The sequence below is a fragment of the Pseudomonas anuradhapurensis genome (assembly GCF_014269225.2).
GTDB classification, from domain to species: domain Bacteria; phylum Pseudomonadota; class Gammaproteobacteria; order Pseudomonadales; family Pseudomonadaceae; genus Aquipseudomonas; species Aquipseudomonas anuradhapurensis.
On the sequence record NZ_CP077097.1, the window covers coordinates 1 to 55,510 of the forward strand.

56 protein-coding genes (1 of these 56 cut by a window edge) are annotated in these 55,510 nt (G+C 62.0%); 25 read left to right on the forward strand and 31 right to left on the reverse strand.

Translation table 11 applies throughout. The features are described from left to right. The 4 genes from dnaA to gyrB are packed head-to-tail and all read left to right on the forward strand — an operon-like array spanning position 1 to position 6,227. Positions 1-1,539, forward strand: a complete 1,539-nt coding sequence (gene dnaA, locus HU763_RS00005) for a chromosomal replication initiator protein DnaA (RefSeq protein WP_186683927.1) — start codon at positions 1-3, stop codon at positions 1,537-1,539. 40 nt (positions 1,540-1,579) lie between these two features. Further along, positions 1,580-2,683 carry a DNA polymerase III subunit beta gene (gene dnaN, locus HU763_RS00010; protein WP_186683926.1) on the forward strand — a complete coding sequence of 368 codons (1,104 nt, stop codon included), beginning with the start codon at positions 1,580-1,582 and terminating at the stop codon, positions 2,681-2,683. Between the two features lie 15 nt (positions 2,684-2,698). Next, positions 2,699-3,802, forward strand: coding sequence for a DNA replication/repair protein RecF (recF, locus tag HU763_RS00015; protein ID WP_170027527.1), 1,104 nt, complete (start codon positions 2,699-2,701; stop codon positions 3,800-3,802). Positions 3,803-3,806: 4 nt separating this feature from the next. After that, positions 3,807-6,227 (forward strand): DNA topoisomerase (ATP-hydrolyzing) subunit B, encoded by a 2,421-nt coding sequence (gyrB, locus tag HU763_RS00020; RefSeq protein ID WP_170027529.1) that lies wholly within the window; start codon positions 3,807-3,809, stop codon positions 6,225-6,227. A 282-nt stretch (positions 6,228-6,509) separates the two neighbouring features. Here the strand turns inward: gyrB and HU763_RS00025 are convergent, their stop codons facing one another. The 8 genes from HU763_RS00025 to HU763_RS00060 all read right to left on the reverse strand — a co-directional run bounded on the left by HU763_RS00025 (position 6,510) and on the right by HU763_RS00060 (position 13,586). Beyond that, positions 6,510-7,664 carry a glutathionylspermidine synthase family protein gene (locus HU763_RS00025; RefSeq protein ID WP_186683924.1) on the reverse strand — a complete coding sequence of 385 codons (1,155 nt, stop codon included), beginning with the start codon at positions 7,662-7,664 and terminating at the stop codon, positions 6,510-6,512. A 9-nt stretch (positions 7,665-7,673) separates the two neighbouring features. Next, complete coding sequence (locus tag HU763_RS00030) at positions 7,674-8,387, reverse strand: DUF1190 domain-containing protein (RefSeq protein ID WP_170027533.1); 714 nt, start codon at positions 8,385-8,387, stop codon at positions 7,674-7,676. Between the two features lie 14 nt (positions 8,388-8,401). Further along, a complete protein-coding gene (locus HU763_RS00035) occupies positions 8,402-8,830 on the reverse strand; it encodes a DUF350 domain-containing protein (protein WP_186683922.1) in 429 nt (142 codons plus the stop codon). Positions 8,831-8,840: 10 nt separating this feature from the next. After that, the gene (locus tag HU763_RS00040) at positions 8,841-9,497 is read right to left on the reverse strand and encodes a DUF2491 family protein (RefSeq protein ID WP_186683920.1); all 657 of its coding nucleotides are present in this window, start codon (positions 9,495-9,497) and stop codon (positions 8,841-8,843) included. After that, a complete protein-coding gene (locus HU763_RS00045) occupies positions 9,497-10,522 on the reverse strand; it encodes an ion channel (protein WP_186683918.1) in 1,026 nt (341 codons plus the stop codon). The genes HU763_RS00040 and HU763_RS00045 overlap by 1 nt, the downstream gene beginning before the upstream one ends. A 440-nt stretch (positions 10,523-10,962) precedes the next feature. Then, entirely contained in the window at positions 10,963-11,667 is a 705-nt protein-coding gene (locus HU763_RS00050) for a PspA/IM30 family protein (RefSeq protein WP_170027541.1), read from the reverse strand. A gap of 15 nt (positions 11,668-11,682) precedes the next feature. Next, entirely contained in the window at positions 11,683-12,132 is a 450-nt protein-coding gene (locus HU763_RS00055) for a YjfI family protein (protein WP_225931910.1), read from the reverse strand. Between the two features lie 161 nt (positions 12,133-12,293). Beyond that, complete coding sequence (locus HU763_RS00060; RefSeq protein WP_186683916.1) at positions 12,294-13,586, reverse strand: sigma-54 interaction domain-containing protein; 1,293 nt, start codon at positions 13,584-13,586, stop codon at positions 12,294-12,296. A gap of 223 nt (positions 13,587-13,809) precedes the next feature. Between HU763_RS00060 and HU763_RS00065 the strand changes: the two genes are divergently transcribed. Genes HU763_RS00065 through HU763_RS00075 form a run of 3 tightly spaced genes read left to right on the forward strand, consistent with a single transcriptional unit; the run spans position 13,810 to position 16,820 of the window. Then, positions 13,810-14,694 carry an MBL fold metallo-hydrolase gene (locus HU763_RS00065; RefSeq protein ID WP_186683915.1) on the forward strand — a complete coding sequence of 295 codons (885 nt, stop codon included), beginning with the start codon at positions 13,810-13,812 and terminating at the stop codon, positions 14,692-14,694. 39 nt (positions 14,695-14,733) lie between these two features. Beyond that, positions 14,734-16,005: an NAD(P)/FAD-dependent oxidoreductase gene (locus HU763_RS00070; protein ID WP_186683914.1), complete on the forward strand. Its 1,272-nt coding sequence runs from the start codon at positions 14,734-14,736 to the stop codon at positions 16,003-16,005. After that, a complete protein-coding gene (locus HU763_RS00075) occupies positions 16,002-16,820 on the forward strand; it encodes a sulfite exporter TauE/SafE family protein (protein ID WP_186683913.1) in 819 nt (272 codons plus the stop codon). Before HU763_RS00070 ends, HU763_RS00075 begins: the two co-directional genes overlap by 4 nt. Here the strand turns inward: HU763_RS00075 and HU763_RS00080 are convergent. Then, on the reverse strand, positions 16,809-17,696 hold the full coding sequence (locus HU763_RS00080) for a LysR family transcriptional regulator (protein WP_170027552.1): 888 nt from the start codon (positions 17,694-17,696) through the stop codon (positions 16,809-16,811). The genes HU763_RS00075 and HU763_RS00080 overlap by 12 nt on opposite strands. Positions 17,697-17,988: 292 nt before the next feature. Between HU763_RS00080 and HU763_RS00085 the strand changes: the two genes are divergently transcribed. Then, positions 17,989-19,635: a GMC family oxidoreductase gene (locus tag HU763_RS00085; protein ID WP_186683912.1), complete on the forward strand. Its 1,647-nt coding sequence runs from the start codon at positions 17,989-17,991 to the stop codon at positions 19,633-19,635. Positions 19,636-19,734: 99 nt separating this feature from the next. Beyond that, positions 19,735-21,354 (forward strand): MFS transporter, encoded by a 1,620-nt coding sequence (locus tag HU763_RS00090; RefSeq protein WP_186683910.1) that lies wholly within the window; start codon positions 19,735-19,737, stop codon positions 21,352-21,354. 202 nt (positions 21,355-21,556) lie between these two features. Here HU763_RS00090 and HU763_RS00095 read toward each other — a convergent pair whose 3' ends face one another. The 4 genes from HU763_RS00095 to glyQ are packed head-to-tail and all read right to left on the reverse strand — an operon-like array spanning position 21,557 to position 25,918. Beyond that, entirely contained in the window at positions 21,557-22,342 is a 786-nt protein-coding gene (locus HU763_RS00095) for a lysophospholipid acyltransferase family protein (protein ID WP_170027558.1), read from the reverse strand. Positions 22,343-22,388: 46 nt separating this feature from the next. After that, positions 22,389-22,916 carry a D-glycero-beta-D-manno-heptose 1,7-bisphosphate 7-phosphatase gene (gene gmhB, locus HU763_RS00100; RefSeq protein WP_170027560.1) on the reverse strand — a complete coding sequence of 176 codons (528 nt, stop codon included), beginning with the start codon at positions 22,914-22,916 and terminating at the stop codon, positions 22,389-22,391. 3 nt (positions 22,917-22,919) lie between these two features. Then, positions 22,920-24,974, reverse strand: a complete 2,055-nt coding sequence (gene glyS / locus HU763_RS00105; protein WP_186683909.1) for a glycine--tRNA ligase subunit beta — start codon at positions 24,972-24,974, stop codon at positions 22,920-22,922. Beyond that, positions 24,971-25,918 (reverse strand): glycine--tRNA ligase subunit alpha, encoded by a 948-nt coding sequence (gene glyQ, locus HU763_RS00110; protein ID WP_023377955.1) that lies wholly within the window; start codon positions 25,916-25,918, stop codon positions 24,971-24,973. The genes glyS and glyQ overlap by 4 nt, the downstream gene beginning before the upstream one ends. Before the next feature lie 83 nt (positions 25,919-26,001). Between glyQ and HU763_RS00115 the strand changes: the two genes are divergently transcribed. Beyond that, positions 26,002-26,553, forward strand: a complete 552-nt coding sequence (locus HU763_RS00115; protein WP_170027563.1) for a DNA-3-methyladenine glycosylase I — start codon at positions 26,002-26,004, stop codon at positions 26,551-26,553. Positions 26,554-26,594: 41 nt separating this feature from the next. Next, positions 26,595-27,482: a lysophospholipid acyltransferase gene (locus HU763_RS00120; protein WP_186683908.1), complete on the forward strand. Its 888-nt coding sequence runs from the start codon at positions 26,595-26,597 to the stop codon at positions 27,480-27,482. Positions 27,483-27,621: 139 nt separating this feature from the next. Here HU763_RS00120 and HU763_RS00125 read toward each other — a convergent pair whose 3' ends face one another. Genes HU763_RS00125 through def form a run of 5 tightly spaced genes read right to left on the reverse strand, consistent with a single transcriptional unit; the run spans position 27,622 to position 32,150 of the window. Next, positions 27,622-27,936, reverse strand: coding sequence for a tetratricopeptide repeat protein (locus HU763_RS00125; protein WP_186671657.1), 315 nt, complete (start codon positions 27,934-27,936; stop codon positions 27,622-27,624). A 10-nt stretch (positions 27,937-27,946) separates the two neighbouring features. After that, positions 27,947-29,320 (reverse strand): Trk system potassium transporter TrkA, encoded by a 1,374-nt coding sequence (gene trkA / locus HU763_RS00130; protein ID WP_170027569.1) that lies wholly within the window; start codon positions 29,318-29,320, stop codon positions 27,947-27,949. A gap of 23 nt (positions 29,321-29,343) precedes the next feature. After that, on the reverse strand, positions 29,344-30,654 hold the full coding sequence (gene rsmB / locus HU763_RS00135) for a 16S rRNA (cytosine(967)-C(5))-methyltransferase RsmB (protein WP_186683907.1): 1,311 nt from the start codon (positions 30,652-30,654) through the stop codon (positions 29,344-29,346). Further along, positions 30,651-31,583, reverse strand: coding sequence for a methionyl-tRNA formyltransferase (fmt, locus tag HU763_RS00140; RefSeq protein WP_186683906.1), 933 nt, complete (start codon positions 31,581-31,583; stop codon positions 30,651-30,653). Before fmt ends, rsmB begins: the two co-directional genes overlap by 4 nt. Before the next feature lie 60 nt (positions 31,584-31,643). After that, positions 31,644-32,150, reverse strand: a complete 507-nt coding sequence (gene def / locus HU763_RS00145) for a peptide deformylase (protein ID WP_051097836.1) — start codon at positions 32,148-32,150, stop codon at positions 31,644-31,646. Between the two features lie 208 nt (positions 32,151-32,358). On the opposite strand from def, the gene dprA reads away from it, so the two are divergent. Next, positions 32,359-33,456, forward strand: a complete 1,098-nt coding sequence (gene dprA / locus HU763_RS00150; protein ID WP_186683905.1) for a DNA-processing protein DprA — start codon at positions 32,359-32,361, stop codon at positions 33,454-33,456. A 42-nt stretch (positions 33,457-33,498) separates the two neighbouring features. Then, entirely contained in the window at positions 33,499-34,056 is a 558-nt protein-coding gene (tsaC, locus tag HU763_RS00155) for an L-threonylcarbamoyladenylate synthase type 1 TsaC (protein ID WP_015268440.1), read from the forward strand. A 160-nt stretch (positions 34,057-34,216) separates the two neighbouring features. Here tsaC and HU763_RS00160 read toward each other — a convergent pair whose 3' ends face one another. Further along, the gene (locus HU763_RS00160; RefSeq protein ID WP_186683894.1) at positions 34,217-35,194 is read right to left on the reverse strand and encodes an NADPH:quinone reductase; all 978 of its coding nucleotides are present in this window, start codon (positions 35,192-35,194) and stop codon (positions 34,217-34,219) included. Between the two features lie 134 nt (positions 35,195-35,328). Here HU763_RS00160 and hemF point away from each other — a divergent pair, with 134 nt between their 5' ends. Both hemF and aroE read left to right on the forward strand, forming a co-directional pair. Continuing rightward, complete coding sequence (hemF, locus tag HU763_RS00165; protein WP_186683892.1) at positions 35,329-36,240, forward strand: oxygen-dependent coproporphyrinogen oxidase; 912 nt, start codon at positions 35,329-35,331, stop codon at positions 36,238-36,240. A gap of 25 nt (positions 36,241-36,265) precedes the next feature. After that, positions 36,266-37,090, forward strand: a complete 825-nt coding sequence (aroE, locus tag HU763_RS00170) for a shikimate dehydrogenase (protein ID WP_186683890.1) — start codon at positions 36,266-36,268, stop codon at positions 37,088-37,090. A gap of 126 nt (positions 37,091-37,216) precedes the next feature. Here the strand turns inward: aroE and HU763_RS00175 are convergent, their stop codons facing one another. From HU763_RS00175 to betC, 3 genes are all read right to left on the reverse strand, one after another. Then, positions 37,217-38,782, reverse strand: a complete 1,566-nt coding sequence (locus tag HU763_RS00175) for a SulP family inorganic anion transporter (RefSeq protein WP_186683888.1) — start codon at positions 38,780-38,782, stop codon at positions 37,217-37,219. A gap of 143 nt (positions 38,783-38,925) precedes the next feature. After that, positions 38,926-39,855: a choline ABC transporter substrate-binding protein gene (choX, locus tag HU763_RS00180; protein ID WP_186683886.1), complete on the reverse strand. Its 930-nt coding sequence runs from the start codon at positions 39,853-39,855 to the stop codon at positions 38,926-38,928. Between the two features lie 16 nt (positions 39,856-39,871). Then, a complete protein-coding gene (gene betC / locus HU763_RS00185) occupies positions 39,872-41,389 on the reverse strand; it encodes a choline-sulfatase (protein WP_186683884.1) in 1,518 nt (505 codons plus the stop codon). 108 nt (positions 41,390-41,497) lie between these two features. On the opposite strand from betC, the gene HU763_RS00190 reads away from it, so the two are divergent. Beyond that, on the forward strand, positions 41,498-42,397 hold the full coding sequence (locus HU763_RS00190) for a choline sulfate utilization transcriptional regulator (RefSeq protein WP_186683882.1): 900 nt from the start codon (positions 41,498-41,500) through the stop codon (positions 42,395-42,397). Between the two features lie 129 nt (positions 42,398-42,526). On the opposite strand, the gene HU763_RS00195 is transcribed toward HU763_RS00190, so the two are convergent. Then, a complete protein-coding gene (locus HU763_RS00195; RefSeq protein WP_186683880.1) occupies positions 42,527-43,144 on the reverse strand; it encodes an NAD(P)-dependent oxidoreductase in 618 nt (205 codons plus the stop codon). 51 nt (positions 43,145-43,195) lie between these two features. Between HU763_RS00195 and HU763_RS00200 the strand changes: the two genes are divergently transcribed. Continuing rightward, positions 43,196-43,528: a DOPA 4,5-dioxygenase family protein gene (locus HU763_RS00200; protein WP_170027595.1), complete on the forward strand. Its 333-nt coding sequence runs from the start codon at positions 43,196-43,198 to the stop codon at positions 43,526-43,528. A gap of 114 nt (positions 43,529-43,642) precedes the next feature. Here the strand turns inward: HU763_RS00200 and trpA are convergent, their stop codons facing one another. Then, positions 43,643-44,452 carry a tryptophan synthase subunit alpha gene (trpA, locus tag HU763_RS00205; RefSeq protein WP_186683878.1) on the reverse strand — a complete coding sequence of 270 codons (810 nt, stop codon included), beginning with the start codon at positions 44,450-44,452 and terminating at the stop codon, positions 43,643-43,645. Beyond that, positions 44,449-45,666 (reverse strand): tryptophan synthase subunit beta, encoded by a 1,218-nt coding sequence (gene trpB, locus HU763_RS00210; protein ID WP_012269890.1) that lies wholly within the window; start codon positions 45,664-45,666, stop codon positions 44,449-44,451. The genes trpA and trpB overlap by 4 nt, the downstream gene beginning before the upstream one ends. 110 nt (positions 45,667-45,776) lie before the next feature. On the opposite strand from trpB, the gene HU763_RS00215 reads away from it, so the two are divergent. After that, positions 45,777-46,673 (forward strand): LysR family transcriptional regulator, encoded by an 897-nt coding sequence (locus HU763_RS00215; protein WP_186683876.1) that lies wholly within the window; start codon positions 45,777-45,779, stop codon positions 46,671-46,673. Here the strand turns inward: HU763_RS00215 and HU763_RS00220 are convergent. Next, positions 46,670-46,993, reverse strand: a complete 324-nt coding sequence (locus HU763_RS00220; protein WP_170027601.1) for an ElaB/YgaM/YqjD family protein — start codon at positions 46,991-46,993, stop codon at positions 46,670-46,672. The genes HU763_RS00215 and HU763_RS00220 overlap by 4 nt on opposite strands. A 150-nt stretch (positions 46,994-47,143) precedes the next feature. Here HU763_RS00220 and HU763_RS00225 point away from each other — a divergent pair, with 150 nt between their 5' ends. Together HU763_RS00225 and HU763_RS00230 are read left to right on the forward strand one after the other, a co-directional pair. Beyond that, entirely contained in the window at positions 47,144-47,359 is a 216-nt protein-coding gene (locus HU763_RS00225) for a dodecin (protein WP_170027603.1), read from the forward strand. A 100-nt stretch (positions 47,360-47,459) separates the two neighbouring features. After that, complete coding sequence (locus HU763_RS00230; protein ID WP_186683874.1) at positions 47,460-47,681, forward strand: DUF1161 domain-containing protein; 222 nt, start codon at positions 47,460-47,462, stop codon at positions 47,679-47,681. Positions 47,682-47,876: 195 nt separating this feature from the next. Here the strand turns inward: HU763_RS00230 and HU763_RS00235 are convergent, their stop codons facing one another. Next, positions 47,877-48,881: an LLM class flavin-dependent oxidoreductase gene (locus tag HU763_RS00235; protein WP_186683872.1), complete on the reverse strand. Its 1,005-nt coding sequence runs from the start codon at positions 48,879-48,881 to the stop codon at positions 47,877-47,879. A gap of 151 nt (positions 48,882-49,032) precedes the next feature. Between HU763_RS00235 and HU763_RS00240 the strand changes: the two genes are divergently transcribed. After that, positions 49,033-49,458: an OsmC family protein gene (locus HU763_RS00240; RefSeq protein ID WP_170027610.1), complete on the forward strand. Its 426-nt coding sequence runs from the start codon at positions 49,033-49,035 to the stop codon at positions 49,456-49,458. A gap of 74 nt (positions 49,459-49,532) precedes the next feature. Next, positions 49,533-49,766 (forward strand): DUF1161 domain-containing protein, encoded by a 234-nt coding sequence (locus HU763_RS00245; protein WP_170027612.1) that lies wholly within the window; start codon positions 49,533-49,535, stop codon positions 49,764-49,766. Positions 49,767-49,800: 34 nt separating this feature from the next. Here HU763_RS00245 and HU763_RS00250 read toward each other — a convergent pair whose 3' ends face one another. Beyond that, positions 49,801-50,214, reverse strand: coding sequence for a PA0061/PA0062 family lipoprotein (locus HU763_RS00250; protein ID WP_186683870.1), 414 nt, complete (start codon positions 50,212-50,214; stop codon positions 49,801-49,803). Positions 50,215-50,269: 55 nt separating this feature from the next. Further along, a complete protein-coding gene (locus HU763_RS00255; RefSeq protein ID WP_186683868.1) occupies positions 50,270-50,683 on the reverse strand; it encodes a PA0061/PA0062 family lipoprotein in 414 nt (137 codons plus the stop codon). Between the two features lie 66 nt (positions 50,684-50,749). Here HU763_RS00255 and HU763_RS00260 point away from each other — a divergent pair, with 66 nt between their 5' ends. Next, the gene (locus HU763_RS00260) at positions 50,750-51,886 is read left to right on the forward strand and encodes an aminopeptidase (RefSeq protein WP_186683866.1); all 1,137 of its coding nucleotides are present in this window, start codon (positions 50,750-50,752) and stop codon (positions 51,884-51,886) included. A 45-nt stretch (positions 51,887-51,931) separates the two neighbouring features. Here HU763_RS00260 and HU763_RS00265 read toward each other — a convergent pair whose 3' ends face one another. Both HU763_RS00265 and HU763_RS00270 read right to left on the reverse strand, forming a co-directional pair. After that, positions 51,932-52,582 (reverse strand): HAD family hydrolase, encoded by a 651-nt coding sequence (locus tag HU763_RS00265; protein ID WP_186683864.1) that lies wholly within the window; start codon positions 52,580-52,582, stop codon positions 51,932-51,934. Positions 52,583-52,704: 122 nt separating this feature from the next. After that, positions 52,705-53,253 (reverse strand): gamma carbonic anhydrase family protein, encoded by a 549-nt coding sequence (locus HU763_RS00270; RefSeq protein ID WP_170027622.1) that lies wholly within the window; start codon positions 53,251-53,253, stop codon positions 52,705-52,707. Positions 53,254-53,319: 66 nt separating this feature from the next. Here HU763_RS00270 and prlC point away from each other — a divergent pair, with 66 nt between their 5' ends. Further along, a complete protein-coding gene (gene prlC / locus HU763_RS00275; RefSeq protein WP_186683862.1) occupies positions 53,320-55,407 on the forward strand; it encodes an oligopeptidase A in 2,088 nt (695 codons plus the stop codon). Continuing rightward, on the forward strand, positions 55,404-55,510 hold the start of the coding sequence (locus HU763_RS00280) for a YheV family putative zinc ribbon protein (protein ID WP_170027626.1). Its footprint extends 175 nt past the window's final position; only the first 107 of its 282 coding nucleotides appear in the window; the start codon lies at positions 55,404-55,406; the stop codon falls past the right edge of the window. Before prlC ends, HU763_RS00280 begins: the two co-directional genes overlap by 4 nt.

Sequence of the window (55,510 nt, forward strand, 5' to 3'; positions counted from 1 at the left end):
GTGTCAGTGGAACTTTGGCAGCAGTGCGTGGAGCTTCTGCGCGATGAACTGCCTGCCCAGCAATTCAACACCTGGATCCGTCCGCTACAGGTCGAAGCCGAAGGCGACGAGTTGCGCGTCTATGCGCCTAACCGTTTCGTTCTCGATTGGGTCAATGAAAAGTACCTGGGGCGCTTGCTCGAACTGTTGGGCGAAAACGGCAGCGGCATCGCGCCTGCCCTTTCCTTGTTGATCGGCAGCCGCCGCAGCTCGGCACCACGTGCTGCACCTAACGCGCCAGTGAGTGCTGCGGTTGCGGCATCGCTGGCCAATACCCAGGCACAGAGCCAGACCCAGAAGGCAGTGCCGGCAGCGGTCGAACCGGTTGCAGTGGCAGCGGCTGAGCCTGTGCTGGTCGATGAGTTGGCCGAACCGTCCTTGCGTGACAGCTTCGATTCCATGGCCGAACCGGCTTCGCAGTCAGCCGCCAGCACCCGGACCGAACAACGTACCGTGCAGGTCGAAGGCGCGCTCAAGCACACCAGCTACCTGAATCGCACCTTTACCTTCGACACGTTCGTCGAAGGTAAGTCGAACCAGCTGGCGCGAGCTGCTGCCTGGCAGGTGGCCGACAACCCCAAGCATGGCTACAACCCGCTCTTCCTTTATGGGGGCGTGGGCCTGGGTAAGACCCACCTCATGCATGCTGTGGGTAACCACCTGTTGAAAAAGAACCCGAACGCCAAGGTCGTGTACCTGCATTCGGAGCGTTTCGTCGCGGATATGGTCAAGGCACTGCAGCTCAACGCCATCAACGAATTCAAGCGCTTCTACCGCTCGGTGGACGCGTTACTGATCGACGATATCCAGTTCTTTGCCCGGAAAGAGCGCTCGCAGGAAGAGTTTTTCCACACCTTCAACGCCCTGCTCGAGGGTGGTCAGCAGGTCATTCTTACCTCTGACCGCTACCCCAAGGAGATCGAAGGCCTGGAAGAACGCCTGAAATCGCGCTTCGGTTGGGGCCTGACGGTGGCAGTCGAGCCACCCGAGCTGGAAACCCGCGTGGCGATCCTGATGAAGAAAGCCGACCAGGCCAAGGTCGAGCTGCCGCATGACGCCGCGTTCTTCATTGCCCAGCGTATTCGCTCCAACGTCCGTGAGCTGGAAGGCGCATTGAAACGGGTGATCGCTCACTCGCACTTCATGGGCCGCGACATCACCATCGAATTGATTCGTGAATCGCTCAAGGACTTGCTGGCGCTGCAGGACAAGCTGGTCAGTGTGGATAACATTCAGCGTACCGTCGCCGAGTACTACAAGATCAAGATCTCCGATCTGTTGTCCAAGCGGCGTTCGCGTTCTGTCGCGCGTCCGCGCCAGGTGGCCATGGCACTGTCCAAGGAGCTGACCAACCACAGTCTGCCCGAAATCGGCGACATGTTCGGTGGTCGCGACCATACGACCGTGCTGCACGCCTGCCGCAAGATCAATGAACTGAAGGAATCCGACGCGGACATCCGCGAGGACTACAAGAACCTGCTGCGGACGCTGACGACCTGATGGCCGTCTGCGCAGCTAATTGAAGGCAAGGGACTAGACCATGCATTTCACCATTCAACGCGAAGCCCTGTTGAAACCCCTGCAACTGGTCGCCGGTGTCGTCGAGCGCCGTCAGACCTTGCCGGTGCTGTCCAACGTATTGCTGGTCGTTCAAGGCCAGCAACTGTCGTTGACCGGTACCGACCTGGAAGTCGAACTGGTAGGCCGCGTGCAACTGGAAGAGCCAGCCGAGCCTGGCGAAATCACTGTTCCAGCTCGCAAGCTGATGGACATCTGCAAAAGCCTGCCGAACGACGCCCTGATCGATATCAAGGTTGACGAGCAGAAACTGTTGGTCAAGGCCGGCCGCAGCCGCTTTACCCTGTCGACTCTGCCAGCCAATGACTTCCCGACCGTCGAAGAAGGCCCGGGCTCGCTGACCTGCAACCTGGAACAAAGCAAACTGCGCCGCCTGATCGAACGCACCAGCTTCGCCATGGCCCAGCAGGATGTGCGCTACTACCTCAACGGCATGCTGCTGGAAGTGTCCCGCAATACTCTGCGTGCAGTGTCGACCGACGGCCACCGCCTGGCGCTGTGCTCCATGAGCGCGCCGATCAAGCAGGATGAGCGCCATCAGGTGATCGTGCCGCGTAAAGGTATCCTCGAGCTGGCACGCCTGCTCACCGATCCGGAAGGTATGGTCAGCATCGTCCTCGGCCAACACCACATTCGTGCCACCACCGGTGAATTCACCTTCACCTCCAAACTGGTGGACGGCAAGTTCCCGGACTACGAGCGGGTTCTGCCAAAAGGCGGTGACAAGCTTGTGGTCGGTGACCGCCAGGCGTTGCGCGAAGCGTTTAGCCGTACTGCGATTCTTTCCAACGAAAAGTACCGCGGTATTCGCCTGCAGCTGGCAGCTGGTCAGTTGAAAATCCAGGCCAACAACCCTGAGCAGGAAGAAGCTGAAGAAGAAATCAGCGTGGACTACGACGGTAGCTCGCTGGAAATCGGCTTTAACGTCAGCTACTTGCTGGATGTGCTGGGCGTAATGACTACCGAGCAAGTTCGTCTGATCCTGTCCGACTCCAACAGCAGTGCGCTGCTGCAGGAAGCGGGTAACGACGATTCTTCCTACGTTGTCATGCCGATGCGCCTGTAACCCGTAGCAGGCGAAATGTCCCTTCGACGTATCATGGTCACCGCGGTGCGCAACTTGCACCCGGTGACACTCTTACCCTCTCCCCGCATCAACATCCTTTACGGCGCCAACGGTAGCGGCAAGACCAGTGTGCTCGAAGCTGTGCACCTGCTCGGGCTGGCGCGCTCTTTCCGCAGTACCCGCTTGAACCCGGTCATTCAATACGAACAGCCTGCCTGTACCGTATTTGGTGAAGTGCAATTGGCCGAGGGCGGCAGCAGCAACCTGGGCGTATCTCGGGAGCGGCAAGGGGAGTTCACTATTCGTATCGATGGGCAGAATGCACGCAGCGCAGCACAGTTGGCTGAATTGCTGCCGCTTCAGCTCATTAATCCGGACAGCTTCCGCTTGCTGGAAGGTGCCCCGAAGATTCGGCGGCAGTTTCTGGATTGGGGAGTGTTCCACGTGGAACCTCGTTTCCTGCCAGCTTGGCAGCGGCTGCAGAAGGCGCTGCGGCAGCGGAACTCATGGTTGCGTCATGGTACACTTGACCCAGCTTCGCAAGCCGCCTGGGATCGGGAGTTGTGCCTGGCCAGCGCGGAAATAGATGAATACCGTCGCAACTACATCAAGGCCTTGAAGCCCGTCTTCGAGCGAACCCTGAGCGAACTGGTCGAGCTGGACGGGTTGACCCTGAGCTACTACCGAGGCTGGGATAAGGACCGGGAACTGCAAGAAGTACTCGCCTCCTCTCTCCTTCGCGATCAGCAGATGGGCCACACCCAGGCCGGTCCGCAGCGCGCTGATCTGCGTCTTCGTCTGGCTGCCAACAACGCAGCCGACATTCTGTCGCGTGGTCAGCAAAAGCTGGTGGTGTGTGCCTTGCGCATTGCCCAAGGCCACCTCGTTAGTCAGGCTCGCCGCGGTCACTGTATTTATCTCGTGGATGACTTGCCGTCCGAACTGGATGACCAGCATCGCCGCGCGCTGTGCCGCTTGCTTGAAGAATTACGCTGCCAGGTGTTCATCACCTGTGTAGATCACGAATTACTGAGGGAAGGCTGGCAGACGGAAACGCCAGTTGCTTTGTTCCACGTGGAACAAGGCCGTATCACCCAGACCCACGACCATCGGGAGTGAAGGCATGAGCGAAAATCAAACGTACGACTCCTCCAGCATCAAGGTGCTGAAAGGTTTGGATGCCGTACGCAAGCGTCCCGGCATGTACATTGGCGACACCGATGATGGTAGCGGCCTGCACCACATGGTCTTCGAGGTGGTCGACAACTCCATCGACGAAGCCCTCGCCGGTCACTGCGACGACATCACCGTCATTATCCACCCGGACGAATCCATCAGTGTGCGCGACAACGGTCGCGGCATTCCGGTCGACGTGCATAAGGAAGAAGGCGTTTCCGCAGCTGAAGTCATCATGACCGTACTGCACGCCGGCGGTAAGTTCGACGATAACTCCTACAAGGTATCCGGTGGCTTGCACGGCGTAGGTGTTTCCGTGGTGAACGCCCTGTCCGAGAAACTGGTACTGACTGTTCGCCGTAGCGGCAAGATCTGGGAGCAGACCTACGTCCATGGCGTTCCCCAGGCTCCTATGGCGGTGGTTGGCGACAGCGAAACCACGGGTACCCACATCCACTTCAAGCCGTCGGCCGAAACCTTCAAGAATATTCACTTCAGCTGGGACATCCTGGCCAAGCGTATCCGTGAGTTGTCGTTCCTCAACTCGGGCGTGGGCATCCTGCTGAAGGATGAGCGCAGCGGCAAGGAAGAGTTCTTCAAGTACGAAGGCGGCCTGCGTGCATTCGTCGAATACCTGAACACCAACAAGACCCCGGTGAACTCGCAGGTGTTCCACTTCAATGTCCAGCGCGATGATGGCGTAGGCGTGGAAGTTGCCCTGCAGTGGAATGACAGCTTCAACGAAAACCTGCTGTGCTTCACCAACAACATTCCTCAGCGTGACGGTGGTACGCACCTGGTGGGCTTCCGTTCCTCTCTGACTCGTAGCCTTAACAGCTACATCGAGCAGGAAGGCCTGGCCAAGAAGAACAAGGTGGCAACCACTGGCGATGACGCTCGTGAGGGCCTGACCGCGATCATCTCGGTGAAGGTACCGGACCCGAAGTTCAGCTCGCAGACCAAGGACAAGCTGGTCTCCTCGGAGGTTAAAACCGCCGTGGAACAGGAGATGAACAAGTACTTCGCCGACTTCCTCCTGGAAAACCCGAACGAGGCCAAGGCCGTCGTTGGCAAGATGATCGACGCGGCGCGAGCGCGCGAAGCTGCCCGTAAAGCCCGCGAAATGACTCGCCGCAAAGGGGCGCTGGATATCGCCGGCCTGCCGGGCAAACTGGCGGACTGCCAGGAGAAGGACCCTGCCCTTTCCGAACTGTACCTGGTGGAGGGTGACTCTGCGGGTGGTTCGGCCAAGCAGGGCCGCAACCGTCGTACCCAGGCGATCCTGCCTTTGAAGGGCAAGATCCTCAACGTCGAGAAAGCACGCTTCGACAAGATGATCTCGTCCCAGGAAGTTGGCACGCTGATCACTGCGCTGGGCTGTGGTATCGGCCGCGAAGAGTACAACATCGACAAGCTGCGCTATCACAACATCATCATCATGACCGATGCTGACGTTGACGGTTCGCACATCCGTACCCTGTTGCTGACCTTCTTCTTCCGTCAGTTGCCGGAGCTGGTCGAGCGTGGCTACATCTACATTGCCCAGCCGCCGCTGTACAAAGTGAAGAAGGGCAAGCAGGAGCAGTACATCAAGGACGACGAGGCCATGGAAGAGTACATGACCCAGTCGGCCCTGGAAGATGCCAGCCTGCACCTGGACGAGTCGGCGCCAGCGGTTTCCGGTGTGCAACTGGAAGCGCTGGTCAACGAATTCCGTAGCGTCATGAAGACCCTCAAGCGTCTGTCGCGCCTGTACCCGGAAGAGCTGACCGAGCACTTCATCTACTTGCCGGAGGTGACCCTTGAGCAGTTGGGTGACCACGCGGTGATGCAAGCCTGGCTGGCCAAGTTCCAGGAGCGTCTAAGCAACAGCCAGAAGTCTGGCCTGGTTTACAAAGCCAGCCTGCGTGAGGACAAGGAACGCAATGTTTGGCTGCCCGAGGTGGAAATCACCTCTCACGGCTTGGCCAGCTACGTCACCTTCAACCGCGACTTCTTCGGCAGCAATGACTACCGGACCGTGGTCAACATCGGTGCCAAGCTGTCCAGCCTGTTGGGTGAAGGCGCCTACGTGCAGCGTGGTGAGCGCCGCAAAGCGATCGTCGAATTCAAGGAAGGCCTGGACTGGCTGATGAACGAGACCACCAAGCGCCATACCATCCAGCGATATAAAGGGTTGGGTGAGATGAACCCGGACCAGCTTTGGGAAACCACCATGGATCCGGCTGTTCGTCGCATGCTCAAGGTGACCATCGAAGACGCCATCGCTGCCGACCAGATCTTCAACACCCTGATGGGCGATGCGGTCGAGCCGCGTCGTGACTTCATCGAAAGCAATGCACTGTCGGTATCGAACCTGGATTTCTGATAAGGATGCAGGTTCACAAAATAGTTGCACGTTTTCTCGAATAGTTGACCGGCCGGGCTCCAAGCCCGGTCCGCGTCGGCCCCACTCAAGCCCGCCTTTCGCGGGCTTTTTTTTTCTTGGAGTTCTTTCCGGAGTTGCCCGCCCTGCTCGATCGAGCAGGGATGGAACCGGAAATGGGTTGAGGCAGGTTGTGGGCGAGCCGGAAAGGAGCACCCGCGGATTACCCAGTACTCGCCTTTGCCAACCCTCGTTGGCAAATCGCAACTTTGGGTGAGTTGCGGATCAGTCGAGGATGAGGTGGGGAAGGAAACGGCTACTGTCTTTTGTCACGAGTGAGTCATCCTCGCGGATACCGATTCCTGCAGCGTTGTCGCCAATGACCCAGGATCCGATTAGGGTGTAGCTGTCGCCAAACTTCGGAAGCGGGGCACATTCCTGCAGGATGTATGGAGCATCTGTGTAAGGGCCATCCACTTTCACAAGCTGCTCGTCCGCAGTGTGAAGCTCGATGTTGGCTCCCTCCCTGGAGAAAAATGGTTTTCTGACCCACCCCTTGGGTACCTGTCTGCCAGGTTCACCATCAAAGAAGGTGGGGAGCAGGTTGGGATGTCCTTTGTTGAACTCCCAAAGCAGCGGCAGAGCCCCCTTGTTAGAGAGTACGGCCTTCCACATGGGCTCAAAGAATTGGGTATCCGAGCTGGCAACTAACGGCCCGAATTCCTCGTGCATGATGAACTCCCAGGCATGAAGCTTGAACAGGTGAGGAATCCAATTATCTTGCTGGTCCACGAACCTCTGACCGTTGTACCCGATGTCCTCGAGATAGATGTGGTGAGTCTGGATGCCTGCCTTCTCAGCGATCATGCGCAGGTAGTCGGTAGTTCCCTTGTCCTCTTCGGATCCTGTGATTGAGGCGAAGTAGAACGGGCGATCGATCTGAAGCTCACAGAACACTTGAGTGAGCTGATCCTCGATACTGTTGAACTGATCGGCATGACTCGGGAGCATGCCCATCTGAATGCACTGATCCAGCCAGTCCCATTGTTGGGCTGAGCCCTCATACAAGCTGGTCGGGGTGTCGTAGTTTAGTTCCAGCAACTTGGCCGGGCCCTTGCCGTTGTACGAGAAGTCCATGCGCCCATATAGGTGCGGATGACCTTCCTTCCAAGATTCGCGGATCGCATCAAAATACGCTGGAGGGATGCTCAGCCTAGACAGCAATTCTTCACTGTCCACGACACGAGATACCAAGTCCATACACATCTGGTGAAGCTCGGCAGTCGGGTCCTCAAGGTCGTTTTCGATCTGAGAGAGCGTGAACTGGTAGTAGGCGCTTTCGTCCCAATACCGCTCCCCATCAATCGTGTGGAACTTGAACCCGAACGATTCTGCCCGAGACTGCCAGTTGGGTCGTTCATTGATCGCGATCCGTTTCATCTTGCTTCCTTAGCCGCCGAAACTGCCGCCCCAACCACTACGGGCCGAAGCTGATTTGCCGAAACCACCGCGGGAGGTGGTACTACTTACCGCGATCGGCTTGGTGTTAATGGATGGTTTGAGTCCGGATTTGCTGCTGGATACGTAGCTGGCGCCACGCTTGACCTGGGTCGAATTACTGAAGTTGGTACCAGACTTGATCCGACTTGCAAGGGTCGAGGTCGAATAGCTGTCACGGTCAGAGCGGTACCGGTACACCGGCTCCGAGTAGTAGCGCCCGTTATTGCTCGACAGCATGTTGCCGATCAGCATACCCAAGACAACATCGTTCAGCCCGCTGGTACCAGCGCCACCTGAACCTGCACTTGCATGCGCTGCGTTCAGTTGCGCCTCGGACACAGTGCCATCGGCAGTCAGCGCAAAGCCGGAAAGCGGAGGAGTGAACTTGCCGTCTGAATTGGCCTTGCAGTAGTTCTCGATGAAATCGGCGTCGCATTCAGCCTGGCTGTTGTATGTCGGCGCAATGCGCCGGTGTTCGGCCATGGCCGCCATGTAGGCCTCAGAGCAGATATCCACCGGGACTTTCTGGTCGACGCACTGTTGGACCGTGTCAAATTTGAAGGTCTTGCTGACTTGATAGTTGGGTTCTTTTGGCTGGCACCCAGTGATGGCCACCGCCACAGCTGCAGAGAGCGACAGCTGTACGCACTTACTTCGCTTCATGGAGTCCCTCCAGCTCAGTTGGTAGAAGGAGTCATGCAGGCTGCGTTCAACAGACCCACACTGATCGCGATGGCTGCCACATAGATGCCTGCCGCAACTTCACCCTTGTGGATACGCTCCGACAGCCCTTTGAGAATCAAGTGCACACCGTAGAACGCCAATAGCTGAACGAAGCCAGCAATAACAGCCCAGACCAAAAAGTCCAGAATGCTGACCGAGAAGGAGATCACACTGCTTACCGGGAGGGCGAAGCCGATCACAGCGCCGGCCAGCGCAATCGCGGCGGCAGTGTTCCCCTCTCGGATGAGCTGGAATTCTTTGTGCGGGGTAAGGCGTATGTAGATGAACTGGAACAGCGCCAGCAGGACCAAGGCCCCGATGATGTAGAGGACGAAGCCGATCACGGCCGGTGCATTCAAAGACATTTTCAGTGCTTCAAGCATGGAGTGTTCCTTACGTGCTTTGTAGGTCAGACGAGAAAAGGTTTACGCCCAGCGAAGTTGTAACGCAGACAGCCCCCTGTTCGGACTCCTCAACCGAGAAGAGCAGCAGCTCCTTCCGATCAGTGAGGCCGATGTCACGCGAGTACAGCATCGAGCGATGCTGGACTTCGTAGGACTCATTTGGGTTGGCCACTCGCTCGACAAGGTCGACCAACTCGGTCTGACCTTCGGAGCTGCCCCACTCCCGGTAATACGCATGACCATCGTGCATGTAGACCGGCATGCCGATTTTGCTTGCGGGCCCTGCAATGGCGGCTAACTCACCTTGGCTATGGATGAACTTGCAATCGATGTAGTTGAACAGCACCAGCGCATCGACTTGTCCATCGCGTTTGCCGGATGTCAGTACCTGGATCCAGAAGTCCTCATCGTCGAGGTAGATGCGGGTCAGCCAGCTGGATTGACCAAGCTCTATAACACCCTCTGCGAAGGCGTTTTGCGCTGTCGGTAGCATCACCTTGGTGGCCCCCTCAAACAGCAAGCTCAGACCGGGATCAATTGAGACCATCGCGCCCTGCCCAAGGCCAAGTGGCCCCTTTGGCAAAGGCGCGGTGTTCGTACTAGGCGTTGGCGATTCGAGGCCGAGAAGCCGCTTGAAGAAGCTCATCAGATGTCACCAGCGATGCGTTTGTTGGCGATATAGAAGATCTCTCCTGCACACACCTGGGTATCGGAGGGAGGATTGATCAGGAGCCTGTCCTCGCCTTCAGCCTTGTAGGCAATGACGGTTGCGTTGTGACGATCTTTCATGGAAGCGAAAAGCTCGCCAAATGACCACTGGATGCCAGGGTTGAGCGTTGCACGGTATTGGGTGGCGCCGCTTCCCACAGTGAGCAGTTCGGTGATGAGCTCGGAGGAGCCAGGGTCTTGGGAGGAGCGCACCAGCATCTCGACAGACATACTGGACGTGCACTCCAGACCGGGCGCATAGCTTCGAGCCAAGTCAGCCTTTTGAGAATCACTGAAGTGGGCCACAACGTGGCCTCGAGGTTGAAGTTTATGCACGGCCAAGACTACGGCCAGCGTCTGGTCATCAGTTTCTGTTCGGATCAGAACGCGCTCCGCCGTCGACACTCCGGCACGGGCCAGCAAGCAGGGCGAACTCAGATTTTCACCACGAACAAAGGACGCCCTCCCTCCCATTGGATTCTCGTCCAGGCCGGTTGCGCAGATGACTATCAGGTGATCGTTGGATACATCGTCCTGATGCAGCAGGTTGATGATTTCTTCACTGCTCTGCCCAAGCCATCCGATCAGGACGGTGTGGCCGGACTGTTTTTCGAAACTGCCGTTTCCCTTCACTTGGCGCCTCCAGAGTTCGATTATGGAGTTGGTCGTTTTGCCAATGACGGCCGTCAGCAGTGCGATGCCGCCGACCATCATCCAGATGGCAACAAAGATCCTGCCAGCCGGACCTTGAGGGGAAAGATCCCCATAGCCCACCGTCATGGCAGTCGTGATGTAGAAGTAGAAGAAGGTCGTCGGATCTCCGACGAGGTGTTTCTCGCCTGCGTACCACAGGCCAATGTACGCAACGGCGAAGTGGACTAGAACTGCCAGCACGAGCGCCATCCACGTGAATCTGACGAGCACGGTAGCTGCAACCTGCCGAAGAAGCAGAAAGATCGACATAGGCCAATATCCGTAATTTGAAATTTGAGTTTCGAGACGCCAACCCGGAACCTTGCAGATGCAATGAGATTCAGCGAGCTCTATCAGCGCCTCTTTCGGTACGGGTTTTGAGGACCAATGCTTCTACAGTTGCATAGCGTCCGATGCCATACCCGAGTATCACCATCGAGAGAACTGCATAGGGGATGGCGTTAGAAAGCACATGACCAAACGGGCCATGCAGGAAGGGAGACAGGAAAACCCCGGCTACACCTCCTGCGCTTCGCGGCTGTAGGCCAAACGCACCCAGAGGGAATCCGAGGAGAGCGTTACCGAGTTGTAACGCGAGCATAACCACGAGTAGCGCAGCGACGATGCGCAAGGCTTTTCCATTTGCCAAGGACGTTTCCTTCTAGCGAGACTCGCTGGCCGGGATAACCCGGCCGGCGACCGACACCTGGTTACTGCTGAGCTGAGCCTTTCAAACGGGCCAGTACAGACTGGGCACTGTTCTCGTCGGCGATGATGTTGGCCTCCCGCAGACGCTTGTCCAGATCACTGCCATCGGCATGAGCCGCGAGCTCTTCATGCGCATTGAGGGTCGCCTCGCGCTCATCTTGGCGCTGCTTGAGACGGTTGAGGGTCATAACTGCGGTTTCCAGCTTGCCATTTGCCTGGCCGCTGGACAGGGTAGCGCTGACCTGGGCCTTCTGCACGGTTTCGCGGGCCTTGGCCATGTCCACCTGCGTACGCAAACCATTGATCCGGGACTGTGCCTTCTCGATGTCAGAACGCATCCGGGCGATGCCACCCTGCAGCTGCTGGTGCGCTTCGCGCTTGAGCTGGAGCTTGCCCTCGATCTCGCCGATTCGGCCAGCGATTTCCAGGGCTAGGTCTTCACGATTTGCAGCCAGGGACTTCTTAGCCTTTTCTTCCAGGTCACCGATCGTGCACTGCAGCTCGGCAAGCTCTTTGGATGCCAGCTTCTCCTTACCCATCAGAGTCGCCAGTTCGTTCTGAGCACTGCGGATAGCTGAGTCTGCGTCACGGATCTCTTGATCCAGAATGGTAATGGCCTGCCTGTCGGCGATGGCCTCGCCGATTTCGGTACCCTTACCACGCAGTGCGGTCAGTAGCTTGCGCCAGAGCGATTGATTGTTATCCATGGTTGTCCCGGTCCGTTATTGGCTGAAGAAGGATTCGAAAGCGATGACTGCTCTCTGGACGTTCTCAGCCAGGGTCAATATTTCGGTGACGACGTTCGCCAGCGAGGAATCAGCGGTCAAGGCGCCGAACATGTTGTAGGCCGTCTCACCGTTTGGCATGGTTTCGATACCGATGCTGGACAGCGGGAACATCTCCCGACTGCGCAGTACCGCGTCATTGAAGGCGCCCACATCAGTGATATCTTCGGCTTCGATCAGCAACGTGTCGACGATGATCTGTTCACCAGCAACCACGATGAATACAGGTAAACCTCCGAATTCATGCAGGTCGACCTTGATAGCTTGCTCAGCGCCCTCGATGAGTGCCAACGAGGCGCTACCCAGCACGGAGTCGCGCTCATTAGTCGCCAAGGCGTTGAGTGCATCGAAAAGGCGCTTGGTGTTCCAGGTGTTTCCTTCCGTCATGAATGACTCCATCTTGAACTTGCCAGCTATCAGCGGCTGGCGAAGACGCCGAACCGGAGGATTCGCTTTAGGCATAACCCCTCCCGTGTGATGCTTACATATACCACTGAATTGAAGTCAATATATCGCCTGCGAGAGTACCCTGTAGAACTCGCCATTGTTCAATTCAGGCCGAGCTCCTTCAAGCGGCGGTACAGCGTGCGTTCGCTCAAGCCGAGGTGACGGGCCAGTTCACTGCGCGACCCCTTGAAGTGTTCCAGCGCCTGCGCCAGCTCACCCAGGTGATTGCGCCGGCCGCTGCCCAAGACTGCTGCAGTTGGCCCTATGTCCTCGGGTAGATGTTCCGGCTGGATCAGCCCGTCATCGGCAAACAACCGCGCCCGTTCAAGGATGTTGCGCAGCTCGCGGATATTACCCGGGAACGGATGCAGCCGAAGCTGCTGCAAGGCATCGTCGCTCAGCGTGGGTGTCGGTTTGCCAGCCATGCGCTGAAGCAGGCTCTGCGCGAGCAGAGGCAGGTCCTCCACTCGCTCGCGCAAGGCCGGCAGGCGGATCGGGAAGCCGCTGATGCGGTAGTACAGGTCTTCGCGGAAGCTGCCGTCTGCAACCATTTGCCTGAGCGGTTTGTGGGTGGCCGACACCAGGCGGAAATCCGAATGCACCGTGCGCAGGCTACCCACCGGGCGGAAACTGCCAGACTCGATCAGGCGCAGCAGCTTCACCTGCATCGCCAGCGGCACTTCACCAATTTCATCTAGGAACAGGGTTCCGCCATGGGCAGCTTCCGCAAGGCCGATCTTGCGCTGGTTGGCGCCGGTGAACGCCCCCTTCTCGTAGCCGAACAACTCGCTCTCGAACAGTGATTCAGTCAGGCCGGTACAGTCGACCACCACCAATGGCCCATTCGCCCTGGGGCTGCCCATGTGCACCGCGCGGGCAAACAGTTCCTTGCCGGTACCCGACTCACCTTGCAGCAACACCGGAATCTGCGCCGGCGCTGCCCGTTGCAGGCTGGCCAGGGCAGCCTTGAATGCAGGGGCGCGCCCCACCAGCCCTTGTTCCTGTGGCTGTGCCGAGGCCAGGGTAATGCTGGTCAGGCGTTCGACGAAGGCCACTACCCTGCCCTGTTCATCCAGGATCGGACGTAACTCGACATCCACATGCTCGGGCCCGCGTGGCGTGTGATGAATGTGCAAGACCCGCTCTGGCTGCTTGCTGTGCCATGCCTTGCGCATCGGGCAATGCTCGCCGGCCTGGTCACAAGGCACGGCATAGTGATGCGAGACCTTATGGCACTTTTCACCCAGCGGCGCCTGGTCGTGGTGGCCGAACTGGCGGCGATAGGCGGCATTGGCGGCTAGGATGTTGTAGTCGGTGTCCAGCACGATGGTTGGCAGGGCATCGTGCTCGAGATAGGAAACCAGGGCGAGGATGAGCGGGTGGGTTTCAGGCATGGGGACACCGGTAGGTTTACCGGCGCAGGGTAACAAGGACTGCCAAATACTGCCATTGGCTGACAGTCGACTGCCAGCCCGTGCTGCCAGTAGCAGTAAGCGCTGTCAGTAACAAGCCGATTTCATTGGTCTGCTCGTAGGAAAATGCCTGGCATGCATCTTGATAAAGCTCCTTTCACTGCCTACGCCTGTACAAGGCTGGGCGGAAAATTTGGAGAACGTGATGATCATCGGCAACAACCTGCACGTGGACGCCTTCTATGACCAGGCGACCTCGACCATCAGCTACCTGGTCATGGACCGTGAAACGCGCCAGTGCGCATTGATCGACAGTGTGCTGGACTACGACCCGAAGTCCGGACGCACCTGCACCGCTTCGGCAGACCGCCTGGTCCAGCGCGTGGCCGAGCTTGAAGCCAGCGTGCAATGGATACTGGAAACCCATGTACACGCCGACCACCTTTCGGCAGCGGCTTACCTGAAGGCGAAACTGGGTGGCCACACCGGCATCGGCGCACACATCACCCAGGTGCAGAAAGTGTTTGGTGCGTTGTTCAACGCCGAGCCTGGCTTCGCTCGCGATGGCAGCCAGTTCGATGCGTTGTTCGAGGACGAAGAAGGCTTTCGCATCGGCAACCTGCATGCCCGTGCCTTGCACACCCCAGGGCACACTCCCGCGTGCATGAGCTTCATGATCGAGGACGCAGGCGAGATCGCCGTGTTTGTCGGCGATACGCTGTTCATGCCCGACTACGGCACCGCTCGTTGTGACTTCCCTGGGGCCGATGCGCGCACCCTGTACCGCTCGATCCGCCGCCTGCTGGCCTTCCCTGACCAGACGCTGCTGTTCATGTGCCATGACTACCTGCCCGGTGGCCGCGACATGCAATACGTCACCACGGTGGCCGAGCAACGCGCCAGCAATATCCACATCCACCAAGGGGTCGACGAGGACAGCTTTGTCGCCATGCGCGAAGCCCGTGACAAGACCCTCGATATGCCGGTGCTGATCCTGCCGTCGGTGCAGGTGAACATGCGCAGCGGCCAGTTGCCCGCGCCAGAAGAGAACGGTGTCAGCTACCTGAAGATTCCGCTGAACACGCTGTAACCGCCCTGCCCCATAACCAGATTTCCAGGATTTACCGCCATGCCTGCCTTGTTGTCCCCTGCCAATAGCAACCACCACACCGTGGTCATCGTCGGTGCCGGTGCCGCCGGTATTGCCACTGCCTCCAGCCTGATCAGCCGTGACCCGTCGCTGGACGTGGCGTTGATCGACCCTGCCGAGGTGCATTACTACCAGCCCGGCTGGACCATGGTCGGTGGCGGTGTGTTCACCGCACCGAGCACGGCCCGCACCATGGCCTCGACCATTCCGCGCGGTGTGCGCTGGATAAAGGCGCGGGTGCAAGGCTTCGACCCGCACGGCCAACAGGTCATCCTCGACGATGGGCGCGCCATCGGTTACCAACAGCTGGTGGTTTGCCCTGGGCTCAAGCTGGACTGGGCTGCCATTGAGGGGCTCAGCGAAACCCTGGGGCGCAATGGCGTCACTTCGAACTATCGCTATGACCTGGCGCCCTATACCTGGGAGCTGGTGCAGAAGCTCAAGCAAGGCCGCGCCCTGTTCTGTCAGCCGCCCATGCCGATCAAATGCGCGGGCGCTCCGCAGAAGGCGCTTTACCTGTCTTGCGACCACTGGCTGCGCCATGGCCGGCTGGGTGCAGTGAAAGCCAGTTTCTTCAATGCCGGTGCGGTGTTGTTCGGCGTGCCGGACTACGTACCCGCGCTGATGAAGTACATCGAAAAGTACGCGGTGGACCTCAACTTTGCTCACCGCCTGGTCGCCGTGGATGGCGCCAACAAGCGCGCCACCTTTGTGCGGACCATGGCTGATGGCAGCAGTGAAACCCGCACCGAGGCTTTCGACATGCTGCATGTGGTGCCGCCACAAGTGGCGCCGGATTTCATCCGCGAAAGCCCCTTGGCCGACGCTGCCGGTTGGGTTGATGTCGACCCGTACACCCTGCGCCATCGCCAGTTCGCCAATGTCCATGCCCTGGGTGACGTGGCCAACACCAGCAATGCCAAGACCGCTGCGGCTACTCGCAAGCAGGCCCCGGTAGTGGCCAACAACGTGCTGGTGGCACTGGGCAGGCTGCCAACCCTGGCCCGCTACGACGGGTATGGCTCCTGCCCGCTTACCGTTGAGCGCGGCAAGATTGTCCTCGCGGAGTTCTGCTATGGCGGCAAGCTGGCGCCGAGTTTCCCCAGCTGGTTGCTGGATGGCCGCAAGCCGACGCGCCTGGCCTGGTTGCTCAAGGCGCAAGTGCTGCCACCTTTGTACTGGCAAGGCATGCTCAAGGGACGCGAGTGGTTGGCGCGGCCGCAGCCGCTGGTAGCCGAGGGTGGCCAGTGATCGAACATCAACTGTTGGGTGCTGGCCTGGGGGCAATCATTGGCGCCGTACTGGCGTTGACCGGTGCCGGGGGTGGCATCCTGGCAGTGCCATTGCTGGTGTTCGGCCTCGGGCTGTCCATGGTCGAGGCGGCACCGGTTGGCCTGCTGGCCGTCGGCCTGGCGGCGGCAGTGGGGGCTGTGCTGGGCTTGCGCCAGGGCCTGGTGCGCTACCGGGCGGCATTGTTCATCGCCTTGGTGGGTGTGGCCACGGCGCCGTTCGGGCTGATGCTGGCGCACCGCGTGCCCAATTCACCCTTGCAGTTGCTATTCGCCGGGGTACTGGTATACGCGTGCCTGCGTATCTGGCGCAAGGCGGCCAAGGAATTGCGTGGCGAAGCCAATGACGCCCATCGCTACATCGAACCCTGTGTGCTCAACCCGCTGCAGGGGCGTTTGCGCTGGACGCTGCCCTGCGCGCGCGCCCTGGCGTTCACCGGGGCATTGTCCGGCCTGCTGTCCGGGCTGCTCGGTGTGGGCGGTGGCTTTGTCATCATCCCGGCGCTGAACCGCTATACCAACCTGCGCATGGCCAGCATCGTCTCCACCTCATTGGCGGTGATTGCCCTGGTGTCTACCGGCAGTGTGGTCAGTGCCAGCCTGGCCGGGGTCATGCACTGGCAGGTCGGTGCGCCGTTTGCCATTGGCGCGGTGCTCGGCTTGCTGCTGGCGCGGCCTTTGGCGGCCAGGCTGGCCGGGCCGCGTTTGCAGCAGATGTTCGCTGTGGCGGGGTGGGTGGCAGCGGCGCTGCTTGCCGGCAAGGCGCTACTGGGCTAGCAGTTCGCTCTGTTCAGCCGCACACAGCGCCAGCAGGTAGTCCCATACGACCCGCAGGCGCACCGACTTGTGCAGCTCGCGACGGGTGCAGATCCAGTAGCTGCGCTGGATGGTCTCGCCAGGCAGTACGCGCACCAGTGTCGGGTCGTGGCGGGCCATGTAGTTGGGCAGTACGGCGATGCCCAGCCCGGCGCGGGCGGCGGCCTGCTGAGCGATCACGCTAGTGCTGCGGAATACCACGTTGGGTGTGCGGCAGAAGCTGTTGAGAAACAACAGCTCCTGGCTGAACAGCAAGTCGTCGACGTAGCCGATCCAGCTGTGCCGGGCCAGGTCCTCGCGGTTGCGCAACGCAGGCGCACGGTCCAGGTAAGCCTGGCTGGCGTACAGGGCCAGGCGATAGTCGGTGAGCTTGCGGGTAATCAGCAGATCGGCGTTGGGGCGCTCCAGGTGGATGCTGATCTCTGCTTCGCGGTTGAGAATGCTGACGAAGCGCGGCACTGCCACCAATTCCACTTCTAGGCCGGGGTAGCGTTCGAACAAGGCATTCATGCGCGGGGTGAAGAACATGATGCCGATGCCTTCGGTTACCCCAAGGCGAATCTTGCCCAGCGGGGTGATGGCCTGGGTGATTTCTTCCTGCGCCAGCAGGGCGACATTTTCCATGGCCTCGGCGTGTTTGAGCAGGGCCTGGCCCGAAGGGGTAAGTTCGTAACCTTGGGCATGCTGCACGAAGAGCGCGGTGCCCAGGCTCTGCTCGATGTTTTCGATATGCCGGGCGACGGTGCTGTGGGTGGTGTTGAGGCGCTTGGCGGCGGTTAGCAGGCGGCCGCTGCGCTGCAACTCGAGGAAAAACCGCAGATCGTTCCAGTCGAACATGCTAGTCCCTATGCCCCAGGCGCGTACTTTTGTAGGAGCGGCCTTGTGTCGCGATGGGGGGCGCAGCGGCCCTGGGAGAGCACATGCGGTCATCGAGATGGACCGGTTTGCTGTACTCGGGGCCGCTGCGCGCCCCATCGCGAAACAAGGCCGCTCCTACAGTAACGCACCGTTGCGGTGATGGTCGCTGTGCCAAAACGCACAGCGGCTGCGCGAAATCTCGTGTTTCCTCCACGAAATTACTCACTAAGATGGACCGGGACAAGAATAATAAACAGGCGCGAGGTTGCACATGCCATCAGCCGATTCTGTCTTCGACTACGTGGTTGTGGGTGCCGGCCCTGCCGGATGCCTGCTGGCCAATCGTTTATCCGCCGACCCGTCCTGCCGCGTCCTGCTGCTGGAAGCCGGTGGCCGCGACAACTATCCGTGGATTCACATCCCTGTCGGTTACCTCTACTGCATTGGCAACCCGCGCACCGACTGGTGCTTCAGGACCGAGGCACAGCCCGGCCTGGGCGGCCGCGCGTTGGGTTACCCGCGAGGCAAGGTGCTGGGCGGCTGTTCCTCGATCAACGGCATGATCTACATGCGCGGCCAGGCGGCGGACTATGACCGTTGGGCCGAGCAAGGCAATGACGGCTGGGCCTGGAAGGATGTTCTGCCGCTGTTCAAGGCCAGCGAGAGCCACTTTGCCGGTGCCAGCGAATACCATGGCGGTGACGGCGAATGGCGGGTTGAACGCCAGCGCTACAGTTGGCCGATCCTCGACGCCTTTCGCGATGCTGCCGAGCAGAGTGGCATCGGCAAGGTCGACGACTTCAATACCGGCGATAACCAAGGCTGTGGATATTTTCAGGTCAACCAGCGCAGCGGTGTGCGTTGGAACGCCTCCAAGGCTTTCCTGCGGCCAATCAGGAAGCGCCCCAACCTCACGGTGCTGACCGGTGTCCAGGTTGACCAGGTGCTTCTCAACAACACCCGTGCGCGTGCTGTGAAAGCGCTGTGGCAAGGCGCCTGGCACGAATTTGTAGCTCGTCGCGAGATCGTGCTGTGCGCGGGGGCGGTGGGTTCGCCGGGCATCCTGCAGCGTTCCGGCATCGGCCCGCGCCCGCTGCTGGAACGTCTGGGCATTGGCGTGCGTCACGACATGCCAGGTGTGGGGGGCAACCTGCAGGACCACCTGCAACTGCGGCTGATCTATCAGGTCCGCAATACCCGCACCCTGAACCAGATGGCTAACAGCCTGTTGGGCAAGATGGGCATGGGCCTGCGCTATCTCTACGACCGCAGCGGCCCGCTGGCGATGGCCCCGAGCCAGCTGGGCGCGTTCGTACGCTCTGGCCCGGAGCAGACTACCGCCAACCTGCAGTATCACGTGCAGCCGCTGTCACTCGAGCGCTTCGGCGAGCCACTGCACGGGTTTCCGGCCTTTACCGCATCGGTGTGCAACCTGCGCCCGGCCAGCCGCGGGCGTATCGATATCCGCAGTGCCGACATGAGCAGCACGCCGCTGATCGACCCCAACTACCTCAGCGCCGCCGAGGACCTGCGCGTTGCCGCCGATGCCATTCGCCTTACCCGGCGTATCGTCCAGGCCCCTGCCCTCGCCGCCTTCGAGCCCAGGGAATATCTGCCCGGCCCAGCCTTGCAAAGTGAGCAAGAGCTGTTCGAAGCCGCGGGCAAGATCGGCACGACCATCTTCCACCCGGTCGGCACCTGCCGCATGGGCAACGGCGCGATGAACGTTGTGGATAACCAGCTGCGGGTACATGGCATCCCCGGCCTGCGTGTCGCCGATGCATCGATCATGCCGTATATCACTTCCGGTAATACCTGTTCACCCACCCTGATGATCGCTGAAAAGGCGGCGCAACTGATCCTCAAAGGAGCGGCTACCCAGACCTGTCTGAACGAAGACGCGATACCGACGCCCTGACCCGGGTGCGTGCAAGTGAACGGCGGCTTGCGGTCAGAAGCCGTCGACAGTGGAACAACAACAATAATCACTGTGGCCTTAGGGCCGAGGACAGCAACGATGTCGGATTTCATCCAAGAGCAGAGTGCGGCGGCCAGCAGCCCAAGCCGTCGTGAAGAGCGCAAGATCATTTTTGCGTCATCCCTCGGGACGGTGTTCGAGTGGTATGACTTTTTTCTCTATGGCGCGCTGGCAGCGGTCATCAGCAAGCAGTTCTTTGCTGGGGTGAACGACACCACCGCGTTCATCTTTGCCCTGATGGCCTTTGCTGCGGGATTCCTGGTGCGGCCGTTCGGTGCATTGGTGTTCGGCCGTCTGGGTGACATGATCGGGCGCAAGTACACCTTCCTGGTCACCATCGTGCTGATGGGCCTGTCCACCTTCGCCGTCGGGCTATTGCCCACCTACGCCAGCATCGGCATTGCCGCACCGATCATCCTCGTGGTTCTGCGCATGCTGCAGGGGCTGGCGTTGGGCGGTGAGTACGGTGGAGCGGCCACTTACGTGGCCGAACATGCACCGCCTGGCAAGCGCGGCTTCCATACCGGTTTCATCCAGTCCACCGCCACGCTCGGCCTGTTGCTGTCGCTGGTGGTCGTGCTGGGCAGCCGCTATATCAGTGGCGACCAGTTCGAGACCTGGGGCTGGCGCCTGCCGTTCCTGTTGTCGATCGTGCTGCTGGCCATTTCCACCTGGATCCGCATGAGCATGCATGAGTCGCCGGCCTTTGTGAAAATGAAGGCCCAGGGCAAGGTCAGCAAATCGCCGATTCGTGAGTCGTTCACCTCCTGGCCGAACCTCAAGGTGGTGCTTACCGCCTTGTTCAGCATCAACGCCGGGCAGGCTGTGACCTTCTACACGGCGCAGTTCTATGTGCTGTTCTTCATGACCCAGATGCTGAAGATGGACCCGGCCCAGGCCAATACCCTGTTGATCATCAGCGTGGTGATCGGGGCACCGTTCTTCGTGTTCTTCGGCTGGTTGTCCGACCGTGTTGGCCGCAAGCCGATCCTGATGCTTGGGCTGCTGCTGGCGACCGTACTTTACTTCCCGCTGTTCAAGGCGTTGAGCCATTACGCCAACCCTCAGATCGACACCGCCAGCCGCCAGGCACCGATTGTGGTCACTGCCGATCCGCAAGGCTGCACCTTCCAGTTCGACCCGGTGGGCAAGGCGCGTTTCGACAGCCCGTGTGACAAGGTCAAGACCTTCCTGGTCAAGCAGGGCCTGCCATACAGCTCGGTCGATGTAGCCGGCAGCGAGGTGGTGGTGAACATCGGTGACAAGACCATCAACGGCTTTGACGAAGCGGCCATGCGCGCTGCTGTGGAGCAGGCCGGGTACCCGGCCAAGGCTGACCCGTCACAGGTCAACCAGGTGATGGTGGTGGTGCTGATCGTGGCAATGATCCTGATCGCGACCATGACCTATGGCCCGCTGGCGGCGGTGATGGTCGAACTGTTCCCGACCCGTATCCGCTACACCTCGATGTCGCTGCCCTACCACATCGGTAATGGCTGGTTCGGGGGCTTCCTGCCGACGGTGTCGTTCGCGCTGGTGGTGTATACCGGGGACATCTTCTATGGGCTGTGGTACCCGGTGCTGGTGACGGGGATCAGCCTGGTGGTGGGAATCTTCTGCCTGAAAGAAACCAAGGATGTGGATATCGACAAGGTCTGACGTTAACGTGGGCCTGCTCTAAGCACACCTGATTCACCTATAAAAAAACCGGCGGTAAAAGCCGGTTTTTTTATGCTTCTGAAAAAACTTATGCACGATTTTCAGAAAAACGTCATACAGAAAAATAAGTAGCTAATTCAACGTGTTAGCGCATACTTCGAGCATTTCATCCAAAAATTGCACACAAGTTATCCACAGATGATCAGGCCATTTGTTCCTGAGGGGTTTCCTCTGCTGGAGGCAGCGAACCCATGGCCCGCTGGGTCGCTTCATTCCATGCTGCGGCGCGGTCGTTGAGTTCGGCGATTGCACGTGGCCCAGTGCCGTTGGCGTACATCGGTTCGCCAATGACCACCTCGATCGTGCCTGCGCGTTTGCCCCAACCGGTCTTTGGCCAGAATTTGCCAGCGTTGTGCGCGATCGGCAGCACCGGCAGCCCGGCATTTACCGCCAAGGCAGTACCGCCACGGGAGAACTTGCCGATGGTGCCGAACGGTACGCGGGTGCCTTCCGGGAAGATCAGCACCCAGATTTTCTGCTTGAGCAGTTCATCACCTTTGCTCGCTACCTGGCGCAGGGCTTCCTTGGGGTTGTCGCGGTTGATCGCGATCGGCCGCAGCATGGCCATGGCCCAACCGAAGAACGGCACGTACAACAGCTCGCGCTTGAGCACCTGGCTCAACGGCGAGAAATACTGGGAAAGGAAGAACGTTTCCCAGGTGCTCTGGTGGTTGGACAGGATCACGCAGGGCTCATTCGGCACGTTTTCGGCACCGGTGATCTTGTAATCGATGCCCAGGATGGTACGCACCAGGAACAAGGCACAGCGGCACCAGTACACATTGATGAACCTGTAGCGCTTGGGGAAGGACAGGAACGGCGCGACGAAGAAGCTCAGCGAGCACCACAGCAGCGAACTGGTGCCCAGCAGCAGGTAAAAAAGAAAGATTCTGATCGCCTGCAGGATCGACATAGTGGCTTGTACCATTGCGGGGCATGCCCGCCTGAGAAAAATGCGCCCGTAGGCGCACTGTTTAAATTAGTTCCCTGGCGATAGCTGCCAGATCGTCGAAAATCAGTGTAGTTTCCGGGACGCCTTTTTCCAGGGTCCGTTCGCCCTTGCCGGTTTTCACCAGCACCGGTTGTGCACCGACGGCCAAGGCGGCTTCCAGGTCACCCTTGCTGTCGCCGACGAACCAGACGCCTTCAAGGCTTACCTGGTAATGCTCGGCGATAGCCCGCAGCATGCCAGGCTTGGGCTTGCGGCAATCGCAGCCCTCGTCCGGCCCGTGCGGGCAATACACGATATGGCCCACCTCGCCGCCCTGCTCCGCCACCAGCGTGCGCAGGCGCGCATGCATGGCTTCGAGAGTGGCCAGGGGGTAGTAGCCACGCGCAATGCCGGACTGGTTGGTGGCGACCGCCACCGTCCAGCCCGCCTTGCTCAACTGCGCGATCGCTGCGACCGAGCCAGGGATCGGGACCCATTCTTCCAGCGTCTTGATGTAGGCGTCGGAGTCGTAGTTGATCACCCCGTCACGGTCGAGAATCAGCAGTTTCAAGGCTTACCCCAGCAGCGAGATGTCGGCCACGCCCAGGAACAGACCGCGCAGGCGGCTGAGCAGGGCATAACGGTTGGCGCGTACCTTGGCGTCCTCGGCATTGACCATCACCGCCTCGAAGAAGGCGTCGACCGGATCACGCAGGGCTGCCAGGCGAGCCAGCGATTCGCTGTACTGGCGTGCAGCGGCCATCGGTTGTACGGCCTGGTCGGCCTGTTGGATCGCCGAGTACAGCGAGAACTCGTTGGCGTTGTCGAAGTACTTCGGCTCGACCTGGTCGGCGATGGCGCCTTCGGCCTTGCTCAGCAGGTTGGAAACGCGCTTGTTCACCGCAGCCAGGGCCTCGGCTTCCGGCAGCTTGCGGAACGCCTGCACGGCCTGCACGCGCTGGTCGAAGTCCAGCGCCGAGCGTGGCTGCAGGGCCCGTACCGACAGGTAGGTGGCAACGTCGATGCCTTCGTCTTCGTAGCGTGCACGCAGGCGGTCGAAGATGAACTCCAGCACCTGTTCGGCCAGGCCGGCGGCCTTGACCTTGGCGCCGTACTGCTTGACCGCGAAGTCGACCGCAGCGGTCAGGTCCAGGTCCAGCTGCTTCTCGATCAGGATGCGCAGCACGCCCAGGGCGGCGCGGCGCAGGGCGTACGGGTCCTTGCTACCGGTGGGCAGCATGCCGATACCGAAGATGCCGACCAGGGTATCGAGCTTGTCGGCGATGGCCACGGCAGCGCCGGTGAGGGTCTGCGGCAGCTCGGCGCCAGCACCGCGCGGCATGTACTGCTCGTTCAGGGCCAGGGCGACGTCTTCCGGCTCGCCGTCGTTGAGCGCGTAGTAGTAACCGGCGACACCCTGCATTTCAGGGAATTCGCCAACCATCTCGGTGGCCAGGTCGCATTTCGACAACAGGCCGGCGCGGCCGGCACGCTGGGCGTTGCCGCCGATCAGCGGAGCGATGAAGGCAGACAGCTTGGAAACGCGCTCGGCCTTGTCATACACGGTACCCAGCTGAGCCTGGAAGACCACGTTCTTCAGGCGCTCGTTGAAGGTTTCCAGCGGCTGCTTCTTGTCCTGCTTGAAGAAGAACTCGGCGTCGGTCAGGCGTGGGCGCACCACCTTCTCGTTACCCTGCACGATCTGCTTCGGATCACGGCTCTCGACGTTGGCCACGGTGATGAAGCGCGGCAGCAGCTTGCCTTCGCTGTCCAGCAGGCAGAAGTACTTCTGGTTGTCCTGCATGGTGGTGATCAGGGCTTCTTGCGGCACCTCGAGGAAACGCTCCTCGAACGAGCACACCAGCGGAACTGGCCACTCGACCAGGGCGGTCACTTCGTCCAGCAGCGCCGCTGGCACGATAGCGGTACCTTCCTGCTGCATGGCCAGCTCGGCGGTACGCTTGCTGATCAGCTCGCGGCGCTCGGCGAAGTCGGCCAGCACGTAGGCTTTGCGCAGGTCTTCGACGTAGTTGGCCGGGGTGGTGATGAGCACGTTTTCCGGGTGGTGGAAGCGGTGGCCACGGGATTCGCGGCCAGCCTTCTGCGACAGGATGGTGCAGTCGACCACCTGGTCGCCCAGCAGCATCACCAGCCATTGGGTCGGGCGCACGAACTCTTCACGGCTGGCTGCCCAGCGCATGCGCTTGGGAATCGGCAGGTCGTTCAGCGAGTCTTCGACGATGGTCGGCAGCAGGCCAGCGGTGGCCTTGCCTGGAATGTGCTGGGAGAAGCGCAGCTTGGGGCCGCTCTGGTCGATTTCGGCCAGTTCCACACCGCACTTCTTGGCAAAGCCCAGGGCCGCCTGGGTCGGCTCGCCTTCGGCGTTGAATGCCGCCTGCAGGGGCGGGCCGTCGATGTTGATGCTGCGGTCTGGCTGCTGCACGTCCAACTGGCGGATCAGTACGGCCAGGCGACGCGGCGCAGCATAGACGTGCTTGCCGGCGTAGTTCAGGCCGGCGGCCTGCAGGCCCTTCTCGATGCCGGCCAGGAAGGCTTCGCCGAGGCTGGCGAGGGCCTTCGGTGGCAGCTCTTCGGTGCCCAGTTCTACCAGGAAATCTTGAGCACTCATTGTGCAGCCTCCAGCTTAGCCAACACTTCGTCACGCAGTTCAGGGGTGGCCATCGGGAAGCCCAGGCGTGCACGGGCTTGCAGATAGCTTTGCGCCACGTCCCGGGCCAGGGTACGTACACGCAGGATGTAGCGCTGGCGCTCGGTCACCGAGATGGCGCGGCGGGCGTCCAGCAGGTTGAAGGTGTGCGAGGCCTTCAGGACCATTTCATAGGTCGGCAGCGGCAGCTCCAGCTTGATCAGGCGGTTGGCTTCGCTTTCATAGAAATCGAACAGCTCGAACAGCTTCTCGACGTTGGCGTGTTCGAAGTTGTAGGTCGACTGCTCCACTTCGTTCTGGTGGAACACGTCGCCGTAGGTGACCTTGCCGAACGGGCCGTCGGCCCATACCAGGTCGTACACCGAGTCGACGCCCTGGATGTACATGGCCAGGCGCTCCAGGCCGTAGGTGATTTCACCGGTAACCGGGTAGCACTCGATGCCGCCCACCTGCTGGAAGTAGGTGAACTGGGTGACTTCCATGCCGTTGAGCCAGATTTCCCAGCCCAGGCCCCAGGCGCCCAGGGTCGGCGATTCCCAGTTGTCCTCGACGAAGCGAATGTCGTGCACCAGCGGGTCCAGGCCGATGGCTTTCAGCGAGCCGAGGTACAGCTCCTGGAAGTTGGCCGGGTTCGGCTTCAGTACTACCTGGAACTGGTAGTAGTGCTGCAGGCGGTTGGGGTTTTCGCCATACCGCCCGTCGGCAGGGCGACGGCTAGGCTGCACATAGGCGGCGTTCCAGGTTTCTGGACCCACGGCGCGCAGGAATGTGGCGGTGTGGAATGTGCCGGCGCCTACTTCCATATCGTAGGGCTGAAGCACCACACAACCTTGCTCGGCCCAGTAGTTCTGCAGGGCGAGGATCAGGTCTTGGAAGGTACGCACGGCTGGCGTAGGCTGGCTCACGAAATTCACCTGTATCTGGGGATGCGGATGTAAAGAGCGGGAGTATAACCTGATTCGCCTCGCCCTCTACTCATTGGAGCCTTATGCCACGCTGCTTTTGGTGTACCGACGATCCGTTGTACCAGGCCTACCATGACCAGGAATGGGGTACGCCCCAGCGTGACCCGGCGTTGCTGTTCGAGATGCTTTTGCTCGAAGGGTTCCAGGCCGGGCTTTCCTGGATCACCGTTTTGCGCAAACGCGAGCGCTATCGCGAGGTGCTGCATGGCTTCGATCCCGTGCAACTGGCGGCCCTGAGCGATGAGCGGATCGAAGCGCTGATGCAGGATGCCGGCATCATCCGCAACCGCCTCAAGCTCAAGGCCGTCCGGCGCAATGCCCAGGCCTGGCTGGCTGTGGATAACCCGGCGCAATGGCTCTGGTCGTTCGTTGGTGGGGAACCGAAGATCAACCACTTCAATGGCCGCAGCGAGGTGCCAGCGGTAACCGAGGAGGCCAAGGCCATGAGCAAAGCCCTGCAGAAGGCCGGCTTCACCTTCGTCGGCCCGACCATCTGCTATGCCTTCATGCAGGCCACCGGCATGGTCATGGACCACACCACCGATTGCGATCGCTACGCCGCCTTGTTGCGCTGAGGGGTTACAATGCGAGCCTTGCTGAAATAAGGAATTCGCCTGTGGAAAAGTTCAAGGGCGCCCTGATGGTCGGGGTGCTGCGCTTGTTTGCCAAGCTGCCCTGGGGCGCTGTGCAGCGCGTCGGCGCGGGTATCGGCTGGCTGATGTGGAAAATCCCCAATGGCTCGCGCAACGTCGTGCGCATCAACCTGGCCAAGTGTTTCCCGGAGATGGACCCGGCCGAGCGGGAGCAACTGGTCGGCCGTGCGCTGAAAGATATCGGCAAATCCTTCGTCGAAAGTGCCTGTGCCTGGATCTGGCCGCCGCAACGCTCGCTGGCGCTGGTCAAGGAAGTGCATGGCCTGGAAGTGCTGGAGCAGGCCCTGGCCTCGGGCAAGGGCGTGGTCGGCATCACCAGCCACCTGGGCAACTGGGAGGTGCTGAACCACTTCTACTGCAACCAGTGCAAACCGATCATCTTCTACCGCCCGCCGAAGCTCAAGGCCGTGGATGACCTGCTGCGCGAGCAGCGGGTGCAGATGGGCAACCGCGTGGCGCCTTCGACCAAGGAAGGCATCCTCAGCGTCATCAAGGAAGTGCGCCGCGGTGGCCAGGTGGGCATTCCTGCCGACCCGGAGCCTGCGGAGTCGGCTGGCGTGTTCGTGCCGTTCCTCGGGACCCAGGCGCTGACCAGCAAGTTCGTGCCGAACATGCTGGCCGGTGGCAAGGCGGTGGGGGTGTTCCTGCATGCGCTGCGGTTGCCGGACGGTTCGGGCTTCAAGGTGTTCCTCGAGGCGGCGCCGGAAGAAATGTACAGCACTGATGTGACGGTATCGGCGGCGGCGATGAGCAAGGTAGTCGAGCGTTACGTGCGCGAGTACCCGAGCCAGTACATGTGGAGCATGAAGCGCTTCAAGAAACGCCCGGCGGGCGAAGCGCGCTGGTACTGAGTTATCCACTGCTGTTCCAGCAGGCTGAATGCACTTCTGCCTGCTGTAGCAGGGACCCTGTGGGAGCTGGTATACCCGCGAATGCGTCGGTGAGTCCTACATCGCATTCGCGGGTGAACCCGCTCCCACAGGGATCGCGTTAGCCTGATGTCTTGTTGAGCTTCTTCAGGAACACGGCCATCTCTTTCTCGGCCTGCTTGTCGCCATGCGCCTGCGCCGCCACGATCCCTTCTTCCCAGGCCTTGCGCGCCGCCGCCAGGTCGCCCTGCAACTGGTACGCCTTGCCCAGCAGCTTCCACGCCGCCGAATATTTCGGGTCCAGCTCCACGCACCGCGCCAGGTGCACGGCCGCTTCAGCGCCATTGCCCTCGTCCAGCCAAGCCTTGCCCAGGCCAAACCTCAGCAACGGGTTATCCACACCCTTGGCCAGCATCTTCTCCAGCGATTCGCGCATGCCTGTTTTCCTAGAAGAAGGTCAAGCCAACGTGGAACAGCTTCTCCACATCCCGGATGTGCTTTTTATCCACAACGAACAGGATCACATGGTCGCCCGATTCGATCCGCGTGTCGTCGTGGGCGATGATCACCTCTTCGTCGCGAATGATCGCGCCGATGGTGGTGCCCGGCGGCAGGGTGATGTCTTCGATGGCCTTGCCGACCACCTTGCTCGACTTCGAATCCCCGTGCGCGACCGCCTCGATGGCCTCGGCTGCACCGCGGCGCAGCGAGTGCACACTGACGATGTCGCCCCGGCGCACATGCGCCAGCAGGGTGCCGATGGTGGCCAGCTGCGGGCTGATGGCGATGTCGATCTCGCCGCCCTGTACCAGGTCGACATAGGCTGGGTTGTTGATGATGGTCATCACCTTGCGCGCACCCAGGCGCTTGGCCAGCAGCGATGACATGATGTTGGCTTCGTCATCGTTGGTCAGGGCCAGGAAGATGTCGGCATCGGCGATGTTTTCTTCGAGCATCAGGTCCTTGTCCGAGGCACTGCCCTGCAGCACCACGGTGCTTTCCAGGGTGTCGGAAAGGTACCGGCAACGGGCCGGGCTCATCTCGATGATCTTTACCTGGTAACGGCTTTCGATGGCCTCGGCCAGGCGCTCGCCGATCTGCCCGCCACCGGCGATGACCACGCGCTTGTTGGTCTCGTCGATGCGGCGCAGTTCGCCCATTACCGCGCGGATGTCCTTCTTCGCGGCGATGAAGAACACTTCGTCGTCGGCTTCGATCACCGTGTCACCGCGTGGCGTGATGGGGCGGTCGCGGCGGAAGATGGCCGCCACGCGGGTGTCGACATTCGGCATGTGGGCACGGATCTGGCGCAACTGCTGCCCCACCAGCGGGCCGCCGTAGTAGGCTTTCACCGCCACCAGCTGGGCCTTGCCTTCGGCAAAGTCGATTACCTGCAGCGAGCCGGGTTGTTCGATCAGGCGCTTGATGTAGTTGGTCACCACCTGTTCCGGGCTGATCAGCACGTCGACCGGAATATGGTCGTTGTCGAACAGCTCTTCGCGGGTGAGGTAGGCCGATTCCCGAACTCGGGCGATCTTGGTCGGGGTGTGGAACAGCGAATAGGCCACCTGGCAGGCGACCATGTTGGTCTCGTCGCTGTTGGTCACTGCCACCAGCATGTCGGCATCGTCGGCACCGGCCTGGCGCAGCACCGTGGGCAGCGAGCCGCGGCCCTGCACCGTGCGGATGTCCAGGCGGTCGCCCAGGTCGCGCAGGCGGTCGCCGTCGGTGTCGACCACGGTAATGTCGTTGGCTTCGCTCGCCAGGTGCTCTGCCAGCGTACCGCCTACCTGACCTGCCCCGAGGATGATGATCTTCATCCGCTACTCCCTACCTTGTTTTCTTATCCGCGCGAAGCGGCGATCTTGATCAGCTTGGCATAGTAGAAGCCATCGTGGCCGCCTTCCTGGGCCAGCAACTGGCGGCCATGGGGCTGGCGCAGGCCGGCCGCGGTGGCCAGGTCCAGCTCGCGGGCGCCAGGGGTGCGGGCGAGGAAGGCGTCGATCACTTCGGTGTTCTCCGTCGGCAGGCTGGAACAGGTGGCGTACAGCAGCATGCCGCCAACCTCCAGGGTCGGCCAAAGGGCATCGAGCAGCTCACCTTGCAGCGCGGCCAAGGCCGGGATGTCGTCGGCCTGGCGGGTCAGCTTGATGTCCGGGTGACGGCGGATCACGCCGGTGGCCGAGCACGGCGCGTCGAGCAGGATGCGCTGGAACGGCTTGCCATCCCACCAGCTGGCGGTGTCGCGGGCATCGCAGGCGATCAGCTGGGCGTCAAGCTGGAGGCGGTCGAGGTTCTCGCGCACCCGGCTCAGGCGCTTGGCTTCGAGGTCGATGGCCACCACCTGGGCCAGGCCGGCTTCGGCCTCCAGCAGGTGGCAGGTCTTGCCGCCGGGTGCGCAGCAGGCATCCAGCACGCGCTGGCCCGGGGCCAGTTCCAGCAGGTCGGCGGACAGCTGCGCGGCTTCGTCCTGCACGCTCACCCAGCCTTCGGCAAAGCCGGGCAGGCCACGCACATCGCAGGCTTCGGCCAGCACGATGCCGTCACGGCTGTATTGGCAGGCGCTGGCGCCAACGCCCGCCTCGGCCAGTAGCGCCAGGTAGGCGTCGCGGCTGTGGTGTCGGCGGTTGACCCGCAGAATCATGGGCGGGTGGGCATTGTTGGCGGCGCAGATGGCTTCCCACTGCTCCGGCCAGAAGGCCTTCAACGATTTTTGCAGCCAGCGTGGATGGGCGGTGCGCACCACCGGGTCGCGCTCCATGCCCGCAAGCAATGCCTCGCCTTCGCGCTGGGCGCGACGTAGCACGGCATTGAGCAGGCCCTTGGCCCAAGGCTTCTTCAGCTTGTCGGCACAGCCCACGGTTTCGCCGATGGCGGCGTGCTCCGGAATACGGGTGTAGAACAGCTGGTACAGGCCGACCAGCAACAGCGCCTGGACATCGGCGTCGGCGGCTTTGAACGGCTTTTGCAGCAACTGTGCGGCCAGCAGGTCGAGGCGCGGCTGCCAGCGTGCGGTGCCGAAAGCGAGATCCTGGGTCAAGCCACGGTCGCGTTCGTCGACCTTGTCCAGCTGCGCCGGCAGCGAGCTGTTCAGCGAGGCCTTGCCGCTGAGCACAGCGGCAAGGGCGCGGGCGGCGGCGAGGCGTGGGTTCATTGGCCCAGCACCTTGCCGCTGGCGAATTTCTCGCGGCGGCTGTTGAACAGGTCGCTGAAGTTCAGCGCCTTGCCGCCGGGCAATTGCAGGCGGGTGAGGCTCAGCGCCTGGTCACCGCAGGCGACTACCAGGCCGTCCTTGCTCGCCGACAGGATCTCGCCCGGCGCGCCTTGGGCGTTAGACAGGCTGGCGGCCAGCACTTTTACACTTTCCCCATCGAGGGTGCTGTGGCAAACCGGCCATGGGTTGAACGCGCGGATCAGGCGCTCCAGCTCGACCGCCGGGCGGCTCCAGTCAATGCGGGCTTCGTCCTTGTTCAGCTTGTGCGCATAGGTGGCCAGGGCATCGTCCTGCACTTCCCCCTGCAGCGAGCCGTCGGCCAGGCCGGCGATGGCCTTTACCACCGCGGGCGGGCCCATTTCGGCAAGGCGGTCATGCAGGCTGCCACCGGTGTCGTCGGCACTGATCGGGGTAACCACCTTGAGCAGCATCGGGCCGGTGTCCAGGCCTGCTTCCATGCGCATGACGGTTACACCACTCTCGGCATCGCCGGCTTCCACGGCGCGCTGGATCGGTGCGGCACCGCGCCAGCGTGGCAGCAGCGAGGCGTGGCTGTTGATGCAACCCAGGCGCGGGATATCCAGCACTGCCTGCGGGAGGATCAGGCCATAGGCCACCACCACCATCAGGTCTGGCTGCAGCGCAGCCAGTTCGGCCTGGGCTTCGGCGTTGCGCAGCGACGGCGGCTGGAACACCGGAATGTCATGGGCCACCGCCAGTGCCTTGACCGCGCTCGGCATGAGTTTCTGGCCGCGGCCGGCGGGGCGGTCGGGCTGGGTGTAGACGGCCACGATCTCGTACGGGCTGTCGAGCAGGGCCTTGAGGTGTTCGGCGGCAAACTCTGGAGTGCCTGCAAAGACGATGCGCATGGAGTTCTCGCTTCAAAAAAGAAAAAGGCTTGCCGGAGCAAGCCTTCTGGAAGGTAGGGATCAGGCTTGCTGGCGGTGCTGCTTTTCCAGCTTCTTCTTGATCCGGTCACGCTTGAGCTGCGACAGGTAATCGACGAACAGCTTGCCGTTGAGGTGATCGAATTCGTGCTGCACGCATACCGCCAGCAGGCCTTCGCATTCCAGCTCGTACGGCTTGCCGTCGCGGTCCTGGGCCTTTACCCGCACACGTAGCGGGCGGTCGACGTTCTCGTAGAAGCCCGGTACCGACAGGCAGCCTTCCTGGTACTGGCCCATGTCATGGGTCAGCTCTTCGACCGTCGGGTTGATGAACACGCGCGGCTCGCTGCGGTCTTCGCTGAGGTCCATGACCACGACCTGCTTGTGCACATTGACCTGGGTGGCGGCCAGGCCGATGCCGGGGGCTTCGTACATGGTTTCAAACATGTCGTCGATCAGCTGACGCAGGGCGTCGTCGAACTCCGTCACCGGTTTGGCGATGGTGCGCAGGCGCGGGTCCGGGAATTCGAGAATGTTCAAGATGGCCATAAGGTCAGGCAGTCACTGTGCGTTCGGTTGAAAACTGAGCACACATAATAAAGGGAAACGGCGATTTCAGCACCTGGCAAAGCTCGGCTAGGGTTTTCAGGGCCAGCTTATAGCCCATTCGATGGACAGGTTGTCAAAGCGTTATCAACAAAGTTATCCACAGCTTGTGCCACGCCGATGGCCCCGTTTCGATCAAGGATGATCCCTCATGGAAAATTACCATTCGTCGCCTCTTCCACCTGCAGAACTGGAGGCGCGATTGCGCCTGCACCGCCTGCCTGAGACCGGATTGCGACGCTTTCGCAGCTTGCTCGAAGCATTTGGCAGTGCCTCGTCGGCCCTGTGTGCCCCGGCCGGTGCCTGGCGTGCATTGGGCATACCGCAGGCTACCATCGATGCCAGGCGCAGTGCCGAAGTACGTCAAGGCGCATTGGCCGCAATGGCCTGGCTAGAGCGCCCAGGCCAGCATTTACTGATGTGGGACGGCCCTGGCTACCCACCGCTACTGGCCGAGATCGACGATGCTCCGCCGCTGCTTTTCGTCGCCGGTGACCCGGCTTTGCTCGAACGCCCACAGCTTGCAATTGTGGGTAGCAGGCGTGCTTCACCGCCGGCAATCGACAATGCCGGTGCGTTTTCCCGTTATCTGGCACAAGCCGGTTTCACCATCACCAGCGGGCTGGCCGTGGGTATAGATGGCGCCGCTCATCGGGCCGCGTTGCAGGCTGGAGGGCGCACGATCGGGGTGCTGGGCACGGGGTTGCAAAAACTTTATCCACAGCGCCACCAGGCTCTGGCGCAGGCGATGGTCGACAATGGCAGCGCATTGGTCTCCGAGTACCCGCTGGACGCCGGACCGCTGCCGGGCAACTTCCCACGGCGCAATCGCATCATCAGTGGCTTGTCGCTGGGTGTGCTGGTGGTCGAGGCAAGTCTGGCCAGTGGTTCGCTGATCACTGCCCGCCTGGCGGCCGAGCAGGGGCGCGAGGTGTATGCCATCCCGGGGTCCATTCACCACCCAGGGGCCAAGGGTTGCCACCAGTTGATTCGTGACGGCGCACTGTTGGTGGAAAGCGTGGAGCAGATCCTGGAAAGCCTGCAGGGCTGGCACAACCTGCCGCCGGCGCTTGTGGACAAGTTCGAGCATCCGTTGCTCGCGCTGCTGCATGCTGCGCCACAGACCAGCGAAAGCCTGGCCCACTGCAGCGAGCAACCGCTGGCCGATGTGCTGGCGCAGCTTACCGAACTTGAGCTGGAAGGGCGGGTCAGCAATGAAGCCGGGCGTTGGTTTGCCCGCGCGGGCTAAGTACACTGCTCACAAGCAAGTTTCATAGGTGGAGTGACAGAAATGGTGAGCAGTTTTCGAGTGCAACAAGCCGCACGTGAGATCCGGGCCGGCGCGGTGATCGCCTACCCGACGGAAGCGGTCTGGGGCCTGGGCTGCGACCCGTGGAACGAGGACGCGGTGTATCGCCTGCTGGCGCTGAAGTCGCGGCCTGTGGATAAAGGGCTGATCCTGGTGGCCGACAACATCCGCCAGTTCGACTTCCTGTTCGAGGATTTTCCCGAAGACTGGATCGACCGCATGGGCAGCACCTGGCCGGGGCCGAACACTTGGCTGGTGCCGCACCAGGACCTGCTGCCAGAGTGGGTGACCGGGCAGCATGACACGGTGGCGCTGCGGGTCAGCGACCATCCGGTGGTGCGTGAACTGTGTGCGTTGGTGGGCCCGCTGATTTCCACCTCGTGCAACCCCGGCGGGCGCCCGGCGGCGAAGACCCGGTTGCGGGTGGAGCAGTACTTCCATGGCCAGCTGGACCTGGTGCTGGGTGGGGCATTGGGGGGGCGGAAGAATCCGAGCGTGATTCGCAACCTTGCCACTGGCGAGGTGGTTCGTCCGGGTTGATACCTGTCCACAAGCTTGGCGGGGGCCCCAGTGGGAGCGGGCCTGCCCGCGAAGAAACCAGCGCGGTGCCTGCACGGGCTTCGCCCGTGTTCGCGGGCATGCCCGCTCCCGCAGGGCTGGCGTTGCGCCTGAGATCGGTGCAGTACCTGTACCAGCGGGCTCAAGGTAGCAGAACAGTCGACCCCACAGTCCGCCGTGCCGACAGCTCCGCCTGTGCCTTGGCCGCCTCGCTCAGCGGATACCGCTGCTGGATATCCACAACCAGCTTGCCACTGCCGATCATCGCAAACAGGTCATCGGCCATGGCCTGGGTGTTCTCGGCATTATTGGCATAGGTGGCCAGAGTTGGCCGGGTCACGTACAGCGAACCCTTCTGCGCCAGAATGCCCAGGTTCACCCCGCTCACCGCGCCCGAGGCATTGCCGAAGCTCACCATCAAACCACGCGGCTGCAGGCAGTCCAGCGAGGTCAGCCAGGTGTCGGCGCCCACCCCGTCATACACCACCGGGCATTTCTTGCCGTCGGTCAGTTCCAGTACCCGCTTGGCCACATCCTCATGGCTGTAGTCGATGGTCGCCCACGCCCCCAGCGCCTTGGCCCGTGCGGCCTTTTCGGCAGAACTGACGGTACCGATCAGCTTGGCCCCCAGTGCCTTGGCCCACTGGCACGCCAACGAACCCACGCCGCCCGCCGCTGCGTGGAACAGGATCACGTCGCCTGCCTTCACCGCATAGGTTTGCTTCAACAGGTACTGCACGGTCAGACCCTTGAGCATCACCGCCGCCGCCTGCTCGAAGCTGATGTTGTCGGGTAGCTTGACCAGGTTGGCCTCCGGCAGAGTATGCACTTCGCTGTACGCACCCAATGGGCCTCCGGCGTGGGCGACGCGGTCGCCAACCTTCAGGCGGGTCACGCCCTCGCCTACGGCCTCGACCACGCCCGCCGCCTCGGTACCCAGCCCGGAGGGCAGCGATGGCGGTGCATACAGGCCGCTGCGGAAATAGGTGTCGATGAAGTTCAGGCCGATCGCATGGTTACGCACTCGTACCTGCTGCGGCCCGGGCGGAGCGGGTTCGAATTCCACAAACTGCAGCACTTCCGGGCCGCCATGCTGGCTGAACTGGATACGCTTGGCCATCTCGCACTCCTGTAGTCGGGATCGGGAAAGGCCTTCTATCGGACGCCTTTGCTTGATCGCCGTCAACTGCGGCGCGCGCGCTGGCGGTGGTATGCTACGCGGCGAATTATTCCCTGCCCGTTCCTGGTGACCCGATGACTAGCCGCACCGAGGCCGTGAAAGCCTATCTGCTCGACCTGCAAGACCGCATCTGCTCTGCCCTCGAAACAGAAGACGGCGGTGCCAGCTTCGTCGAGGACGCCTGGGTGCGCGAGGCCGGTGGTGGGGGCCGCACGCGGGTGATCGGCGACGGCAAGGTGATAGAGAAAGGCGGGGTCAACTTTTCTCACGTATTCGGTGCCGGCCTGCCGCCGTCAGCCAGCGCCCACCGCCCCGAGCTGGCGGGCCGTGGCTTCGAGGCTCTGGGCGTGTCGCTGGTGATCCACCCGCACAACCCGCATGTGCCTACCTCGCACGCCAACGTGCGCTTCTTCATTGCCGAAAAGGAAGGTGAAGAAGCCGTGTGGTGGTTCGGCGGTGGTTTCGACCTGACCCCCTACTATGGCAATGAGGAAGACTGTATTCACTGGCACCGCGTGGCCGAGCAGGCCTGCGCGCCGTTCGGTGCCGACGTGTACCCGCGTTACAAGGCCTGGTGCGACCGTTACTTCCACCTCAAGCACCGTGGCGAGCCACGCGGTATTGGCGGGCTGTTCTTCGATGACCTGAACGAGTGGGACTTCGACACCTGCTTCGCCTTCATGCGCGCCATTGGCGATGCCTACGTCAACGCCTACCTGCCGATCGTCCAGCGCCGCAAGAACACGCCGTACACCCCGCAACAGCGCGAGTTCCAGGAATACCGCCGTGGCCGCTATGTGGAGTTCAACCTGGTCTACGACCGTGGCACCCTGTTCGGCCTGCAATCGGGTGGGCGTACCGAGTCCATTCTCATGTCGCTGCCGCCGCAGGTGCGCTGGGGCTACGACTGGAAGGCCGCGCCCGGCAGCGAGGAAGCGCGCCTGACCGAATACTTCCTGCAGGACCGCGACTGGCTCGGCCAGTAAGCCCGCGCACAATAGAGGAATCGCCATGGACCAGTACGTCGTTTTCGGTAACCCCATCGGCCACAGCAAGTCGCCGCTGATCCACCGTCTGTTCGCCGAACAGACTGGCGAGGACCTGGAATACGCTACCCTGCTGGCGCCGTTGGACGGGTTCAGCGATTGTGCACGCGGCTTTTTCAAGCAAGGCAGCGGCGCCAATGTCACCGTGCCGTTCAAGGAAGAGGCCTACCGCCTGTGCGACAGCCTGACCCCACGCGCCCAGCGCGCCGGCGCGGTGAATACGCTGAGCAAGCTGGCCGACGGTACGCTGCAGGGCGACAACACCGATGGCGCGGGCCTGGTGCGCGACCTGACGGTGAATGCCGGGGTCGAGCTGGCAGGCAAGCGTATCCTGATCCTGGGTGCTGGCGGCGCCGTGCGTGGCGTGCTGGAGCCAATCCTGGCGCACAGGCCGCAGTCGCTGGTGATTGCCAACCGCACCGTGGAAAAGGCCGAGCAGCTGGCGCGGGAATTCGATGAACTGGGGCCGGTGGTAGCCAGTGGTTTTGCCTGGTTGCAGGAGCCGGTGGACGTGATCATCAATGCCACTTCGGCGAGCCTGGCCGGTGAATTGCCGCCAATTGCCGACAGCCTGGTCGAGGCGGGGCGTACGGTGTGCTACGACATGATGTATGGCAAGGAGCCGACGCCGTTTTGCCAGTGGGCTACCAGGCTCGGCGCGGCTCAGGTGCTGGATGGGCTGGGGATGCTGGCCGAGCAGGCGGCTGAGGCGTTCCTGGTCTGGCGTGGGGTGCGTCCGGATACGGCGCCGGTTTTGGCTGAACTGCGCCGACAGCTCGCTCGGGGCTGAAATAGTCGGGGCCGCTTTGCGGCCCATCGCGACGCAAGGCCGCTCCTACAACGAACGCGAAACGCCTGTAGGAGCGGCCTTGCGTCGCGATGGGCTGCGTAGCAGCCCCAAAATATCAACCCAAGCTCATTCCTCGAACCGGATTGGGCATAGCTCCACCCCTTCCAGCTTCTGCAATTCCTCGATCACCTGCGGCCTGGCCCGGTGCAAGGTCAGGCTTCCCCCCGCCCGCCGCAACCGCCGCGCCTCGCGGTGCAACATATCCACACCGGAATAGTCGATAAAGTTCACCTGCCGCGCATCGATCACCACATGCGGCCCCTGGCAGCGCTGCAAGCGCACCTGCAGGTAAGGCGCTGCACCAAAGAAAATCGACCCGCCTACCCGCAGCACGTCCGCCTCCCCTTCACGGGTTTGCTGCACCCTTGGCCGTGACGTGCGCTTGAGGTAGAAGAACAGCGATGCCAACACCCCGGCATAGATCGCGGTTTGCAGCTCCAGCAACAACGTCGCCGCCGCTGTCAGTGCCATGACCAGGAATTCCGAACGGCTGACCCGGAACAGCGCGCGAATCGCGCGGTGGTCCACCAACCCCCAGCAGATCAACAGAATGCTGCCGGCCATGGCCGGTATCGGCAGATGCGCAATCAGCCCGGCCCCGGCGACGGCGAACAGCGCTACCCACAGTGCCGAGAACACCCCGGCCAGGGGCGAGCGGGCGCCAGCGTCATAGCTCAACCCGGAGCGGGTGAAGGAGCCGGAAGACAGGTAACCGGAGAAGAACGCCCCAATGATGTTCGACAGGCCCTGGGCACGAATTTCCTGGTCAGCGTTGATCAACTGTTCCGAACGTGCCGACAACGAGCGGGCAATCGACAGGCTGGTGACCAGCCCGAGCATACCCACCGCCACGGCGCTGGGCAGTAGCCGCAGCACCAGTTCCACATCCAGCAACGGCAGCGGGCTGAACGGTGGCAGTTGGCCGGCGAAGGCTGGCACTCGCGGTACATGGCCAAACCAGCCGGGCAGCAACCAGGCCAGCAGGCTGACCAGTATCAGGCTGAGCAACAGGCTCGGCCAGCGTGGGCACCAGAGCTTGAAGGCCACGCCGATGGCCACGGTGGCCAGGCCCAGCACCAACGAAGGCAGGTCCACCTCACCGGCGTGGCTGGCCAGGTCCTGCGCTGTCTTCAGCGCAGTGGCCTGGCTGGGCAGGTCCATGCCCAGCAGGTTGGGTAACTGGCCCAGGGCAATGACAATGGCAGCGCCCAGGGTGAAGCCAAGCACCACGGAATGGGAGACAAAGTTGACCAGCGCGCCGAAGCGCAAAAGCCCGAGCAGCAATTGGAACAGGCCGCCGAGAAAGGTCAGCAACAGCACCAGGGTTACGTAGTCGGCGCTGCCGGCCACGGCCAGCGGGCTGATGCTGGCATAGAGAACGATGGAAATGGCGGCGGTCGGGCCACAGATAAGGTGCCAGGACGAGCCCCACAGGCAGGCGATCAGCACCGGCACGATGGCGGCGTAGAGGCCGTATTCGGCGGGCAGGCCGGCGATAAGGGCGTAGGCGATGGATTGTGGCAGGGCGAGGATGGCACCGCTCAGCCCCACCAGCAGATCCTGGCGCAGGCTGCGGGCCGATTGGCGGGGCAGCCAGGTGAGGAAGGGCAGCAGGTGAATGAGACGATACATGGGTTATCCACAATCCTTAAGGTTTTCGCCAAACCCTGTGGGAGCGGGCGAGCCCGCGAAGATACCACCGCAGTGGATGGCACCGGCTTCGCCGGTGTTCGCGGGCATGCCCGATCCCACAGGATGAGGTGTCGCTTGCGAAGTTACAGCTTGGCTTTGACGGCCTCCAGGGCGTTGCCATCGGCCTTGGTACTCACCCCAGCCAACCACCCCTCCAGCACCTCGGGATGCGCTTTAACCCAGGCCTTGGCTGCTTCGTCGAAGCTTATCTTCTTGTCCACAACCTCGGCCATGATGCTGTTTTCCATATCCAGCGTAAACTTCAGGTTTTCCAGCATCTTCGCCGCATTGGGGCAGGCTTGTGGATAACCCGTGCGGGTCAGGGTATAGACATCGCCTTTGCTGCCGAACCACTTTTCCCCGCCGGTCAGGTAATGCATTTTCAGCTTCACGTTCATCGGGTGCGGGGTCCAGCCGAGGAAGGTGATGAACTGCTGTTTTTTCACTGCCCGGTCGACCTGCGCCAGCATCGCCTGTTCGCTGGATTCCACCAGCTTCCATTGGCCAAGGTTGAATTCATTCTTGTCGATGATTTCCTTCAGTGACAGGTTGGCCGGGGCGCCGGAGCCAATCCCGTAAAGCTTCTTGTCGAATTGCTCGGCGTGCTTCTGCAGGTCGGCAAAGTCCTTGACGCCGGCATTCCACACGTAATCTGGCACTGCCAGGGTGAACTCGGTTCCCTCCAGATTGCGTGACAGCTGCTTCACGTCGCCATTGGCGATGAATTTGTCATGAAAGCCCTGTTGCGCGGGCATCCAGTTTCCGAGGAAGGCATCTACGCGGCCATCCTTGAGGCCGCCATAGATGATCGGTACAGCCAGGCTGTCGATCTTTACCTGGTAACCCAGGCTTTCCAGCAGCAGGCGGGCCACGGCGTTGGTCGAGGCAATGTCGCTCCAGCCGGGGTCGGCCAATTTCACGGTAGTGCATTGCGTGTCGCTGTCGGCGGCGTAAACGGTGCCCGTGCCCAGGCTGATGGCCAGGGCGAACACGGCGGCGGAGAACTTATGCATGGCGGCCTCTCTTTACTCATTCCAAGGGTGCGGGCTGTGGATAACGTGCCTTGCGCTCGAGGTCGTCGAGATCGATGTGGTTGCGCATGTACTGTTGGCTGGCGTCCACCCAGGGTTGGTGGTCCCAGCTTTTCAGTTTGCCGATGGCCAGTGCCTCGGCCACCAGCCGGCGACGGCGCTGGCTGGCCAGCACCTGCTGGCGCAGGCTGGGGATATCCCAGCGTTGCTGTGCTTCATCGACAAATGCCTGCAGCAGCGCCTGGTGGTCCGGGCTGCTGGTGAGGTTCTCCCGCTCGTGCGGGTCGCGGCTCAGGTCATAGAGTAGGCACGGGTCGTCTTCGCTGTACACGAACTTGTATGGCCCGCGGCGGATCATCATCAGCGGCCCGACGGTGCCTTCGGCCATGTACTCGCCGATCACCTCGTCGTGGCCGCCCTGCCCTTGCAGGTGGCCGAGCAGCGAGCGGCCATCCAGCGGCAGGTCTTTATCCACAGCCCCGCCAGCCAGTTCGACCAGCGTCGGCAGCAAATCGCAGGTCGATACCGAGGCGCTCACGCGGCCTGCCGCGAAGCGCTTTGGCGCATGCACCAGCAGCGGTACCCGCGCCGACATCTCGAACCAGTGCATCTTGTACCAGAGGCCTCGCTCACCGAGCATGTCACCGTGGTCGCCGGAGAATACGATCACGGTGTTGTCGGCCAGGTTGCATTCCTCCAGGGTTTGCAGCAGCTGGCCGATGTTGTCGTCGATGTAGCTGCAGGCGCCGAAGTAGGCGCGGCGGGCATCGCGAATCTTGTCCACAGGCAGCGGCTTGTTCCACAGGTCGTAGACCTTCAGCAGGCGCTGCGAGTGGGGGTCGAGTTCCGCCTGCGCGAGCTCGGCACGTGGCATGGGAATATCCACACCCTCGTAGCGATCCCAGTAGTGCCTGGGGATGGTGTATGGGTCGTGCGGGTGGGTCATCGACACGGTCAGGCAGAACGGCCGGCCATCGTTTTCGCGGACGTGGTCGTACAGGTACTGGCGCGCCTTGAACAGCACTTCTTCGTCGAAATCCAGTTGGTTGGTGCGCACGCAGGGGCCGGCCTGCAGCACCGACGACATGTTGTGGTACCAGCTTGGGCGCACATCCGGTTCATCCCAGTTCACCGCCCAGCCGTAGTCTGCCGGGTAGATATCGCTGGTCAGACGTTCTTCGTAGCCATGCAACTGGTCCGGGCCACAGAAGTGCATCTTGCCTGACAGCGCAGTGCGGTAGCCCAGGCGACGCAGGTAGTGGGCGTAGGTAGGTACATCGGCGGGGAAGTCGGCGGCGTTGTCGTAGGCGCCAATGCGGCTGGGCAACTGGCCGCTGACCAGGGTGAAACGAGACGGGGCGCAAAGCGGGCTGTTGCAGTAGGCGGCGTCGAACACCACCGCCTGCGCGGCCAGGCGGCTCAGGTGTGGCATCTGGATTGGCGAGGGGGCGTAGATCGGCAGCAAGGGCGCGGCCATCTGGTCGGCCATGATGAACAGGATATTCGGGCGCGTCATGGTGGCTTCCATCGTTGAGAGTTATGCGAACCGCTTGCCTATCAAGATGCGACTGTGGATAACATGGGTAAAGCCCATGGCGAACAATGACCAGGATTAGCCACGCTTATGTTTGACCACCTCGCCGATTTGTCGCTGGATACCTTGCGCGTGTTCGAGGCCGCTGCGCGGTTGCGTAGCTTCACTGCGGCGGCGCTGGAGCTGGGCACCACGCAGCCGGCGGTGAGCCAGCAGGTCAAACGGCTGGAGGCTCAGTTGGGCACGCGCTTGTTCGACCGCATTTACCGGGGCATCGAGCTGACCGAGGCTGGCCAGGTGTTGTTCGAACAGGTGCATCAGGGCCTGCAGGCCATGGATGACGGCGTCGCTGAGGTCTGCGGGAGAGGCCAGCGCGAGGTGCTGCAGGTAGCGACCGACTTCGCTTTTGCGGCGTTCTGGCTGATGCCACGGTTGCAGCGCTTTCATCAGGCTTATCCACAGGTGGATGTGAGCCTGGTGACGGGTGAACGCAGCCAGGGCATGCTGCGCCCGGACATCGATGTGGCAGTGCTGTTTGGTGACGGGCGCTTTCACCAAGGTGAGAGCCGCTGGCTGTTCGATGAAGAGGTTTTTCCGGTCTGCAGCCCGCGGCTGATTCACGGCAAACCCTTGTCAGCCGAGGCTTTGCAACGATTGCCGTTGTTGCACTTGAAGGGCGAGCAGGCCAGCCGCTGGTTCGACTGGGCGGGGGTGTTTCGCGGGTTTGGCGTGGCCAGCCCGCCGCCGCCGGGGCAGCTGCGGTTCGATAACTATACGTTGCTGATCCAGGCGGCGATCGCCGGCCAGGGCGTGGCGATTGGCTGGGGGCATCTGGTGGACGGGTTGGTGGAACAAGGGTTGCTGTGCCGGCCGCTGGAGGGGAGTTTACGTTCGGCGCGTGGGTATTACGCAGTGTTGCCGCCGCGCAAGCGGCGTGGGGCGTTGATCGAGCGGTTTGTGGATTGGCTGGAGCGGGAGCGCAGCCTTTGAGATTTTGCGGCCGCTTTGCGGCCCATCGCGACGCAAGGCCGCTCCTACAGGAATCGCGCCAGCCGAGGCTGCGCGGTCGAGGTAGGAGCGGCCTTGTGTCGCGATGGGCTGCGCAGCAGCCCCGGCCATCTAGACCACGAAGTTCAGATGCTCGCCCCGGTGCAAGTCCAGTTCCAGCATATCCACCATCCCCGCCGCGACCCCGGCCAGGTGCCGCAACGGCTCTGCCAACCCCGGCTCCAGCGTGCCCTCGGTATTGCGAAAATGCTCCATCCCCAACCCGGGCAGCTCCGGCGGCGCATTGATCAACGTCCAGTGCAAGGCACTGCGCTGCAAGCCATCGACCACCTGGTCCACGCATTCCCGCTCCGCTTCACTGTACTTGCCCGGTTCATCCAGCACATCGAAATCGCCCACCAGCAACAGCCGGCGTATAGTCGTGCGCTTGAGCCCGGCCATCAGCGCCTCGCTCATTCGCGCTTGACCAGGCAGGTCGCCCGGTGCCAGCGCCGATAACAGGGCGATCACCGCCGAACCGCCTGCCGCACCCTGTTCCGCCTGGTCGGCATCGCCCAGCCCGCCTATCTTGAAATGCAGGCCCGGGCGTGGCGCGTGGCGGTTGAGGTCATTCACCACGGCCGTGACTTCGTGCTGGCGCGCCAGCAGTTCGACCATCAGGGCGTTGCCCAAGCTGCTTTCAGGCCCGAACAGGACCAGCTTGAACACTGGCGTTTCGGCGTTTTTCACGGCATCACTCCCTTGCAGGTGGTGATGGTTGGACCGCAATCAGGAGTTATCGTGCAGAGGATCAAGGGGTACCACGCCCACGTGTACTACGACGCAGCGACCATGGAGCAGGCCCGTGAGTTGTGCGAGGAGGCCGCGCGACTGTTCCCGGTGACCATGGGGCGCATGCACCAGCAGCCGGTGGGGCCACACCCGGACTGGAGCTGCCAGCTGGCGTTCGGGCCGGAGGTGGTGGGGGTGGTGTTGCCTTGGTTGGCGTTGTATCGCAAGGGGCTGGTGGTGTTCATGCACCCGCTGACCGGGGATGAACTTGCGGACCATCGTGATCATGCGATCTGGATGGGCGCTGTGCGGCCTTTGGACCTGTCGATTTTCGGGGGCTAGGCCGTTGGTGTTGACGTCATCGCCGGCCAGCCAGCACCCACAGGGATAGCACAGGGCCTGAGCACGGCGCTGTACCTGTGGGAGCGGGCGAGCCCGCGAAGATGGCGACGCGGATCAGCGGCGAGCGCCGCGCACCCCTTCAGCCAGTGCCGCGCAGAGGCTCAACACATCGTTCACCGCTTGCTCGCCACTCTTGGCCTGGGCGATCTTGTCGACCAATGCCGAACCCACCACCACACCATCCGCCAGGCGGGCGATGTTCGCCGCCTGCTCCGGCGTACGAATGCCGAAGCCAACGCTGATCGGCAGGTCGGTATGCCGACGCAGGCGGGCAATGGCCTCGGTCACGTGTTCGGTGGTGGCCGAGCCGGCGCCGGTCACACCGGCAACCGACACGTAGTAGACGAACCCGGAGCTGCGCTCCAGCACGCGCGGCAGGCGCACATCGTCGGTGGTCGGGGTGGTCAGGCGGATGAAGTCGATGCCTGCGGCCTGGGCCGGGGTAGCCAGTTCGGCGTCGTGCTCCGGCGGCAGGTCGACGATGATCAGGCCATCGACGCCCGCTTGCCTGGCCTCGGCCACGAACTGTTCCACGCCAAAACGGTGGATCGGGTTGTAGTAACCCATCAGCACGATCGGCGTGGCCTGGTCATCCACACGGAAATCACGAACCATCTGCAGGGTCTTGGCCAGGGTCTGGCCGGCTTCCAGGGCACGCAGGGTGGCCAGCTGGATGGCCACGCCATCGGCCATCGGGTCGGTGAACGGCATGCCCAGTTCGATCACGTCGGCACCGGCTGCCGGCAGGCCCTTGAGGATCTGCAGCGAGGCGTCGTAGCCCGGGTCGCCCGCGGTAATGAAGGTGACCAGTGCCGAGCGGCCTTCGGCCTTCAGCTCGGCGAAGCGTTGTTCAAGACGGCTCATGCCTGTTTCTCCTGGGCAGCCATGTGGTTCATGACGGTTTGCATGTCTTTGTCGCCGCGGCCCGACAGGCACACGACCATCAAGTGGTCCTTGGGCAGCTTCGGCGCGCGCTTGATCGCCTCGGCCAAGGCATGGGAACTCTCCAGGGCCGGGATGATGCCTTCCAGGCGGCAGGTGGCGTGGAACGCATCCAACGCTTCGTCGTCGGTGATGCTGACGTATTCCACACGTTTCACTTCGTGCAGGTAGGCATGCTCCGGGCCGATGCCCGGGTAGTCCAGGCCGGCGGAAATCGAATGGGCGTCGGTAATCTGGCCGTCTGCGTCCTGCAGCAGGTAGGTACGGTTGCCGTGCAGCACGCCTGGGACACCGCCGTTGAGGCTGGCGGCATGTTTGTCGGTGTGCACGCCATGGCCACCGGCTTCGACGCCAATGATCTGCACGCTCGGCTCTTCCAGGAATTCATGGAACAGGCCCATGGCATTGGAACCGCCACCGACGCAGGCGACCAAGCTGTCTGGCAGGCGGCCTTCCTTCTCTTGCAACTGGGCGCGGGTTTCCTTGCCGATGATCGACTGGAAGTCGCGAACCATGGCTGGGTACGGGTGTGGGCCGGCCACGGTACCGATCAGGTAGAAGGTGTCTTCGACGTTGGTGACCCAGTCGCGCAGGGCCTCGTTCATGGCGTCTTTGAGGGTGCCGGTGCCGGCGGTGACCGGGACGATCTCGGCACCTAGCAGCTTCATGCGGAACACGTTGGCCTGCTGGCGCTCGATGTCTGTGGCGCCCATGTAGATCACGCAAGGCAGGCCGAAGCGCGCGGCAACGGTAGCAGTGGCAACGCCGTGCATGCCGGCACCGGTTTCTGCGATCAGGCGCTTCTTGCCCATGCGCTTGGCCAGCAGCACCTGGCCGATGCAGTTGTTCACCTTGTGCGCGCCGGTGTGGTTGAGCTCTTCACGCTTGAAGAAGATCTTTGCACCGCCGCAGTGCTCGGTCAGGCGCTCGGCGAAGTACAGCGGGTTGGGACGCCCGATGTAGTCGCGCTGGAAATAGGCCAGCTCTTCAAGGAATTTCGGGTCTGCCTTGGCGGCTTCGTATTCGCGGGCCAGGTCCAGCACCAGTGGCATCAGGGTTTCGGCCACGTAGCGGCCGCCGAACGAGCCGAACAGGCCATTGGCATCTGGGCCGGGGCGGTATTGGGACTGGGTCATGGGGCGCTCCAAGGCGTAGTCGATGAGGTATGGGCTTTACTCTAACCACGACAGGCCTGGCTGAAAACCGATAAGATTGCGCAAACTTGTCAGGAAAACTCACAGGTAAAATGGCTCACGACCTCCCTCCCCTCAACGCCCTGCGAGCCTTCGAGGCCACCGCCCGGCTTAATAGCGTCAGCCAGGCGGCTGAAGCGCTGCATGTCACCCATGGCGCCGTCAGCCGGCAGCTCAAGGTGCTTGAAGAACACCTGGGGGTTGCGCTGTTCGTCAAGGACGGACGTGGCATCAAACTCACAGATGCCGGTATGCGCCTGCGTGATGCCAGCGGCGAAGCGTTCGATCGGCTGCGCAGCGTATGTGCTGAACTCAGCCGAGATGTGAGTGAGGCGCCGTTTGTCCTGGGTTGCTCGGGCAGCTTGTTGGCGCGCTGGTTCATACCGCGGCTGGGGCGGCTGAAGGCCGATTTGCCCGAGCTGCGCCTGCACCTGTCGGCAGGCGAAGGCGACCTCGACCCGCGCCGGCCGGGGCTGGATGCGCTGTTGGTATATGCCGAGCCGCCATGGCCGACGGACATGCAGGTGCATGTGCTGGCCGAGGAACGCATCGGGCCGGTGCTCAGCCCGCATTTTGCCGGTTTCGAGCGATTGCAGGGCGCACCTGCCAACGCCTTGCTCGACGAGGCCTTGCTGCACACCACCTCGCGCCCGCAGGCCTGGCCGACCTGGGCGGCAGAACAGGGGCTGGACCCGAGGGCATTGCAGTATGGGCAGGCCTTCGAGCACTTGTACTACCTGCTGGAAGCTGCTGTAGCGGGCCTGGGCGTAGCTATTGCGCCGCAGCCGCTGGTCGCCGATGACCTGCGGGCGGGGCGTTTGCGTGCGCCTTGGGGCTTTTCCCCTACTTCGGCAGTGCTGGCGTTATGGGTGCCCCAGCGCGCCGCAGACGGACGCGCCGAGCAGTTGGCACAGTGGCTACGCGCCGAACTGGCCGGTCAAGGCGCTTAGTTGCGTTTGCACAGCAGGTACGCCGCCAGCAGGCCCAGTGCACCGATGGCAACACCTGCCGTGGTGTAAGGGTGCTGCTGCGCGTAGTCACGGGTAGCGATGCCGGTCTGGCGGGTGCGCTGCTTCATTTCCTCGTAGGCGTCGCTCAGCAGGCTACGAGAATGGCGAAGGGCGCTCTCGGCGCTGCTGCGGATGGCCTTGACCGACTTCTGGGATTCTTCCGAGGCGTCGTGTTTGAGGCTTTCCAGGCTCTTCAGCAGGCTTTCGATCTCGGCTTCCATGCTTTCCAGGGATGCTTTTCGCAGCGAATTGCGGGGCATGTTGACTCTCCTTCGCGTTGTGGGCTGTAGAAGTTGCGACTGCCAAGCGAAGCGAAAGTGCGATCGAACTTTCCACATTCGTGGCGGCTCGCAGGTAAACCCTGCCTGCGCTGCTAGGCTCAATCACACCGTCATCCAAGGAGAGTGCTCATGACCGATCATCACACTTACAAGAAGATCGAGCTGGTAGGGTCTTCGACCACCAGCATCGAAGAGGCGATCAACAACGCCCTGGCCGAAGCTGGCAAGAGCATCAAGCACCTGGAGTGGTTCGAGGTGGTCGACACTCGTGGTCATATCCGTGACAACAAGGCTGCACACTTCCAGGTCACGCTGAAGGTTGGCTTCCGTATCGCCAACAGCTGAAACGTTACCGGGCTGGATGAGTCCGGCAGGATGGGATATTTAGGAAGCGGGCGCCTTGGCAGGCGCCCTTCTGATTTCATCTGCACAAGGAAAGCGATCGATGAGCAAGCTGATTCTGGTGCTGGGCCTGATGAGCCTGGCCGGTGGGGCGCTGGCAGCAGGCAAGCCCTGCGAGGAACTGAAGGCGGAGATTACAGCCAAGCTGGATGCCAAAGGTGTTCAGGGATACACCTTGGAGGTGGTGAAGAAGGGCGAACCGGCGGGCAAGGTGATTGGTAGCTGCGAGGCCGGCACCAAGGAGATCGTGTACCGCCGTGGCTGACGGCCTGGCGTCTTCGTCGGCCAGATAGGCTTGAACGTGGCGCTGTCCCTGTAGGAGCGGCCTTGTGTCGCGAAGGGCTGCGAAGCAGCCCCAGGATTTCAGCGCAGGTGCACAATAGCCGGGGCTGCTTCGCAGCCCTTCGCGACACAAGGCCGCTCCTACAGGTAACCGCGCCGGGATTGCCGGCGCAGGAGGTCACTCGGCCCTGAGGGCCTGCGCCAGCAGCTCGTACGACCGCACCCGGTCGGCATGCTCGTACAGATCACAGGTAAAGATCAGCTCATCCGCCCCGGTCTGCTCCAGCAGCACTTCCACCTTGGCCCGCACTTTCTCTGGGCTGCCAATCATCGCCAGGCCCAGGAAACTGCCCACCGCATCCCGCTCATGCGGTAGCCACAGGCCCTCCATGCTTGCCACCGGCGGCTTCTGCATAAGGCTCTGCCCGCGGATCAGCGCCAGGATACGCTGGTACACCGAAGTGGCCAGGTATTCGGCCTTCTCGTCGGTTTCCGCCACGACCATCGGAATACCCAGCATCACGTACGGCTTGTCCAGCGTGGTCGACGGCTTGAAGTGGTTGCGGTACACGCGGATCGCCTCGTGCATGTAGCGCGGCGCGAAGTGTGAGGCGAAGGCATAGGGCATGCCGCGCATACCAGCCAGCTGGGCACTGAACAGGCTGGAGCCAAGCAGCCACATCGGTACTTCGGTGTCGTGCCCTGGCACCGCAATCACTTTCTGGTCATCGGTGCGCGGGCCGAGGTAGCGCGACAACTCCTCGACGTCGTCCGGGAAATCGTCCGGGCCGCCAGCACGGTCGCGGCGCAGGGCGTAGGCGGTCATCTGGTCGGAGCCCGGGGCACGGCCCAGGCCCAGGTCGATGCGCCCTGGATACAGGCTGGCCAGGGTGCCGAACTGTTCGGCGATCACCAGCGGTGCATGGTTGGGCAGCATGACCCCGCCAGAGCCCACGCGAATGCTCGAAGTACCACCGGCCAGGTAACCGATCAGCACCGCAGTGGCGGAACTGGCAATGCCGTCCATGTTGTGGTGTTCGGCTACCCAGAAGCGATGGTAGCCAAAGCGTTCGACGTGTTGCGCCAGGTCCAGCGAGTTGCGTAGCGACTGGGCCGGGCCGGCGTCGGCGCGCACGGGCACCAGATCGAGGGTGGATATTTTCAGGTCACGCAACTGGGTCATGGTGCCTCCGCAGGAATGGTTGGCCAGAGGCCTTTTTGACTCTGTATGGGCGCATTCGTTGGATTCAATGCCTGTGGTCAGATTGCGCTGAACTTGGCAGACGCGACAGGCCTCTGAACCGGTAGGTATGAACCAGTGACCAGGAGGTAGCATGAAAAAGACAGCATCGGCGATCTGGCAAGGTGGCCTGAAGGACGGCAAAGGCCTGCTCTCCACGGAAAGCGGCGCGCTCAAGCAGAACCCCTACGGTTTCAATACCCGTTTCGAAGGCTCGCCCGGCACCAATCCGGAAGAGCTGATCGGCGCAGCACATGCCGGCTGCTTCTCGATGGCGTTGTCGATGATGCTGGGCGAAGCGGGGCTGACTGCCGAGCGGATCGACACTGCCGCCGAGGTGACCCTCGACAAGCAGCCTGATGGCTTTGCCATTACCGCCGTGCACCTGGTACTGCGGGCCAAGGTCCCCGGAGCAAGCGAGGCGCAGTTCCTGGATATCGCCAACAAGGCCAAGGCGGGCTGCCCGGTATCCAAGGTACTGAACGCCAGGATCAGCCTGGATGCGGCACTGGTGGGCTGAAACGGTGCAATGAGGGCGGTTTGCTGTAGTCTAGACAGCGTCGGCAGCATGCTGCCCCTTTCAGGAGCCGTTTCATGATTCGCGTAGCAATCACCGTGTTGGCTTCCCTGGTCGCCACCTCTGCGCTGGCGGCGGTGAAGCCGTGCGAGGAGCTCAAGGCCGAGATCGAGACCAAGATACAGGCCCAGGGGGTTCCCTCCTACACCCTGGAAATCGTGCCCAACAGCGAAGTGAAAGACCCGAGCATGGTCGTCGGGACCTGTGATGGAGGCAGCAAGAAGATCATCTACCAGAAGAATGACCAGTAGGTCCTAGCCCCGGGGGCCGTGCAGCAGCCCGTGATCACGGAATGCAGAATACTTCGCTAGGTTCGTTGACCACCACCTTGCGGTTGCCGTCATACAGCCGTACTTGCGGCTCCATCACGGGTGCGCGTGCCTCCAGGCGATAGCGTTCCCCGGCCTTGAAGTTGTCGAAGCGCACGGTCAGGTAGCAAGTTCGGTCCCTGGGATCGGTGGTGATGCCGCCGGAGTAGATTTCGTAATCGAAGCGCACGACCAGTTCGTGCTTGCCCGGCGTCATCTGGAAGTAACGGCCGTCATCCAGTCGTTTTCCGTCGAGGCGGTCGGCCATGATGACCCTGCCTGGGGTGGTGGTGTAGAGGTCGACCCAGGCCTGCTTGGGGTCGACGGGCGGCAAGGGGCTGGCGCAGGCCCCCAGTGTACTGAGGGCTATCAGCATCATGGGCTGGCGCATGGCAAGACTCCCGCTTGCGAATTACACGCTACAAGCATAGCGCCATTCGTGCGTGTCAGCTGTGCTGACAGCCAGCGGGCAGGCCCTGGCCGACCAGCTTTTGCTGATGGTCGTAGAGCTTGATCCAGGGGCGGAAACCGATACTGCCAGCCTGCAGCTGGTAGCGCTGGCCGGCGCTGAAGTCCTTGAAGGTCAGCTTGACCTGGCAGTCGCGCCACAGCGGCTCGTCGACCGGGCCGATATTGCTGGGGGTAACCGGGAACTGGTAGCGCACGGTCAGCTCATGGCTGCCGGGCGGCACTTCGAAATAACGGCTGTCGGCCCAGTCTCGTTCATCGACCTGCAGCGCATGCAGCGAGGTGTTGTCGTAGGGGGTGAGGTCGATCCAGGCCTGGTTCGGGTCCGGGTCCGGCAGGGTCGAGCAGGCGGATATCAGCAACAGTGAGCCGGCAACCAACAGTGCGCGCATGGCGAAACTCCCCCTTGGCGAGATAGTCTTGAAGTGAAACGGCCTAGAGCGAGTCTGACCTACCGGATGCTTCGATTTTTTCTTGTTCAGCGCTCGGGCCCTGGGGCACTCGACCGCTTTTTCACCCGTTTGGTTCCCCCGCTTGCCGCGCTCCTGCTGAACGGTTGTGCCAGTACGACCTATTACGGGCAGTTGGCCGAAGGCCAGTGGCAACTGCTGCGTGCCCGTCAGTCGGTGGAGCGAGTAGTGGCCGACCCTGCTACCTCGCCGAAGTTGCGTGAGCGACTGACGCATGCCGAGCAGGCACGCGCGTTTGCCAGCCAGCAGCTGAAATTGCCGGACAACCGTAGCTACCGGGTGTACGTGGAGCTTGGCCGGCCCTTTGTGGTGTGGAATGTGTTCGCCACTCCCGAGCTGTCACTGCAGCCGGTCACGCACTGCTTCCCGATCACCGGCTGCGTGGCGTATCGCGGTTACTACCAGCTGGGGGCGGCACGCGGGGCGGCGGCGTTGATGCGGCAGGACGGCATGGACGTGTACGTGAGCGGCGTGGAAGCCTATTCGACCCTGGGCTGGTTCGATGACCCGATCCTGTCGTCGATGGTTGGCTGGGGCGATGAGCGCCTGGCCACGTTGATCTTCCATGAACTGGCCCACCAGCGCTTCTATGTGCAGGACGACACCGAGTTCAACGAGTCATTCGCCTCCTTCGTCGAGCAGGAGGGCACGCGGCAATGGCGCGTGGCGCGTGGGCTTGCAGCGGTTGACCAGGCCCAGGGGCCGCAGCGTGACCAGTTCATCCGGCTCGTACTGGCCAGCCGCGAGCGGTTGCAGGCCATTTATGCCCAGCCGTTGGACGATGCGCAAAAGCGCGTGGCCAAGCAGGCCGAGTTCGAGCGGTTGCGGCGGGAGTACCGGCTGCTGCGTGACGGCCAGTGGGGCGGCGACAAGCGTTACGACGCCTGGATGTATGGGCCGATGAACAATGCCAAGCTGTTGCCGTTCGGGCTGTATGACCAGTGGGTGCCAGCGTTCGCAGCACTGTTCCGCGAGGTGGGTGGGGACTGGGCGCGGTTTTATCAGCGGGTGGAGCAGTTGGGACAGCTGCCGATCGAGGAGCGCAAAGCGACGTTGCAGCGGTTGATGATCAACCCATCAGATGTTGCGGCCCATCGCGATGCAAAGCCTACGCGGTCCTGGTAGGAGCGGCCTTGTGTCGCGATGGGCTGCAAAGCAGCCCCATGGCCCTCAAGCCTCGAGAAACGCTCGATGCATTTCGGCCAAGGTTGCAAAGTGATAGGCCGGCTCCTCCGCCATCAACTCCTCCCGGCTGCCAAACCCATACCCCACCGCCACCGCCTGCAAGCCGTTGCTGCGCGCACCGATCAGGTCATGCTTGCGGTCGCCGATCATCAGCGTCTGCGCCGGGTCCAGCCCCTCTTCGTCCAGCAGGTGGCGAATCAGCTCGACCTTGTTGGTGCGTGTGCCATCCAGTTCACTGCCATAGATCACCTTGAAATGGTGGTCGAAAGCGAAGTGACGGGCAATTTCACGGGCGAACTCCCAGGGCTTGGAGGTAGCGATGTACAGGGTGCGGCCTTGGCCATTCAGGGCTGCGAGCAGTTCCGGCACACCTTCGAACACCAGGTTTTCATACAGGCCGGTGACGCGGAAGCGTTCCCGGTAGAAGTTCACCGCCTCCCAGGCCTTGGCCTCGTCGAAGCCATAGAACTGCATGAATGCCTGCAGCAAGGGCGGGCCGATAAAGTGTTCGAGGCGGGCCAGGTCCGGCTCGTCGATGCCCAGCTTGGCCAAGGCGTACTGGATCGAGCGGGTGATGCCCTGGCGCGGGTCGGTCAGGGTGCCGTCGAGGTCGAAGAGGATGTTCTGCTGGTGCATTTACATAGGTTCCACTTGAGTGCTGCGTGGCCTTCTTCGCGGGCTCGCCCGCTCCCACAGGTACAGCGCTGGCCTTGAATACTCCACTAGACCTGTGGGAGCGGGCAAGCCCGCGAATGCGGTCATTCAGGTTGATCGTAGCCTTCGGCCAGGTGCTGGTCCTTGAGCTTCACATAGTTGCTGGCGCTGTAGGCAAAGAACGCATGCTCCTGGTCGTTCAGCAGCCGGGCCTGTTTCACCGGGCTACCCATGTACAGGTAGCCACTGACCAGGCGCTTGCCCGGCGGTACCAGGCTGCCGGCACCAATGATCACTTCGTCCTCGACGATGGCGCCGTCCATGATGGTGCTGCCCATGCCGACCAGGATGCGGTTGCCCAGGGTGCAGCCATGCAGCATGACCTTGTGGCCGATGGTCACTTCGTCGCCGATGATCAGCGGGAAGCCGTCAGGGTTATATGTGCTGGCGTGGGTGATGTGCAGGACACTGCCGTCCTGCACGCTGGTGCGTGCGCCGATGCGGATACGGTGCATGTCGCCGCGCACCACGGTCAGCGGCCACACCGAGCTGTCCTCGCCGATTTCCACGTCGCCCAGCACGATCGCCGAACGGTCGACGAAGGCCCGTGGTCCAACTTTCGGAGTGTGTTGCTGGAAGCTTCGGATGGCCATGATAGCGTCTCTCATCTGTGCCGATAGGCAGGCTGCCTGCTGCGGTCGGCGTCGATTGTAATTAAGATGGGCCAGTGTTTCTTCTGCCAAGGTATCCAAACCGTGAGTGCGAACAACCCGCTTCTGCAGTCCTACGATCTGCCGCCCTTCTCGCAAATCCGTGCCGAACACGTGTTGCCGGCGATCGAAGCGATCCTGGCCGACAACCGTAAAGCCATTGCCGAGATCCTCGAAAAGCAGGGCAAGAACCCTACCTGGGCTGGCCTGGTGCTGGCCATGGACGAATTGAACGATCGCCTGGGCGCCGCCTGGAGCCCGGTCAGCCACCTCAATGCGGTGTGCAACAGCCCCGAGCTGCGTGAGGCCTATGAGTCATGCCTGCCGGCGCTTAGCGCCTACTCTACCGAACTTGGGCAGAACCGAGCGCTGTTCGAAGCCTACCAGGCGCTGATCGACAGCCCGGAGGCTGCCGGCTTCGACGTGGCGCAGAAGACTATCCTCGAGCATGCCCTGCGTGACTTCCGCCTGTCGGGTATCGACCTGCCGGCGGACAAGCAGCAGCGCTACGCCGAAGTGCAGAGCAAGCTCAGCGAGCTGGGCAGCCGCTTCTCCAACCAGTTGCTCGACGCTACCCAAGCCTGGACCAAGCACGTCACCGACGAAGCCGCACTGGCCGGCCTGACCGACTCGGCCAAGGCGCAGATGGCGGCAGCAGCCCAGGCCAAGGGGCTCGACGGCTGGCTGATCACCCTGGAGTTCCCCAGCTACTACGCGGTGATGACCTACGCCGATGACCGCGCCTTGCGCGAAGAGCTGTATGCCGCCTACTGCACCCGTGCCTCGGATCAGGGCCCGAATGCCGGTCAGTTCGACAACGGCCCGGTGATGCAGGAAATCCTCGCCCTGCGCCAGGAGTTGTCCGAACTGCTGGGTTACAAAAATTACGCCGAACTGAGCCTGGCCACCAAGATGGCCGAGTCCAGCGACCAGGTGCTGAGCTTCCTGCGCGACCTGGCCAAGCGTTCCAAGCCGTTCGCCGCACAGGACCTGGCGCAGCTCAAGGCCTATGCCGCCGAGCAGGGCTGCCCCGAGCTGGCCAGCTGGGACGCCGGTTACTTCGGCGAAAAGCTGCGTGAACAGCGCTACAACGTGTCGCAGGAGGCCCTGCGCGCCTACTTCCCGATCGACAAGGTGCTGGGTGGTCTGTTCAGCATCGTTCAGCGCCTGTACGGCATCGAAATTGCCGAACTCAAGGGCTTCGACAGCTGGCACCCGGACGTGCGCCTGTTCGAGATCAAGGAAAACGGCCAGCACATCGGCCGCTTCTTCTTCGACCTGTACGCTCGCGCCAACAAGCGTGGCGGTGCCTGGATGGACGGCGCCCGTGACCGTCGCCGCACGGCCGATGGCCGCCTGCAGAGCCCTGTGGCCAACCTGGTCTGCAATTTTACCCCGGCTGCGCCCGGCAAGCCGGCCTTGCTGACCCATGATGAAGTGACCACGCTGTTCCACGAGTTCGGTCACGGCCTGCACCACTTGCTGACCCGCATCGAGCATGCCGGTGTTTCCGGTATCAATGGCGTGGCCTGGGACGCTGTCGAGCTGCCCAGCCAGTTCATGGAAAACTGGTGCTGGGAACCTGAAGGCCTGGCGCTGATATCCGGCCACTTTGAAACCGGTGCGCCTCTGCCGCAGGACCTGCTGGACAAGATGCTGGCGGCGAAGAACTTCCAGTCGGGCATGATGATGGTGCGCCAGCTGGAGTTCTCGCTGTTCGACTTCGAACTGCACGCCAGCCATGGCGATGGTCGCAGTGTGCTTCAGGTACTCGAAGGCGTACGTGACGAGGTGTCGGTGATGCGCCCGCCGGCGTACAACCGCTTCCCCAACAGCTTTGCGCACATCTTCGCGGGCGGCTATGCAGCCGGCTACTACAGCTACAAGTGGGCCGAAGTGCTGTCTGCCGATGCCTTCTCGCGCTTCGAGGAAGAGGGCGTGCTGAATGCCGAGACCGGTCGCGCCTTCCGCGAGGCGATTCTGGCTCGCGGCGGTTCGCGCGAGCCGATGGTGCTGTTCGTCGACTTCCGTGGCCGTGAACCTTCCATCGATGCCTTGCTGCGCCACAGTGGCCTGAGCGAGGACGCTGCAGCATGAGTGAGGTAGCCGTGAACAAGACCAAGAAGCGCTTCATTGCCGGCGCGGTGTGCCCGGCATGCAGCGAGACCGACAAGTTGATGATGTGGAACGAAGACGGCGT

Coding starts and splice junctions, on each gene's coding strand:
- choX (WP_186683886.1), bottom strand. CDS start 39,855: ATGCATAAGTTCTCCGCCGCCGTGTTCGCCCTGGCCATCAGCCTGGGC.
- trkA (WP_170027569.1), bottom strand. CDS start 29,320: ATGAAGATCATCATCCTCGGGGCAGGTCAGGTAGGCGGTACGCTGGCA.
- HU763_RS00065 (WP_186683915.1), top strand. CDS start 13,810: ATGATCATCGGCAACAACCTGCACGTGGACGCCTTCTATGACCAGGCG.
- HU763_RS00175 (WP_186683888.1), bottom strand. CDS start 38,782: ATGTATCGTCTCATTCACCTGCTGCCCTTCCTCACCTGGCTGCCCCGC.
- HU763_RS00225 (WP_170027603.1), top strand. CDS start 47,144: ATGACCGATCATCACACTTACAAGAAGATCGAGCTGGTAGGGTCTTCG.
- HU763_RS00090 (WP_186683910.1), top strand. CDS start 19,735: ATGTCGGATTTCATCCAAGAGCAGAGTGCGGCGGCCAGCAGCCCAAGC.
- prlC (WP_186683862.1), top strand. CDS start 53,320: ATGGGCCAGTGTTTCTTCTGCCAAGGTATCCAAACCGTGAGTGCGAAC.
- dprA (WP_186683905.1), top strand. CDS start 32,359: ATGGAAAATTACCATTCGTCGCCTCTTCCACCTGCAGAACTGGAGGCG.
- HU763_RS00245 (WP_170027612.1), top strand. CDS start 49,533: ATGATTCGCGTAGCAATCACCGTGTTGGCTTCCCTGGTCGCCACCTCT.
- HU763_RS00270 (WP_170027622.1), bottom strand. CDS start 53,253: ATGGCCATCCGAAGCTTCCAGCAACACACTCCGAAAGTTGGACCACGG.
- HU763_RS00080 (WP_170027552.1), bottom strand. CDS start 17,696: ATGTTCGACTGGAACGATCTGCGGTTTTTCCTCGAGTTGCAGCGCAGC.
- trpA (WP_186683878.1), bottom strand. CDS start 44,452: ATGAGCCGTCTTGAACAACGCTTCGCCGAGCTGAAGGCCGAAGGCCGC.
- HU763_RS00190 (WP_186683882.1), top strand. CDS start 41,498: ATGTTTGACCACCTCGCCGATTTGTCGCTGGATACCTTGCGCGTGTTC.
- HU763_RS00030 (WP_170027533.1), bottom strand. CDS start 8,387: ATGAAGCGAAGTAAGTGCGTACAGCTGTCGCTCTCTGCAGCTGTGGCG.
- rsmB (WP_186683907.1), bottom strand. CDS start 30,654: ATGAACCCACGCCTCGCCGCCGCCCGCGCCCTTGCCGCTGTGCTCAGC.
- HU763_RS00115 (WP_170027563.1), top strand. CDS start 26,002: ATGCCACGCTGCTTTTGGTGTACCGACGATCCGTTGTACCAGGCCTAC.
- HU763_RS00070 (WP_186683914.1), top strand. CDS start 14,734: ATGCCTGCCTTGTTGTCCCCTGCCAATAGCAACCACCACACCGTGGTC.
- HU763_RS00125 (WP_186671657.1), bottom strand. CDS start 27,936: ATGCGCGAATCGCTGGAGAAGATGCTGGCCAAGGGTGTGGATAACCCG.
- fmt (WP_186683906.1), bottom strand. CDS start 31,583: ATGCGCATCGTCTTTGCAGGCACTCCAGAGTTTGCCGCCGAACACCTC.
- HU763_RS00050 (WP_170027541.1), bottom strand. CDS start 11,667: ATGGATAACAATCAATCGCTCTGGCGCAAGCTACTGACCGCACTGCGT.
- HU763_RS00045 (WP_186683918.1), bottom strand. CDS start 10,522: ATGTCGATCTTTCTGCTTCTTCGGCAGGTTGCAGCTACCGTGCTCGTC.
- HU763_RS00240 (WP_170027610.1), top strand. CDS start 49,033: ATGAAAAAGACAGCATCGGCGATCTGGCAAGGTGGCCTGAAGGACGGC.
- aroE (WP_186683890.1), top strand. CDS start 36,266: ATGGACCAGTACGTCGTTTTCGGTAACCCCATCGGCCACAGCAAGTCG.
- HU763_RS00250 (WP_186683870.1), bottom strand. CDS start 50,214: ATGCGCCAGCCCATGATGCTGATAGCCCTCAGTACACTGGGGGCCTGC.
- HU763_RS00035 (WP_186683922.1), bottom strand. CDS start 8,830: ATGCTTGAAGCACTGAAAATGTCTTTGAATGCACCGGCCGTGATCGGC.
- gyrB (WP_170027529.1), top strand. CDS start 3,807: ATGAGCGAAAATCAAACGTACGACTCCTCCAGCATCAAGGTGCTGAAA.
- HU763_RS00040 (WP_186683920.1), bottom strand. CDS start 9,497: ATGAGCTTCTTCAAGCGGCTTCTCGGCCTCGAATCGCCAACGCCTAGT.
- HU763_RS00055 (WP_225931910.1), bottom strand. CDS start 12,132: ATGACGGAAGGAAACACCTGGAACACCAAGCGCCTTTTCGATGCACTC.
- HU763_RS00255 (WP_186683868.1), bottom strand. CDS start 50,683: ATGCGCGCACTGTTGGTTGCCGGCTCACTGTTGCTGATATCCGCCTGC.
- glyS (WP_186683909.1), bottom strand. CDS start 24,974: ATGAGTGCTCAAGATTTCCTGGTAGAACTGGGCACCGAAGAGCTGCCA.
- HU763_RS00260 (WP_186683866.1), top strand. CDS start 50,750: ATGCTTCGATTTTTTCTTGTTCAGCGCTCGGGCCCTGGGGCACTCGAC.
- HU763_RS00085 (WP_186683912.1), top strand. CDS start 17,989: ATGCCATCAGCCGATTCTGTCTTCGACTACGTGGTTGTGGGTGCCGGC.
- HU763_RS00215 (WP_186683876.1), top strand. CDS start 45,777: ATGGCTCACGACCTCCCTCCCCTCAACGCCCTGCGAGCCTTCGAGGCC.
- betC (WP_186683884.1), bottom strand. CDS start 41,389: ATGACGCGCCCGAATATCCTGTTCATCATGGCCGACCAGATGGCCGCG.
- def (WP_051097836.1), bottom strand. CDS start 32,150: ATGGCCATCTTGAACATTCTCGAATTCCCGGACCCGCGCCTGCGCACC.
- HU763_RS00235 (WP_186683872.1), bottom strand. CDS start 48,881: ATGACCCAGTTGCGTGACCTGAAAATATCCACCCTCGATCTGGTGCCC.
- HU763_RS00265 (WP_186683864.1), bottom strand. CDS start 52,582: ATGCACCAGCAGAACATCCTCTTCGACCTCGACGGCACCCTGACCGAC.
- HU763_RS00095 (WP_170027558.1), bottom strand. CDS start 22,342: ATGGTACAAGCCACTATGTCGATCCTGCAGGCGATCAGAATCTTTCTT.
- HU763_RS00220 (WP_170027601.1), bottom strand. CDS start 46,993: ATGCCCCGCAATTCGCTGCGAAAAGCATCCCTGGAAAGCATGGAAGCC.
- recF (WP_170027527.1), top strand. CDS start 2,699: ATGTCCCTTCGACGTATCATGGTCACCGCGGTGCGCAACTTGCACCCG.
- HU763_RS00160 (WP_186683894.1), bottom strand. CDS start 35,194: ATGGCCAAGCGTATCCAGTTCAGCCAGCATGGCGGCCCGGAAGTGCTG.
- hemF (WP_186683892.1), top strand. CDS start 35,329: ATGACTAGCCGCACCGAGGCCGTGAAAGCCTATCTGCTCGACCTGCAA.
- HU763_RS00025 (WP_186683924.1), bottom strand. CDS start 7,664: ATGAAACGGATCGCGATCAATGAACGACCCAACTGGCAGTCTCGGGCA.
- dnaN (WP_186683926.1), top strand. CDS start 1,580: ATGCATTTCACCATTCAACGCGAAGCCCTGTTGAAACCCCTGCAACTG.
- HU763_RS00230 (WP_186683874.1), top strand. CDS start 47,460: ATGAGCAAGCTGATTCTGGTGCTGGGCCTGATGAGCCTGGCCGGTGGG.
- HU763_RS00060 (WP_186683916.1), bottom strand. CDS start 13,586: ATGCCTGAAACCCACCCGCTCATCCTCGCCCTGGTTTCCTATCTCGAG.
- tsaC (WP_015268440.1), top strand. CDS start 33,499: ATGGTGAGCAGTTTTCGAGTGCAACAAGCCGCACGTGAGATCCGGGCC.
- trpB (WP_012269890.1), bottom strand. CDS start 45,666: ATGACCCAGTCCCAATACCGCCCCGGCCCAGATGCCAATGGCCTGTTC.